The following is a 57671-nucleotide window of genomic DNA, read 5'->3' as shown; positions in this document are numbered from 1 at the left end:
TCGCGAGATCGTCGGTGTGCGCGACGATCGCCGCATGCCACGCACGCAGGATCGCGGCGCGATCGCGGGCCGGGGTCGCGCGCCACGCCGGCAGCGCGCGTGCGGCCGCATCGGTCGCGGTGCGCGCGTCGGCGGCGCCGCTGTCGGGTGCGGGGGCAACGGTTTCGAGCGTCGCCGGATCGATGACATCGAAGCGACGGCCGTCGAGCGCGTCGCGCCACGTGCCGTCGATCAGGTTGGCGGTGCGAACGAGTTCGGTGCGGGACAGCGTAAGCGGCATGACAGGTCCTTGGATGGAGCGGTTCGGCGACAGCGGCCGCGCGACGACCCCGTGCGGACCGCGGGCTGCCGCGTTCAGGGGGATCGCACGCTGCGGTCAGTGCCGTTCGCCGAACAGCGATTCGAGCGGGTAGTGCCGTTTGACGAACGGCGACTTGATGATCACGTAACTGAAATATTTCTCGATGCCGATGTTCTGCTCGAGCAGCCCTTCGACGATCGTCTGGTAGTGGCTCACGCTGCGCGTGATGAACTTCAGCAGATAGTCGTAGCCGCCGCTCGCGAGGTGGCACTCGACGATTTCGTCGACATTGCGGATTGCCGCGACGAAGCGGTCGAAATCCTCGCGGCGGTGGTCGGCCAGCGTGACCTCGGTGAACACGACCTGCACGTCGCCGAGTTTCTCGAGCTGGATGTGCGCGCCGTAACCGCCGATGTAGCCGGCCTTTTCGAGCCGCTTCACGCGGATCAGGCATGGACTGGGCGACAGCCCGACGGCATCGGCCAGCTCGACGTTGGTCATGCGGCCGCGCTTCTGCAACTGGGAGAGGATGCGCAGGTCGATGCGATCCAGCTTGCTGTCCGTCATGTTCACGTGAGAGGGAAAAAATGGAATGTCCGGTTACTTTAGAGTCGAACGATGGCCGCCACAAGCCCGGCTTTCCCTTGGCCCGTCAGGCCGGCTGCGCGTGCGCGGCGTCCAGCGCGCGCTGGACGCCCGCGTCGGCCAGCACGTCGTCGAGCGTCTTGCGCACGCGTTCGAACATCAGGTCGAACTCGCCCGCGGTGAAGCTCAGCGCCGGCGCGAAGCCGAGCACGCCGTCGCCGAACGCGCGAAACACCACGCCGTTCGCGTACGCGGCCGCCGCGATCCTGTCCGGCACGTTCAGCGCCGCGTCGAAGCGTGTCTTGCGCGCCTTGTCGGCCACCAGTTCGAGCGCGCCGAGCAGGCCGGCCGAACGCGCGTCGCCGACGAGCGGATGCGCGCGCAGCGCATCGAGGCCCGCGGCGAAGCGCGGCGCCATCGCCTGACCGTTCGCGAGCAGGCCGCCTTCGTGATAGAGCTTCAGCACCTCGAGGCCGATCGCCGCGCTGACCGGATGCGCGGAATACGTGTAGCCGTGGCCGACCGCAGCCGACTCCGTGCGACTGCCCGCGATGCCCTCGTAGATTTCGTCGGACATCAGCACGGCGCCCATCGGCGCATAACCGGCGGTCAGTCCCTTCGCGACGGTCATCAGGTCCGGATCGACCTGTTCCGTCTCGCATGCGAACAGCGGGCCCGTGCGGCCGAAGCCGGTGATCACCTCGTCGGCGACGAACAGGATGCCGAGGCGCCGGCACGCGTCGCGCATCGCCTTCAGCCAGCCGGTGGGCGGCACGATCACGCCGCCGGAACCCTGTACGGGCTCGCAGAAGAACGCCGCGACGTGGTCCGCGCCGAGTTCCGCGACTTTCGCCTCGAGCGCGGCGACCGACGCGGCGATCAGCGCCTGCGGGTCGTCGCCGAGTGCGTGGCGATACGGGTAGGGAGACGGAATGTGGTGCTGGTCCGCGCGCGGCAGATCGAAATGGCGGTGGAACGCCGGCAGCGCGGTCAGGCCGGCGCCGATCGACGACGAACCGTGATAGCCGCGTTCGAGCGCGATCATGTGTTTCTTCGACGGGCGGCCGGTCGCGTTGAAATAGTGCGTGATGAAGCGCACCGCGGAGTCGACCGCGTCCGATCCACCGAGCGTGAAGTACACGCGGTTCAGCGACGGCGGAGCGAGCGCCGCGAGCCGTTCGGCCAGCTCGATCGCGGGCTGCGAGCCGAAATGGAAATAGCCGGTCGCGTAGGGCAGCTTCGCCATCTGGTCGGCCGCGGCCTTCACGATGCTGTCGCGGCCATAGCCGACGTTCACGCACCACAGGCCCGAGAACGCGTCGAGCAGGGTATGGCCGTCGGCGTCGCGCAGGAACACGCCGTTCGCGGCTTCGAGCACGGTCACGCCGCGCGCCTCGTGCGTACGGTAGTTGATGACGGGGTGGATCAGGTGTTGACGATCGGCTTCGATCAGCGCGGCTTGGTTCATGGCAGGGCGGGACTCTCGTCGGGTGTCAGCGTGAGTTCATGCTACCGGGCGAGAAATTCGCACGCGTCTTCAATTTGCGCGCTGAAACGTACGAAAGCGGTGTTTGCACGGGGTGCTTCGGCATTTTCTGCTGCGCGCCCCGCCGGGCCGGATGCGCGCGTCAGTAGCCGCGCGCACGATCGACGACGCCGATCATCGGTTGTCCCGCGCGATGGCGCGCGAGGTTCGCGAGCACGGCGTCGACCGCGGTGTTGGGCCGTGTCGCACTGGCAATGTGGGGGGTAATGCGGATGCGCGGGTGCGTCCAGAACGGGTGGCCGGCCGGCAATGGTTCGGGGTCCGTCACGTCGAGGATCGCGCTGTCGAGGCGGCCGCCGTCGAGCGCGGCGAGCAGCGCGGCCGCATCGAGCTGCGGGCCGCGCCCGACCTGCACGAGCGATGCGCCGGCCGGCAGCGCGTCGAACACGCGCGCGCCGAGCAGGCCGCGCGTGCCGTCGGTGAGCGGCAGCAGGCAGATCAGGATATCGGTGCGGGCCAGGAACGCTTCGAGCGCGGCGTCGCCCGCGTAGCAGTCGATGCCGTCGAGCGTGCGCGGCGTGCGGCTCCAGCCCGCACACGGGAAACCGAAGCGCCGCAGCATGTCGAGCACGGCCTGGCCGAGCGTGCCGAGGCCGAGTACGCCGACGCGCCGCGACGCGGCTGCACGCACCGGTTTCTCGCGCCACACGTGCTCGCGCTGCTGCGCCGCATAGTCGAACAGGTCGCGATGGATCGTCAGCACGGCCTGCGTCACGTATTCGACCATCCCGTCGACGATGCCCGGCTCGATCATCCGCACGACAGGAATGTGTGCCGGAACGCGCAGCAGGTCGAACTGATCGATGCCGGCGCCGACGGAAAACACGACCTCGAGATTCGGGAGCAGCGCGGCCGGCTCGTCCGGCGGCTGCCACGCGGCGAGATAGCGGACCGCTTCGGGGTCGCCGATGTCCGGCCAGATCCGGAACGCAAGATCGGGCGCCAGTTGTGCGAAGCGCTGCGCCCATTGCGCCCCGCGCACCGGGTCGGCCTTGTACAGGAAGCTCATCGCCGTGCCGCTCAGCCGAGCGCCTGGTTCACGATCGAGAACGCGCGCAACGCCGGGTCGCGCGCCGGCGTCGCTCCGCGCGCCATCGCGACGACGGTATCGACCCGCGGCAGCCCGAGGCCCTGCAGCCAGTCGGATAGCCCGCTGTCGCCCGGCACGTCCAGCCGCACGAACATGCCCTCGTGCAGCGCGAGCCAGTGACTGATCAGCGCTTGCGCGCGCAACGCGTCCGGTGCCACCACCGGGCCGATCGCATGACCGCGGCCGAAGCGGCGAAACAGCGCGAAGCCGAGCAATTCGCCGTCACGATCGAGCGCGATGCCGTTCGCGACGCCGAGCAGCGCATCGATGACTTCGTCGCGTCGATAGCCGGCGGCGCGCGACGCGAGCGCGGCGAGCCGTGGCCCGTCGTTTGCGCCGATGGGCCGCAGGCGCTCGCCCGGCGGCAGCGAGATCAGCGGCGGCTGGAAGGCCGCGCCCTGGTGTTGATCGATCGTATCGATCACGTCGAATCCGAATTTCGCGTACAGCGGTTCGCCTGCCGGCGTCGCATGCAGAAAAATGGTTCGCGTACCGAAGCTGTCGACCACGCGGGTGAGCAGTTCGCGCCCGATGCCGCGGCCCTGGCGCTCGGGAGACACGATGACCATGCCGAGCGACGCGTGCGATTCGCCGAAGCGCCAGCCAAGCGCGGTACCGACGATGCCGCTGTCGTCTTCGGCGACGAAGCCGCTGCCGAGTTGGAAAACGAAGCGCCAGTCGTCGAGCCGGTGCGGCCACTTGACCGCCTCCGACAGCCGATGTGCGGCGGGCAGGTCGGTTTCGGCGAGTGGACGATAGGTAAGCGCGCTGGAAGGATTGAGGTCGGACACGCCGGACTCCGGATGGGTGGGAATGACCTGTCCACTCTGCCAGCGACACAGCGGCACGGATAGGACGATTCGCCTGTTTCCCCGCGACGACGGCCGCTCGCGCGAGATCGATGCAAACCCGCTCGATCGGCGCGCACGAACGCGCGCAGCATGCCGCCGGGGCTCGTCAATCCGACAGCGCCTGCTGTGGGAACGGCACTACGATGAAAGCGACGGTGCCGTTGCCGCCTGCCTGCGGCCGCGCCACGCCGGCAGGCGCCGCAGATCGTGCTGCCCGCGCCGGGCAACACGCGGCGAATGTGCGTTTTGGGCTGCGCCGAACGACGCGCGCCGGGTTTTTTGCCCTGATTCAATTTCGTACAACCCAGCCCGTCCCCGGCCCTGCCGGGGCTTCACACCGACAGGACGCACCATGATCCAGTTTGAACCGAAGTTCATCACCTTCGACTGCTACGGCACGCTGACCCGCTTCCGGATGGCGGACCTGGCGCGCGAGATCTACGCGGACCGGCTGTCGCCGGTCGCGATGGAGGAATTCGTGCGCGCGTTCGCCGCCTATCGGCTCGACGAGGTGCTCGGGGCCTGGAAGCCGTACCGCGACGTCGTCGTCAACGCGATCCGGCGCACCTGTGCGCGCATCGGTGTGCCGTTCGACGAAGCCGAGGCCGAGCGTTTCTATCATGCGGTGCCGACGTGGGGCCCGCATCCGGACGTGCCGGCCGGGCTTTCGCGGCTGGCCACGAAGTACAAGCTCGTGATCCTGTCGAATGCATCGGACGACCAGATCATGAGCAACGTCGACAAGCTCGGCGCGCCGTTCCATGCGGTGTTCACCGCGCAGCAGGCGCAGTCGTACAAGCCGCGCATGCAGGGCTTCGAATACATGTTCGGCAAGCTCGGCTGCAAGCCCGAGGACGTGCTGCACGTGTCGTCGAGCCTGCGCTACGACCTGATGACGGCCGAGGATCTCGGGATCCGGCACAAGGCGTTCGTGAACCGCGGCCACGAGCCGGGCACGCCGTTCTACAACTATTACGAAGTGTCGGATATCGGCCATCTCGCGACGCAGCTCGGCCTGTAAGCGACCTGTCGGCCGCACGGCGTTCCGTCGTGCGGCGCGCTGCCGGCTCGCCGCGCTGCCCGGGAACACCCCGCGCACGCGGCCGGGCGCCGGCGTCGGAACATCACGCAGACCTTGCGCATCGTCTCGCGCAGCGGTCACGCCCTTTCGGCATTCACCGCGAACGACCGCGCATCGTCCGTGCCGAATGCGGCCCCATCCTCGGCCTCCGGTGCAAGCGTGCCGGCGCAGGCAGGGCGGGCATCGCTTCCCGCTCCTTCACGTTGCGCCGGCAAGTGCCTGGCGCGCCCTCGAACATGCCGGTTGCGAACGCGTCGCTGCCAGGGATCGCGATCTGGCGGCCGGGCCTGCGCGCGGGTTCGATATCGGGCATGCCGCCAGCCGTGCGCCGGTGGCCGGGCCGGTCGACCTCAATGGAACGGGCAATCCTCCGACGAACCCAGCGGCCGCTGCCCGCGACACCGCATCGGGCAAACGGCGGTGCGCCGGGGCGCGCAGCAAATCATGCTGCGCAGGCGGCCCAAAACGGTCGAATCGTGTCGTGCGGCCGCCCCGAATCGCGACAACCCGCATTTTGGTGATGCTTAAATGAACTCAATGCGTACGACGTCGCATTCGCCACCAGCAGGCGAAAGCGGCGGGTTTCTCGAACCACGCTGGACCCCAGGACCCACTTTCCACAGTCAGGAGCAGTTCGGATGAGCGACGATATCGACAACGGCGGCAAGGGTGGCTTCACGCGCCGCGACATGATGCGGATCATGGCGGCGGGCGGCATGATGGCCGCCGGCGCCGGCGGACTGCTGGTGAATCCCGGGGCTGCCTTTGCGGCGCCCGCGCCGAAGCGCGGCGGCAAGATCCGGGTCGCGAACGAATCGAGTTCGACGGCCGACACGCTCGATCCGGCCAAGGGCTCGACGGGCGCCGACTACATCCGCTTCTTCATGTTCTACAGCGGCCTGACGCAGCTGGATCAAAGCCTCACCCCGCAGATGAACCTCGCCGAGTCGCTGCACACGACCGACGCGAAGACCTGGATCATCAAGTTGCGCAAGGGCGTCACGTTCCACGACGGCAAGCCCGTCGCGCCGGCCGACGTCGTGTACTCGCTGATGCGGCACAAGAACGCGGCCACCGCGTCGAAGGTCAAGACGATCGCCGACCAGTTCGCCGATGCGAAGGCGACGGGGCCCGACGAAGTCACGCTCGTGCTCGCCAGCGCGAATGCGGATCTGCCGGTGATCCTCGCGACGCCGCAGCTCGTGATCACCAAGGACGGCACGACCGACTTCAGCACCGGCATCGGCTGCGGGCCGTACAAGCTGAAGTCGTTCAAGCCGGGCGTATCGACGGTCGGCGTGCGCAACGACAGCTACTTCAAGCCGGGGATGCCGTATCTCGACGAGATCGAGCTGATCGGCATCACCGACAGCGCCGCGCGCCTGAATGCGCTGCTGTCCGGCGACGTGCACCTGATCAACGCGATCGATCCGCGCTCGACGCAGCGGGTCGCGTCGACGCCGGGCTATGCGCTGAAGGAAACCAAGTCGGGGCTCTATACCGACCTGATCGTGCGCAGCGACAATCCGATCACCGCGAACCCCGATTTCGTCGAAGGGATGAAGTACCTGTTCGATCGCGAGCAGATTCGCTCGGCGGTGTTCCGCGGCTACGCGGTGATCGGCAACGACCAGCCGATTCCGCCGGGACATCGCTACTTCAACGCGTCGCTGCCGCAGCGTCCGCACGATCCGGACAAGGCGAAGTTCCTGTTCCAGAAGGCCGGCGCACTGGGTGCCACGCTGCCGCCGATCTATGCGACGTCCGATGCGAACGGGTCGATCGAGATGGCCGTGCTGCTGCAGCAGGCCGGCCAGAAGATCGGGCTGAACCTGCAGGTGAACCGCGTCGCGGCCGACGGCTACTGGTCGAACCACTGGATGAAGCATCCGCTCGGCTTCGGCAACATCAACCCGCGCTCGAGCGCCGACGTGCTGTTCACGCAGTTCTTCAAGTCGGATGCGCCGTGGAACGAGTCGGGCTGGAAGAACCCGAAGTTCGACCAGTTGCTGCTCGCCGCGCGCTCGGAAACCGACGATGCGAAGCGCAAGCAGATGTACGGCGACATGCAGGTGCTCGTGTCGCAGCAGTGCCGGATCGGCATCCCGGCCTTCATCAGCTTCCTCGACGGCTACGACAAGCGGCTCGCGGGCCTCGGCTCGATCCCGACCGGCGGGATGATGGGTTTCATGTTCGCCGAGCACGTGTGGTGGAACGCCTGACGCCGATGCGTGCCGCCGTCGCGCGGCCGGTGCGGGCCACCGCCCCGGTCGTGCGCGATCTTTTCCGGAGTGCCGCTTCATGAATCGAATCCTGCTCGGGCTGATCGCCCGGCGCATTGCGGTCACCGCGCTGACGCTGCTGATCGTGTCGGCGATCATCTTCACGATCACGAACCTGCTGCCGGGCGACGCCGCGCAGGCCGCGCTCGGCCAGTCCGCGACGCCGGAGACGGTCGCCGCGCTGCGCCAGCAGTTCGGCCTCGACATGCCGGCCCACGTGCGCTACCTGCACTGGCTCGTGGGGCTGCTGCATGGCGATTTCGGCCGCTCGCTGTCGGGCGACCTGCCGGTGTCGGAGATGATCGGCGGACGCCTGCCGAAGTCGCTCGCGCTCGCGGCGATCACGACCGCCGTGTCGGTGCCGATCGCGCTGCTGCTCGGGATTCTCGCGGCGGTCAAGCGCGAGTCGGTCGTCGACCGCGTGATCAGCCTCGGCACGCTGTCGCTCGTCGCGACGCCGGAGTTCCTGATCGCGACGGTCGCCGTGCTCGTGCTCGCGGTGAAGCTGCACTGGCTGTCGGCGCTGTCGTACAGCGGTCCCATCGAAAGCCTGCACGATTTCCTGCGCGCGTACGCGATGCCGGTGCTGACGCTGTGCGCGGTCGTGATCGCGCAGATGGCGCGGATGACGCGGGCCGCGGTGATCGAGCAACTGAGCGCGTCGTATGTCGAGATGGCCGTGCTCAAGGGCGCGAGCCCCGCACGCGTCGTACTGCGCCATGCGCTGCCGAACGCGATCGGTCCGATCGCCAATGCGGTCGCGTTGAGCCTGTCGTACCTGCTCGGCGGCGTGATCGTCGTCGAAACGATCTTCAACTATCCGGGCCTCGCGAGCCTGATGGTCGATGCGGTCGGCAATCGCGATTTCCCGTTGGTCCAGGCGTGCACGCTGATCTTCTGCGTCGCCTACCTGACGCTCGTGCTGTTCGCCGACCTGTGCTCGATCGTGTCGAACCCGCGACTGCGGACCTGAGTGTCCCGTCCTTCTTCCGAGATGCCGCCCATGCACCCGACCGAACCCGTTCATCGCAGCAGCGCGCTGCCGCCGTCCGGCGAACCGCGACCACCGTGGGGCGGCGCGACGCCGCCGGCCGCGCCCGCCCCCGACCAGCCGCGCAAACGCCGCGCCGCACGCATGAAACTGACGGCCGGCGGCCGCGTCGGCCTGTCGATGGTCGGCCTGATGCTGTTCATCGCGGTGTTCGCGCCGCTGCTGGCGCCGCACGACGTCGGCGCGATCGTCACGCCGGACGTATTCGCGCCGTTCAGCGCGAAGCTGCCGTTCGGCGCGGACTTTCTCGGCCGCGACATGCTGAGCCGGATCCTGTACGGCACGCGGCTGACCGTGCTGCTGGCGCTCGCGGCGGTGCTGCTCGCCGCGCTGACCGGCACCACGCTCGGACTGCTTGCCACCGTGTCGGGGCGCGCGGTCGACGAGACGATGAGCCGGCTGCTCGATGCACTCACGTCGATTCCGTCGAAGATGTTCGCGCTGATGTTCGTCGCCGCGTTCGGCTCGTCGCTGCCGCTCCTGATCCTCACCGCCGCGGTCAGCTACATGCCGGGCTCGTACCGGATCGCACGCGCGCTGGCGGTCAACATCAGCACGCTCGAATTCGTGCAGGTCGCGAAGGCGCGCGGCGAGAGCGCGTTGTACATCGCATGCGTCGAGATGCTGCCGAACATGATCCATCCGATGCTCGCCGATACCGGGCTGCGCTTCACGTTCGTCGTGCTGCTGCTGAGCGGCCTGAGCTTTCTCGGGCTCGGCGTGCAGCCGCCGTATGCGGATCTCGGCTCGCTCGTGCGCGAGAACATCGCGAGCCTCGGCGACGGCTCGGCCGTCGCGATCATGCCCGCGGTCGCGATCGCGATCCTGACGGTGGGCGTCAACCTGATGATCGACGGCCTGCCGCATCGCGGCCGCCGCAAGGGCGCGGCCGGCGCCGCCGGAGGGCACTGATGCGACACGAATCGAACCCGCTCGTCGAGGTGCGCGGGCTGCGCGTGGTCGGCGGCCGGCCGGGCGGCGAGGAAACGACGATCGTCCACGGTGTCGACTTCGATATCGCGCGTGGCGAGGTGCTCGCCCTGATCGGCGAATCGGGCTCCGGCAAGACGACGATCGCGCTGTCGCTGATGGGCCACGCGCGTACCGGATGCCGGATCGCCGGCGGCTCGGTGAAGCTCGGCGGCACGGACCTCTGCACGCTGTCCGCGCCGGCGCTGGCCGCGCTGCGCGGCCGCAAGGTCGCCTATATCGCGCAGAGTGCCGCCGCTGCGTTCAACCCGTCGCGCACGATTCTCGACCAGGTGATCGAGAGTGCACTGATTCACAAGACGATGACGAAGCGCGATGCGCAGGCGAAGGCGATCGAGCTGTTCCGTGCGCTCGCGCTGCCGGAGCCGGAGACGATCGGCAAGCGCTATCCGCACCAGGTCTCCGGCGGCCAGCTGCAGCGGCTGATGGCTGCGATGGCGCTGATCACCGATCCCGAGCTGGTGATCCTCGACGAGCCGACCACCGCGCTCGACGTGACCACGCAGATCGACGTGCTGCAGGCGTTCAAGCGCGTGATCCGGCGCTACGGGATGAGCGCGGTGTACGTGTCGCACGACCTGGCCGTGGTCGCGCAGATGGCCGACCAGATCGTCGTGCTGAGCGACGGCGTGATCCGCGAGGCCGGCGCGACCGAACAGATCCTGCATGCACCGACGCACCCGTACACGCAGAGCCTGATCGCGGCGGTCACGCCGGGGGATGCCGGACGCGATGCGAAGGCGGCGAGCGCCGCACCGACGCCGCTGCTCGACGTGCGCGGCGCGATCGCCGGGTACGGCGGCCGTACCGCGAAAGGCTGGCCCGCGAAGGTGATCCTGCACGAGGTGGACCTGTGCATCGGGCGCGGGCAGACCGTCGGCGTGATCGGCGAATCGGGCTCCGGCAAGACGACGCTCGCGAAGGTGATCGCGGGCCTCGTGCCGGCGACGGGCGGCGAGATCCTGCTCGACGGCGAGCCGCTCGCGCGCGACACGGCCAAGCGCACCAAGGAGCAGCACCGCCGCGTGCAGATCGTGTTCCAGAACGCCGATACCGCACTCAATCCGGTGCATACCGTCGAGCGCACGCTCGCTCGGCCGCTCGCGTTTTATCACGGGATCAGGGGCGCGCGTGCGCGTCAGCGCGTCGCGGAGCTGCTCGAGCTGGTGCGGCTGCCGCAAGCGGTCGCCGCGCGGCGCACCGGCGAGCTGTCGGGCGGACAGAAGCAGCGTGTGAACCTCGCGCGTGCACTCGCGGCCGAGCCGGACCTGATCCTGTGCGACGAGGTCACGTCGGCGCTCGACACCGTGGTCGGCGCGGCGATCATCGATCTGTTGCGCGACCTGCAGGCAAAGCTCGGGGTGTCGTACGTGTTCATCACGCACGACATCGCGAAGGTGCGCGCGATCAGCGACGACATCGTCGTGCTGTACGCGGGCCGCCGCGTGGAGACGGGCAGCCGCGACGCGCTGTGCGCGCCGCCTTATCACCCGTATTCGCACCTGCTGGTGTCGTCCGCGCCGGAACTGCGCGCCGGCTGGCTCGACGATGCGGCCGAGCGTTGCCATCGGCCGCTGGTGCCGATCGGCACCCGTGCGGATGATGCCGAGCTGTGTCCGTTCCTGTCGCGCTGCGCGATGCGGGTGGACGGCGTCTGCAACCGGACGGCGCCCGTGCTGCGCACGCTCGAGAGCGGCGCGCAGGTGCTGTGCCATCGCAGCGAGGAGGATCTCGTTCGCTTCCAGGCGGAACCGGTGCAGGCCGGCGTCACGCCGGTGCGGCTGTAGCGTGCGGCACGCCGGCCGTTCGTCGCGCGAGCCGATGGCCGGTGTGCCGCAGAGTCTGCTGCGGCGCTCCCGCAAAACGGCGATTTGTGCGCGTGCCGTGCGCGAATACGCGGCAACTGCGCTTTTTGACGGTGCTTAAATGATTGCCATTGAACGGTCTCCGATCGTCGTCTCCAGAAGGCAAGAGAAGGATCCGATGAAATTCGCATCGTACTGGCTGGATACCCGCCCCGTGTTTGGCGCCGGCTGCGAAGGCCCTGTGGAAGGGCGTGCCGACGTGGTCGTGATCGGTGGCGGCTTCACCGGGTTGTCGGCGGCGCTCGCGCTCGCGCAGCGCGGCGTATCGGTGGTCGTGCTCGAAGCCGCGCAGGTTGCAGGCGAAGCGTCCGGCCGCAACGGAGGCCAGTGCAATACGGGTGTTGCTCAGGACTACGCGTCGCTTGCCGCCCGAATCGGCGCCGAGCCGGCGAAGCAGTTCTATCGCGCCTACGAAAGTGCGGTGAAGAGCGTCGAGGCGATCGTCACGGAGCAGGCGATCGATTGCGACTTCCGGCGGGCGGGCAAGCTGAAGCTTGCTGCGAAACCGCAGCATTTCGCGGGACTCGCGAAGACGTTCGATGCGTTACGGCGCGATGTCGATCCGGATATCGAACTGATCGAACCGTCGCGGATCCGCGACGAGGTCGCCTCCGACGGTTTCTACGGCGGGCTCCTGCAGCGCAATGGCGCGCAGATGCACATGGGCAAGTTCGGCGTCGGGCTTGCGCAGGCGGCCGTGCACGCCGGCGCACGCCTCTACGAGCAGGCAGCCGTCACGCAGCTGGACCGGCTGGAGGGCGAGCGCCACGTGATCACCTGCACGCGCGGCACGATCGTCGCCGACCGCGTGCTGGTCGCGACCGGCGCGTCGCAGCACGGCCCGTTCGCGTGGTTCCGGCGGCGCATCGCGCCGGTCGGCAGTTTCATCGTCGTGACCGAGCCGCTGCCCGACGCGCAGCTGAACCGGCTGTTTCCGCACCGCCGTGCGTATGTGACGTCGCGCCAGATCGGCAACTACTTCCGCGTGACGCCCGACAACCGGCTGCTGTTCGGCGGACGCGCGCGTTTCGCGATGTCGAGCCCGCACTCCGACGCGAAAAGCGGCGACATCCTGCGCGCCGGCATGGCCGGCTATTTCCCCGAGCTGGCCAACGTGCGGCTCGATTACTGCTGGGGCGGGCTGGTCGACATCACCGCCGACCGGCTGCCGCGCGCGGGCCAGCACGACGGGCTTTATTACTCGATGGGCTACAGCGGTCACGGCGTGCAGATGTCCGTGCACATGGGCCGCGTGATGGCCGACGTGCTGTACGGCGCGGCCGCGTCGAATCCGTGGCGCGAGCTCGAGTGGCCGGCGATGCCCGGCCATTTCGGGCATGCCTGGTTCCTGCCGATCGTCGGCGCGTATTACCGGATTCAGGATTTCCTGCACTGAAGCGGGCGCCCGGGAGGATTCGAAATGACAGTGCAACTCGTTGGCTCGCCTCGTGTCGCGCAGCCCGTGTCTCCGGCGATCGGCGACGTGCTGCGAGCGATCGACGCGTCGTTCGCGCAGCCGCTGAACCTCGACACGCTCGCCGCGGTGGCCGGATTGAGCGTGTCGCGTTTCACCGCGCGGTTCCGCAGCGAAACCGGCTTGTCGCCGCACCGGTATCTGTGCCTGGTGCGGGTACGGCGTGCGCAGGACCTGTTGCGCGCCGGTCTCGCGCCGTCGGTCGTCGCGACCGACGTCGGGTTCTTCGATCAGAGCCATCTGTGCCGGCATTTCCGGCGGGTGCTTGGCATCACGCCGCGCGATTACGTGGTCGCGCGGGCAGGCGGTGCGACGGCGCGAACCTCTTCGGCGCGCGCGCACGCCGAACGCCGCGAAGCGCCGTGTCACGCGGCGTAGGCGAAAACAGGCACGGTTTGCACGCCGGAGGATCTCGGCAGCAGAGCCGGAGAACGACGATTTCCGATATCGCGCGACGGTGTTCGACCGGACCGTCACGCGCCGCACAGGAGCAGAAATGACCGCAGTTTTCGTATTGCACCGTGCCGACGGCGCACCTTTGTCGACCGCGTTTCGCAAGCAGGCATTCGGCGCGAACGATCCTTTTGCGCAAACGCGGGAGATCGCCTGGGAAGGGCACGACGCGATGGCCGCCGGACGCATCGCCTTCACGGGCGAACTCGACGTGGCCAGCTTTCCGCACATCGAAACCATTGCAATCATCGAGGGCGAGCTGACGCTCGAAGCGGCCGGCGCCGCGCCGCTGGTGCTGGGCCCGGGAGACGGGGCCGTGATCGGCGGCGGCACGGCGCTGCGCGTCATCGCTGCATCGCGCGTGCTGTTCATGTTCTGCGCCGCCGCGTGCGCGACACCGACCAAGCGCGGCGTATTTGCGCTGCGAGCCGATGCCGACTTCAAGCCGTCGGCCACGCTGCCGGCGGAGGTGCTGCTCGGCCCCGCGCCGCAATGCCGCAGCGACAACGTGTTCGTCGACGACGGCGCCGCATGTTGCGCGGGCACGTGGGATTCGACGCCCTATCACCGGATCGTCCGGCCGCATCGCGTGAACGAATTCATGTTCCTGCTGGACGGCGACGTACGGTTCGCCGCGCCGGACGGCAGCGTGCTGTCGCTTGGCGCCGGCGATGCGCTGTTCGTGCCGCACGGCACATCGATCGGGTGGGAGAGCAGCGAACGCGTCGCGAAGTTCTACGTCGTGCAGAACGTCAACGCATCCACCGAGCGAGCCTGAGCATGACCCCACCGCTACGCCATATCGAAACCCTGGCCACGCCGCCGGCTTCGGCCGATGTCGTCGTGATCGGCGGCGGCATCATCGGCGTCTTTACCGCCTATTACCTCGCCCGGCGCGGGGTATCGGTCGCGCTCGTCGAGAAGGGCCGAATCGGCGCCGAGCAGTCGAGCCGCAACTGGGGCTGGTGCCGGCAGCAGAACCGCGATGCGCGCGAATTGCCGATGGCAACCAAGAGCATCGATCTGTGGGAACGATTCGGCGTCGAATCGGGCGAGGACACGGGTTTTCATCGCTGCGGCCTGTTGTACCTGAGCAATGACGAGGCCGAGCTGTCACGTTGGGCCAGCTGGGGCGAGTTTGCGAAGACGGCGGGCGTGACGACGACCATGCTCGACGGCAAGCAGGCCACCGAGCGCGGGCACGCGACCGGGCGGCCGTGGAAAGGCGGCGTGTTTTCGCCGACCGACGGTACGGCCGACCCGGGAAAGGCCGCGCCGGCTGTGGCTGCCGCGTTGATGAAGCTCGGCGGCAGTGTCCACCAGCACTGCGCGGCGCGCGGCATCGAACTCGAGGGCGGGCGCGTCAGCGCCGTCGTCACGGAAGCCGGCGTCATCAAGACCAGGACGGTCGTGCTTGCGGGCGGTGCATGGGCGTCGTCGTTCTGCCGCCAGCTCGGCATCCGTTTTCCGCAGGCGTCGATCCGTCAGTCGATCCTGAGCGTGTCGCCGGTCGAGCATCCGCTGCCGGATGCGATGTACACGTCAGGCGTGTCCGTGACACGCCGCAGCGACGGACGCTACGCGCTGGCGATCAGCGGCCGCGCACGCGTGGACCTGACGCCGCAGTTCCTGCGATTCGCGCCGCAGTTCGTGCCGATGTTCGCGAAGCGCTGGCGAAATCTTCTGCCGGGCGGGCTCGAGGGGCTGCGTGGCGGCCATGAAACGCTGAAGCGCTGGCGCCTCGATGCGCCGACGCCGATGGAGGCGGTCCGCATTCTGGATCCGAAGCCGGACATGCCGACGGTCCACGAAACCTACCGCCGCGCCGTCGAACTGCTGCCCGAACTTCGCGACGCGACGATCACGCACGCGTGGGCCGGGTTCGTCGACAGCACGCCGGACGGCGTGCCGGGCATCGGCGAAGTGCCGGGTGTGCCGGGGCTGATCCTCGCAGCGGGCTTTTCCGGCCACGGCTTCGGGATCGGGCCGGGCGCCGGGCACCTGATCGCGGATCTTGCGACGGGCGCGCAGCCGCTGGTCGATCCGGTGCCGTATCAGCCGGGCCGGTTCAGCGATTCGGCATGGGGCAAGGTCGCCGATTTCTAGTACCCGCGTGATGACTGCCGCGACACGCAGCATCGCCATGCCGGTGGCGCGGATCATCGACGGACGCGCCGATCCAACCTCGTCGAAAGGCTTCGGCCGGCCCGCCATGTCCGGCCACATCGGCAAACCATGGTTCGTGCCGTTTGCGGGCGCGTGGTGCCGACTCAAGGACACCCTGTCATGAATTCATCCACCCGTTCACCCGTTCGTCACCTGATGCAAACCGGAAGGCTCGATCGCCTCTTCATCGACGGCGACTGGGTGTTGCCCGATGGCAGCGACCGGTTCGCGGTCGTCAGCCCGTCCACCGAAGACACGCTGTGCGAAATCCCGTTCGGCAACGCGCGCGACGCGGACCGGGCCGTCACCGCCGCACGCAGGGCCTTCGAACGGTGGTCGGCCACTTCGCCGCAGGCGCGCGCCGCGCTGCTCGATCGCGTGCATGCGCTGATGCTGGAGCGCGCGGAGCTGTTCGCCACGGCGCTGGCCACGGAAATGGGCGCGCCCGTCAGCTACGCGCGCGCCGCGCACGTGCCGCTCGCGGTCGAGCATATCCGGGTCGCGCGCGACAATCTCGCGAGCTATCCGTTCGTCTCGCGGCGGGGAACGACCGCGATCGTACGCGAGCCGATCGGCGTATGCGCGCTGATCACGCCGTGGAACTGGCCGATCTATCAGATCACGGCGAAGGTCGGGCCGGCGCTCGCGGCCGGCTGTACGGTCGTGTTGAAACCCAGCGAACTGTCGCCGCTCAGCGCGCTGCTGTTCGCGGAAGTGATCGCCGATGCGGGCGTGCCCGCGGGCGTATTCAACCTGGTGAGCGGCAGCGGCGCGGAGGTGGGCACCGCGCTGTCGTCGCACCCGGAGGTCGACATGGTGTCGATCACCGGCTCGACGCGTGCCGGTGTGCTGGTGGCGCAGGCGGCGGCACCGACCGTCAAGCGCGTCGCACAGGAGCTGGGCGGCAAGTCGCCGAACATCGTGTTGCCGGATGCGGACCTGCAGCAGGCCATCGCACCCGGCGTGGCCGCCGCATTCCGCAACATGGGCCAGTCGTGCAGCGCGCCGACTCGCATGATCGTGCCGCGCGATGTGCTCGGCGCGGTCGAGGAACTGGCCGTCGCCGCCACGCAAAAGCTGGTTGTCGGCGATCCGTTCGCCGAAACGACGACGCACGGGCCGCTTGCCAATCGAGCGCAATTCGGCCGGGTGGCGCAGATGATCGACGCGGGCATCGACGAACGGGCGAAGCTGATCGCCGGCGGCCCCGGGCGGCCCGCCGGTTTCGACCAGGGCTTTTATGCGCGGCCGACGATTTTCTCCGACGTCCGCACCGACATGACGATCGCGCAGCAGGAGATTTTCGGTCCGGTGCTCGCGATCCTTCCATACGACACCGTGGACGAAGCGATCGCCATTGCGAACGACACGATCTACGGGCTGGGCGCCCATGTGCAGGGCACCGACAAGGCGCGCGTGCGCGCGGTGGCCGCACGCATCCGGGCCGGCCAGGTGCATCTGAACTACCCGGCCTGGGATCCTCAGGCGCCGTTCGGCGGATACAAGCAGTCGGGCAACGGCCGCGAGTACGGGATCGAAGGGATGGAGGAGTACATGGAGGTCAAGTCGATCGTGGGGTTTCACGATTGACGCAGCCGCTGCACGCGAAGCGTCAGCAGTCTCGATTCGAATCGAATTGCCTTGCCAGAGTGTCGAAATTGGAAAAAGCCATCATCCCCGAGACGTCGTTGAAAGCGCATCACGCGCACTGGGCGACATTGCGCCGCGATCTGCATGCGCATCCCGAATTGCGATTCGAGGAGCACCGGACGGCCGACGTCGTCGCCCGTGAGCTCGAGGATCTCGGCTATGCGGTGTCGCGCGGGCTGGGCGGCACGGGTGTCGTCGCGAGCCTGCCCGGTGCGGACCCGGGCCGCGGCATCGTGCTGCGCGCGGATCTGGATGCATTGCCGATCCACGAAGCGAACGACTTCGCGCATGCGTCGTGTGCGCACGGCATCATGCACGCGTGCGGGCACGACGGGCATACCGTCATGCTGCTCGGGGCCGCGCGCATCCTGAAGGAATTGCCGCAGTTGCCGGGCGCCGTGCATTTCGTCTTTCAGCCCGGGGAAGAGGGCGGCGCGGGCGCGCGCAAGATGATCGACGACGGGCTGTTCGATCGATATCCGACGGAGGCCGTATTCGGCATGCACAACTGGCCCGGCTTGCCGGCCGGGCATTTCGGGTTGCGCACCGGCCCGATCATGGCGGCGGGGTCCCGCTTCCGGATCACGGTGACCGGCAAGGGTGCGCACGCGGCTCAACCGCATCGGGGTATCGATCCCGTGCCGCTCGCGTGCGCGATGGTGCTGCAATGCCAGACCATCGCCGCGCGACACAAGGACCCCGTCGATCCTGCCGTCATTTCCGTCTGCATGTTTCATGCGGGCACGACGGACAACGTCATTCCGGACAGCGCCGAGCTGCGCGGGACGATTCGCACGCTGTCGTCGGAATTGCAGCAACAGCTGCAGCGCGATGTCAGGCTCGTATGTGAAGGGCTGGCCGCGGCTTATGGCGCCCGGGTCGACGTCGAGTTCTTTCAGTACTATCCGGCGACCGTCAACACGCCGGCCGAGACGTCGCTGTGCGAAGCAGTCGTTCGCGACGCGTTCGGCGACGAACGCCTGTACCGCGACGTGCCGCCGAACATGACGTCCGAAGACTTCGGTTTCATGCTGGAGGAGCGCCCCGGCGCTTATGTGCTGATCGGCAATGCACCGGCCGGAACGGCTGCACCGTCGCTGCATCACCCGAAATACGACTTCAACGACGACATCATTCCGGCGGGCGTCCGGTATTGGGTTGCCTTGGCTCAGCATTACTTCAGGCGATCGCCGTGATCGCGCGCCTGACGTAGAAGCAGCCGGCAACCAGGTCGCGAATATGCTCGCTGAACGCCCCGGTGCTTACCCGCAACTTGCCGGGCGAGTCACAGCGGGCATCACGCCCGCATCCGTCACAGCAGGCACACGCGACGCAGCGCGACCGTCCTCAGATACACCGATTTGTCGAGCCACGGCACGAACACATACTCGTCGTATGCGTCGCAACCGACCAGGATCCAGTGCGACAGAACGTTTGACATGACGGTCTCCTTGATCCCGCTCGCTTCGAAGTGAAGCGGGGCGGCGCGTCACGATCGCGATCCGTCGTGCCCGCACTCGGTATACCCTGCGCATACGGCTTCTATTCCAGCCGCCGCGCGATGCGCTTCATGCGCAGGATGTCGCACGTCGCCGGAATAAACGGGCCCGCGCCGCGGTATGTGGATCAAGTGCCGGACGCATCGACAGGGAGGGGCCAATGAGCGACGGGGAGAAGCAACTCGGGGACGTTCCTGACCGGTCGCGGTGCGATCGCGAATCCGCCTCGAGCGCGAACGACGAGCCACGGCCGCCGGGGTTTCGGGACCGGATGCGCGGTGCCGCGCGAAGGCTGCAGCTCGGCTCCGGCATCATGTTGTGGATCTATATTTCCATACACATGGTCAATCACGCGCTCGGCATCTGGTCGATCGACGTCGCCGAGCGCGCCCTGCACCTGGCGATCGGCGTCTGGCAAAGCCTGCCCGGAACGATCCTGCTGTACGGCGCGGCCAGCCTGCATTTCGCGCTGGCGATCCGCACCATCTACGGCCGCCGGCACTGGACGCTGCCGCCTGCCGAATGGCTGCGTCTGTGGGCCGGACTCAGCCTGCCGCTGCTGTTGATTCGCCACGTCGTCGGCACACGCATCGCGACGTCGTTCTACGGCTTCGAACCGAACTATGCACGGGTCGTCGTGGCGTTGCTGACGAGCGGCACGCAGGGCCTGCAGATCGCGCTGCTCGCGCCGGGGTGGGTACACGGCAGCCTCGGGTTGTGGTTTCATTTGCGCCGGCGTGCGTTTTTCCATCGCGCGAGGTTCGTGCTGCTCGGGGTGCTCGTCCTGCTGCCCGTGCTGTCGGCGGCCGGATTCGTGCAGATGACGCGCGCGGTCGTGCCGGGCAGTCTCGCCGCGCCGGCCCCCGACGCCGCGCTGGTTGCCCATCGCGCCGCGCTCGACAGCTGGCGCCATCTGCTCGTCGCCGGCTACCTGTCGCTGATCGTCGTCGCGTTTGCCGGCGGGCAGTGGCGAAACCGGTTCGCGGGTGGCGTTTCGCGCGAGCAGCCGTGAACGGCGGCGCGCGCACCGTGGTGCCCGCGCCGGGGAGACGATCCGCACCGTTGGGCTGCGTGCCGAGCGGGCGCGTGGCGGCCGGGCACGGTCTACTGACAGGAATTGGCATGGGCTTCGGCGATACTGTGCGCTTTCGTATTCATCGATCCGCGGCGCACGTCGACTCCCTTCCTTCATGACCACCACTCAGGTTTCCGCCCCGCTGAAAGATTCGTTGGGCGAGCAGCAATTCCGAACGCTGTCCGATGCGCTGCATGCGATCGAACCCGGTTTCGACCGGGCGGCATTTCTGGCGACGGCGCTCGACGGCCTCGACGACCTGACGCTGATGGAACGCGTCAGGCGCGCCAGCGTGGCGATCGACGCGGCGGCGCATTCATTGGCCGGCGGATACGACGCCGTGCTGGCGTTGCTGCAGGAGGCGGCGCCGCGCTTGGGCCGCGGCTTCGTGTCGCTCATCGCGCCCGATTACGTCGGGCAGTACGGGCGGCACGCGTTCGATCGTTCGATGGACGCGCTGAAATGCTTCACGCGGTTCGGCACGTCGGAATTCGCGGTGCGCGAATACCTGCGCATTGATACGGCGCGTGCGCTCGCAACCATGGAAGCCTGGTCGCACGATGCGGACGATGCCGTGCGCCGGCTGGCGAGCGAGGGAAGCCGTCCGCGCCTGCCATGGTCGTTCCGCCTGCGCGACATCGAGGCCGACCCGGCGCTCGCGGCGCGGATTCTCGACACGCTTCGCGCGGACCCGAGCGCCTACGTGCGCCGCTCGGTCGCGAATCACCTGAACGATGTGGCGAAGTCGCATCCGGCCTGGGTGCTCGAGCGCGCCGAACGATGGGGCGGCGACCATCCGCATACGCGCTGGATCGTCCGGCATGCGCTGCGCACGCTCGTGAAGCAGGGCGATGCGCGCGCGCTCGCGATACTCGGTGCCGAAAGCGCGCCGCGTCTCGCCGTCGGCCCGTTCGGCGTGACGCCCGCGCGGGTGGTGCTCGGCGAGTCGGTCACGCTCGACTGCGAGCTGCATTCCACGGCCGACACCGCGCAGCGGCTCGTCGTCGATTACCGGATTGCGTACGTGAAGCAAAATGGCGAGACCTCGCCGAAGGTGTTCAAGCTGAAGGGGCTGACGCTCGAACCCGGCGCGCGCATCGCGCTGCGGCACAGCCGGGCGATCCGCGATTTCACGACGCGCCGGCACTATGCGGGCCGGCACGAGGTCGAGCTGATCGTCAACGGCCAGGTCGTCGCGCGGTCGTTCTTCGAGCTCGCCATGTGAGGATGGCCGGCCGGTTCGATCCCGTCAGGTGAAGCGGCCCGGGGCGTGTTGTGGCCCGGCCGCTGCCTGGCGCACCGGACGTGCGGTGCGATCGCGACCGGACAGCAGGGCGCATCGAGCTCCAGCTCGATACCGACTGCGGAACAGCCGACGAGTGCGTGGGCGATATCAATGGCGATTCGCGCCGCCACCCCCACAAAAGTCGACAAATCGGAACAGCGCGGCGCGGCGTTCCTGCCTACCATTCCGACGCGCCTCCCGGATTCCCGTACCACCCTGGTATCGGCGGATGCACCGTCGCATCCCGCTGTCCGTCTTTGTCTCGCATCCTCACAAGCCGCCAAAAAAAGCAAAGGATTCGCCATGTCTGCCAGATCATTCGCTTCAGTCGCGCTGATGCTGCTGCTTGCCGCGTGCGGCGGCGATGCGGATTCGTCCGCACCGGGCACCTCCGTCGCCTCAGCCGCGACGCGCGCGTCGCCGCCCGTGGCCTGGAAACCGCTCGTGCCCGGCACGAGCTGGCAATGGCAGATCGACGGCAATACGATCAACGAGACCGTGCTCGACCGCGTGAACAATCCTCGCAAGATGTTCGACGTCGACATGGAGCGGACCGATGCGGCGACGATCCAGCGCTTGAAGGCGAACGGCATCTACGTCGTCTGCTACATGGAGACCGGCGGCCGGGAAGACGGCCGCGGCGATGCAGGCCAGTTTCCCGACAGCGTGCTCGGCTACCCCGTCGAAGGATACGAAGATCACGAGCGCTGGCTGGACATCCGCCAGACGAAGATCCTGATGCCGATCATGCTGGCGCGTCTCGACCAGGCGAAGAAAAAGGGCTGCGACGGCGTCGAACCGGATCTGGACGACGGCTATCGGCAGGAAACGGGCTTTCCGCTGACACGCGATGACCAGTTGCGCTACAACACGGCGCTGATCGCCGCCGCGCACGATCGCGGGATGTCGATGGGCCTCAAGAACGGCTCGGGGATCGCCGTCGCGATGGCGAAGATTGCCGACTGGGCGCTCAACGAGGAGTGCAACAACTTCCACGAGTGCGACGGCTACGCGAGTTTCATCGCGCTGAACAAGGCCGTGTTCAACGTCGAGTACACGCGCCCGGACGGCATGACGCTCGCCGATTTCTGTCCGGCGGACAACCGTGCCAACTTCGACGGCATCCTGAAATGGTCGAGCGACACGCTTGCGGCGTTGCCGCGCGCCGCATGCCGGTTCGAATGAGCGGCATCACCGCATGACAGCGCGGCCAACGCACCTTGCGGTCCGTTGGCCGCGCTTCATTGCCGACACCCGCTTCAAAAGGATGCCGAAGCCTGCATGGCGCTCGGCCTCCCGACGGTGCGCCTGCGGATGCCCGTAAAATCCCGACGGCGTCCGTCACCGATCCCGCAGCGGTAAATCCTTCCCTGAACGGGAGGTCGCGTTTATGATCCGCCCATGCAAGCGGTGGTCGCTGGAATCGCCTGATTGGTCGCACGACCAGTCCGTTCCTTCGGGCACCGCTTTCCTTTTGTGCCCGACCTTCACGCGAATTCACGAAGACCCCATGTAGCGTGTGGTCCCGTCAATGCCGAACCGAAAGCGATCTGTAAATAACAATGCTGCCGACAAGTTATAACGCGTTGCTCGTTCTTCTTTCGCTCCTGATCGCCATATTGGCGTCCTACACCGTGCTGGACATGGCCGGGCGTATCAAGACCGCTCGGGGGCACGCCGCACATGGGTGGCTGGTCGGCGGGGCTTGCGTGATGGGTACGGGCATCTGGTCGATGCATTTCGTCGGCATGCTTGCCTTCGCGTTGCCGATTCCGGTCGGGTACGATCCGGCCATTACATTGCTGTCGTTGCTGATCGCCATCGTCTGCTCGACGTGTGCGCTGTGGCTCGTCTGCCGGGACACGCTGAAGTGGTACCGGCTTTGTGGCGGGGCGATGCTGATGGGGGCCGGCGTAGCGGGCATGCATTACACGGGCATGGCCTCCATGCGCATGTCGCCGGGCATCCGGTACGACCCGTTGCTCGTTTGCCTGTCGGTCGCGATTGCGGTGGCCGCATCGGGCGCCGTGCTGTGGATCGTGTTCATCCGCCGTGCCAACTCGTCGCGCGTGCGCCTGCTCAATCTGGGATCCGCCGTGCTGATGGGGGCCGCCATCGCCGGCATGCACTACACCGGGATGGCCGCCGCCCGATTCCCGCTGGGCAGCATCTGCGGGGCGGCCGGCTCCCGCATGGACGCCGGCTGGCTTGCACTGGTCATCATCGTCGCCACGTTGGCCATCCTCTCGATCGCGCTGGTCGTCTCCATCCTTGATCTGCGTCTGGAATCGCGCACGGCGGTACTGGCGACGTCGCTCGCCGAAGCCAATCAGGAATTGACGTATCTGGCGCTGCACGACAACCTCACCAAGCTCCCCAATCGCGTGCTGCTCGAAGACCGGATCGATCAGGCGATCCAGGGCACCGACCGCGAGAAAGGGCGTTTCGCGTTGATGTTCATGGATCTCGATGGATTCAAGGCGGTCAACGACGCCTATGGTCATCATGTCGGCGATCTGTTGCTGGTTGACGTGGCGCGGCGCATCGGCGCGAACCTGCGCTCGCAGGACACGATTGCCCGTCTGGGTGGCGACGAGTTCGTGCTGGTCGTGGCGGTGGACGAGCCTGCAGATGCGGCCGACGTGGCGGACAAGGTATTGGCGGTGATTCGGAGACCGTTCCGCGTGTCCGAGCACGAATTGCGCGTGTCGGCCAGTATCGGCATTGCGCTCTATCCGGGCAACGGCAGCGATTTCCGGGACCTGATGACCAACGCCGATGCAGCGATGTATCACGCGAAGGCGCTCGGCCGAAACGCGTATTGCTTCTTCGAAGCATCGATGAACGCGAATGTTCGCGAGCATTTGAAAATCGTGCAGGAACTCCGTCTCGCGCTGGAGCGGCGTGAACTGGTGCTGCATTACCAGCCGAAGTTCGAAGTGCCCCATGGACCGATCATCGGCGTCGAGGCGCTGTTGCGGTGGATGCACCCGACGCGCGGCCTCATTTCACCCGATCAGTTCATCTCGATCGCGGAAAAGACCGGCTTGATCGTGCCGATTGGCGAATGGGTGCTGGACGAGGCCTGCCGGCAGATGCGCGCGTGGTGCGATGCAGGTCGAACCGACTGGACGATGGCCGTCAACCTGTCGCCGTTGCAGTTCGGTCATGCGAGCCTGATCCAGGTCGTGCAGGCGGCATTGCAACGGCACGCGCTGGAACCGCACTGCCTGACGCTGGAGATCACCGAATCCACCGCGATGCGCGATGCCGACGCCAGCCTGAGAATCCTGCAGCAGCTTCACGACATGGGCGTGCGCATTTCCATCGACGATTTTGGAACCGGTTATTCGAGCCTGCTCTATCTCAAGCGCTTGCCGGCCAGCGAGCTCAAGATCGACCGGGGGTTCATCCGGGATCTCGAACACGATACCGAAGATGCCGCGATCATTTCCGCGATCGTCGCGCTCGGTCGGGCACTCGACCTGAAGATCGTCGCGGAGGGCGTTGAAACGACGGCGCAGCAGCAGTTCCTGACCCGGCTCGGTTGCAACTCGCTGCAGGGCTTTCTGCTCGGGCGCCCGATGCCGGCGGATCATTTCATCGAAATGACCACGCAAGGCAGTGCGCTCAAGAACATCTGATCCCGTCGATATCACGCATCCAGCAGCGCTTGTGCGTTCGGCGCTGGCGCCGGCACGGGCGACCCTGCCGGTGGTGCGATTGCCAGCAGCTGCTTCAACTCGCTGACGACTGTCTGCGCCGGCAGGATGCCTGAGTGTTGGTCAGCGCGGCCCAGGTGCGGCATATCTCCCGCCCGTCCTGTGCAGTACGACGCCCGAGCGGCACTCGAGACACTGCCTGCGTAGGCCGGCACAGGCGCCTCCCCATGGTCTGCCGCCACGCTCCCACCTTCGATTCCGAGTCGCTTGCGTAACGATTCGAAGTCGCCGACCAATTTCGTTGTGCCGTCGTGACGAATACAGCTTCGCGGCACTGATAGACGAGAACGACGCGCCACCGTGTCAGGTCGAATCCACTGACGATGCCGGGCTGGCCGCCGCTATCGGGACTGCCATGCAACACGACAGCGGGGCTGTCCGCAATTTCCAGCGCACCTTGCCGGTATTTGAATCGGTTGACAGATTTTTTTGGGTGGATTGCGGTTTGCTGGCCGCCGATATTCACCGGTTTCCCATACGCGCGACAAAGTGCCGAGAAACTGTTGACGTGTCGATATTGCGACGGTGGGTACCGACACGCGCAAAGGCGTTTGACGATCCATTAAGCGTGCTTTTTCGAACACAACCATTCCGCAATGGCAACGATCAGGGTGCTCCGGATCATGTTCCCGTCCGGCGTGCGTTACGGCGTGCCGTTACGTAACGGGTGCGAGCGTTTCGGTTGCGCAAACGTTGCACTCGATTATTTTGATTTATTCATACCTTTACAATTTCGCACATAGGTCATTGGTTTATCGAGGTTTTTCTGCGTTGCAGCAAAAGAATGGGACTCGATGGCATGGATCGTGCATTAAATGGCACGTGCCGAAGTAGTTAATACCATAACGCCAGACCAATCATGAATCACATCCATATTCCGATATCCGGACGCGACGCGGGGGCGAAGCGGTCGATTCCGGGCCTTCACTTGATCAATCGCGCTCCTGCGCCAATCCATTCGGGATGGCTCGGACGCGGCATTTCCATTGCCATGCCGAACCGTGCCGACACGCCATCGCGGCGTCAGCGCATCGGTCCGGAGGCGTGCGGCTAAGCAGCTCGCAGTCCGTTCATCGTCTGGATTCCTGGCGGGAATCGAACCGCTCGCCCGATAACGGCGCATTCGATTTCATATAGGAATACGAATTTATTGATTAATTCATCGATGGACGAGTGACGTCCTGGATGAATGTTGTCGATGCATCGGGATACCGAGGGCGGAGCTTGTCCGGCGTCAGCGCGGACATGGGCGCGAAGTCCGGATGGCCGGGCAGTGTCGTGGGGTCGTCGCGTGCTGAAGAACCGGATATTGAGGAGTACATGAAATGAGCGCAATCGAGTTTGTCGACAATGCGTGCCATGCTGGTCCGGGGGCGCAGGATCGGCGTCATGTCGCCGCAGGCGCGGTGGTGCCGGTGATCCTGGCAGGCGGGGCGGGAACGCGGCTGTGGCCGATGTCCCGCGAGCAGCACCCGAAACAACTCACGCATCTGGTCGGCGAGGAAACGCTGCTCGAAGCGACGCTGCGCAGGGTGAGTGGGCTCGGTTCGACATTCGAGCTGGTCGACGCGCAGGTCGTATGCGGCGGCGCGCATCGGCACATCACCGTGCGGCAGCTTGCGGCCAGCGACCTTCGCGCACGCGTGATCGTCGAGCCGGCGCGCCGCGATACGGCGCCCGCGATGACGCTCGCGGCAGCACTCGCGGCGGCCGAGCACGGGGATCCCGTGCTGGTCGTCATGCCGGCCGATCACGCGATCCACGACACGTCAAGCTTCGAGCGCGCGATGGAAACCGCATTGCGCTACGCGCAGCTCGGGTGCATCGCGACGCTCGGTGTCCGGCCGACGCATGCCGATTCCGGGTTCGGCTATCTGCGTACCGGTGTTCCGGTCGCGCTGGACGGTGCCGCCGGCGGCTGCAAGCTCGATGCGTTCGTCGAAAAGCCCGCGCCGGAGATCGCGGCGCAGTACGTCGCGTCGGGTTCGCACTGGTGGAACAGCGGCATTTACGTGGTCCGGGCGAGTGTCTGGCTGCGTGCCATCGAGGCGCTGGCGCCGAACATTCATGCAGCGTGCGTCGCCGCGATTCGCGACGGCCATGCGGATGACGGCTGCTTTCACCCGGCGCCGGAACCGTTCGCCGCGAGCCCGTCCGATTCAATCGACTACGCGGTGATGGAGCGGCTGTCGATGATGGTCGAGCCGCCGGTAGCCGTTGCCGTTCCGCTGGACGCAGGCTGGTCCGATCTCGGGTCGTGGGACGCCGTCTGGGCGGCGCTCGACAAGGACCAGGACGGCAACGCGGGACGTGGACGCGTGATGTTCGAGGATGCCGCTGCGTGCTATGCGCATTCGGAAGGCCGGCTCGTCGCGTGTGTCGGCGTCAGCAACGTGGCGGTGGTGGAGACGCCCGACGCCGTGCTGGTCGTGGACCGGCAGCACGTTCAGGGCGTCAGGTCGCTCGTCTCCCGGATCAAGGCCGAGCAGGGTGCGGAAGCCGAGACGCACCGGCTCGTGCGGCGCCCGTGGGGCTGGTACGACTCGGTCGATCGCGGTGAGCGCTTCCAGGTCAAGCGGATCGTGGTGGATCCCGGCGCGCGGCTGTCCTTGCAGATGCACCACCACCGCGCCGAGCACTGGACCGTCGTGAAAGGCACGGCGACCGTCACGCGCGGCGACGAGCAATTCCTGCTCGGCGAAAACGAATCGACCTATATCCCGATCGGCGTGCGGCACCGGCTTGAAAACCCGGGGCGGTTGCCGCTGGAAATCATCGAAGTGCAGACCGGCAGCTATCTCGGCGAAGACGACATCGTGCGCTTCGACGACGCATACGGGCGCGTTTGACGGCAAATGCGGCGCCGTCGTGCGCCGCCTGGAGAAGAGTCATGTTCGGAGTTCAGTCGATTGTCGCGCGCCTGCTCGATGCACTCGTCGTGGTGCTGGCGGCGGCCGCCGCGTCGCATGTGCGGTTCGACGACGATACGCTCGGCCGGCCGGACGCGATGGTCGTCCCGTTCGTCGCGATGCTGACGCTTGCCGTCTTCCCGGCATTCCAGGTGTACCAGTCGTGGCGCGGGCGGTCCTGGATCGCGATGATCAGCCGCATCAGTGCCGCATGGGTCGCCGTGCAGGCTTGCAACCTCGTGCTTCTGTTCGCGATGCATCGTGTCGATCACGTGTCGCGGCTGTGGTTCGTCTACTGGACGGCGATCGCGGGATGCGGATTCATCGCCATCCGCCTGGTCGCCTACACGATGCTCGCACGCGTCCGGCATGCCGGCCTGAATCTTCGCAAGGTGGCGATCGTCGGTAACGGCGCGCATGCGGTGCGGGTGATCGAAACGCTTGCGCTGTCCCCAGCAAGCGGGTTCCGCCCGGTCGTGCTTCACGATCCCGCGGGACGGTCCAACGGGATCATCCCGGCGATCGCGGATTTCGCCGAGTTCGCCGCGGCCGTGCGTGCCGAAGCCGCGACGGAAATCTGGCTCGCCTTGCCGATCTCCGAGGAACGGACGATTCGGCGCGTACTGAAGACGTTCGGCGACGATCTGATCAACATCCGCTTCATGCCGGACATGTGCAGTATCGCGCTGCTCGGCGGCACGATGATGGATCTCGTCGGCATGCCGGCGATCAACCTCGTGGCGTCGCCGATGTCGCACCGCGCGTTGATGCAGAAGGCGCTGTTCGACCGCGTGTTCGCGGCTGCGGCGCTCGTCGCGCTGACGCCGCTGCTCGGCGTGATCGCGCTGGCGGTCAAGCTGTCGTCGCCGGGCCCCGCGTTGTTTACGCAGTACCGGAAAGGCGCCGATGGCCGGGTGTTCCGGATCTACAAGTTCCGCACGATGCGCGTGCACGCCGAGCAGGCAGGCGTCGTGCACCAGGCCACGCGCGGCGACACGCGCATCACGCGCATCGGCGCGTTCCTGCGTCGCACGAGCCTCGATGAGCTGCCGCAGTTCTTCAACGTGCTGCGCGGCGACATGTCGGTCGTCGGGCCGAGACCGCACGCGATCGAGCACGACGATCTGTACCGGCCGCTCGTCGAGGGCTACATCCATCGTTACCGGATCAAGCCCGGCATTACCGGATGGGCGCAGGTCAACGGCTATCGCGGCGAAACGGATCACCTCGACAAGATGGTCGGCCGCGTGCAGCACGACCTCTATTACCTGCGCAACTGGTCCTTCGGGCTCGACATGAAGATTGTCGCCGCCACGGTGCTGAAGGGCTTCGTTCATCCGAACGCCTACTGAGCCCGGCCATGATCGAACGCATTCTGGTCGTCTGCGACGGCAATGCATGCCGCAGCCCGATGGCGAGCGCGATGCTGGCGCGCGCACTGCCGTCCGTGCAGGTGCGTTGCGCGGGGCTGATCGCGCTGGCCGGGCGGCCGGCCGCGCAGGCCGCAATCGACGTCATGCACGAGCGCGGCTTCGACATTACGTCCCATATCGCGCAACCGGTACATCTCGGCCACGTGCGCGAATCGCAGCTGATTCTCGCGATGACGCTCGTGCAATGCCGCGAGATCGAGCGCCGCTATCCGTTCGCGCGTGGCCGTGTATTCCAGCTCGACCATGCGACGAAGCGCGATATCGCGGACCCCGTCGGCAAGTCGGCGGACGTGTTCGATGCGGTGGCGCGTCATATCGAGCACGCAGTTGCGCACTGGATCGCGCGGATTCCCGCGGCCATCGCAAGGGGAGGCTGCTGATGCGACACCACACCCGACACTTCGCGCTGCTCGTCGGCCTCGCGTGTGCGTCGGCTGCGCACGGTAGCGCGCCGGTGGCGCGCCCCGCGCCGAACGCAGTGCCGAATCCGCCGCGGTGGATCACGGGCCTCGCGGATCCCGCATCACAAACGTCGAATCCCTGGCGCGGTTCGATCGCGAAGCCGGCGGTCGCGTCCGGCGTCGCCGTGCCGTTGGCCGGCAACTATGCGCCACTGCCGATCGAGCGGCAGATGCGTGCGTTGTCGATCGACGCGCTGGGCATGCCGACCGTGCATCGCACGCGCAATGTGCAACGCGTCCCGCTTCGGTCACCCGGCGGGACCGACAGCACGGCGGACGACTGGCCGGGCATGGCGCCGCCCTGGTCCCGCCCGCCATGGTGATTGGCCGGACACCACGGGATGGGGGCGAGACGACTCGCGCCATCACGCAACGCAACGAAAACAGCCGTGAGCAACGCGCCACGGACGGAATGAACGACAGCGCGACATACGAGGCAGCAATGGGTAAATCATTTGACGTGGTATCGACAGGAAGCAGGCGGGGGCGTGCGTTGGCGCCGCTCATGCTGTCCATGTTCCTGACGGGATGCGCTGTCGCGCCCGGCATGCGTATGACCGGTTCGCAGGAGCTGCCGGTGGCCAGCACGCGCAACGGCGAGACGGCTCAGTCGCTCGATGTGCCGATCCGGGAAATCGACGTCAATCTGCTGAAATCGATGCGCGACGACAGCGACGCGGCCGCGAACGTCGACACGCTGCTGCGTGAGCGCGCGAAGGGCGGCTATCGGATCGGTGCCGGCGACGTGCTGCAGATCACGGTGTGGGACCACCCCGAGCTGTCCGCCGCGGCGCCGACGAGCCAGTCGTCGTCGACGCAACGACCGAGCGACCCCGTCAGCGGCTTTGTCGTCGATGAATCCGGCAGCGTGCAGTTTCCGTATGTCGGCACGCTCGCGGTCGCGGGCCGGACGACGACTGAGGTCCGCGATGCATTCCGCGTCGCGCTGACGAAGACGTTCCGCGATCCGCAGGTCACCGTGCGCGTGACGTCGTACCGCAGCCAGCAGGTCTACGTCGAGGGCGAGGTGCGCAATCCGGGCGGCCAGCCGATCAACGACGTGCCGATGACGCTGGTCGAGGCGCTCGATCGCGCAGGCGGCCTTCAGCCGACGGCCGACCGAAGCCGCATCGAGCTGATGCGCGGCGATGAGCATTACGTGCTGAACCTGTCCCAGCTTGTCGCCCGACGGATCGACCCGGCCCGCATCCTGTTGCGCAACCGGGACGTGCTGCGCGTGCAGTCGCGCGAGGACAGCGGTGCATTCGTGATGGGCGAGGTCACGAAGCCGACGCTCGCGCTGCCGCTGCGCGACGGTTCGTTGACGCTTGGCGACGCATTGCAGCAGGCCGGCAGCTTCAACAGCGGCACGGCCGACACTGCGCAGGTCTACGTGATTCGAGGTCGCGGCTCGAGCGCGCCCGACGTGTTCCATCTCGACGCCAAGTCGCCGGTTGCGATGGTGCTCGCGAACGACTTCAGGCTCGCGCCGAAGGACGTCGTCTATGTCGACGGCAACGGCCTCGTCCGGCTCAGCCGCGTGCTGTCGCTGCTGCTGCCCGCCATCAATGCCGGCATGACCGGCGCGCTGGTCGCGAAATGACCCGCCGGAACCCGATAGACACTGGATTTGCCATGACAGACCTTTCCGAAGCACGGCTGTACGACGCGGCGTTGTACGACGAGGCGCCCCTTTCGTCCTACGTCGACATCGTGCTGGCGCGGTGGCGGTTGGTGCTGGGCATCGCGGCCGGCGTGTTCCTGCTGGGGCTGCTGTATGTCGTGTTCGCGACGCCGATCTACCGCGTCGACGCGACGATCCAGGTCAACGAATCGACGGCGGCTGGCAATTCGCCGCTGCACGACATCGCGGCGTTGCTCGACAACGGCAGTACGACCGCCGCCGAACTCGAACTCGTGCGCGCGCGCATGGTGATCGACCAGGTGGTGTCGAAGCAGCATCTCAACGTCATCGCCGAACCGCGCTATTTCCCGCTGATCGGCCGCTGGGTCGCACGTCGCTACCGCGACGACGGCGTGGCGCCGCCGCTGTGGGGGTTGTCGCGATTTGCATGGGGCGGCGAGCGGTTCAACGTCGTCACGTTCGAAACGGTCGGCAAGAAGAGCCACGACGGCATCGACGTGCTGGACGGGCTCTGGTTCACCGTGACCGCCGAAGGCGGCGGTCGCTACGTGCTCCGGAATGAGGATGACGACGTCGTGCTGAAGGGCGCGGTCGGCGTGCCGGCGCACGGGGAGTTCAAGGGGCAGCCGCTGACGCTGCTGGTCGCCGATCTCCAGGCGCGCCCGGGTACGGTACTTCGGCTCAAGCGCATCCCGCAGCTCGAGGCGGTGTCGCAGCTCCAGGACGATCTGACCGTCGAGGAAAAGGCCAAGCAATCGGGCATCCTGTCCGTCACGCTCGAGGGCGACGACAAGGAGCGCATTCGCGAGATCCTGAAAGCCGTGGTCGACGGCTATGTCGCGCAGAACCGGGATTACCGCAGCGAGGAAGCCGCCGCGACGCTGAAATCGCTCGAGGCCAGCATGCCGACGGTCGAGAAGACGCTGAAGGATGCCGAGGAGCGGTACGCGGAGTTTCGTTCGCGTACGCGAACGGTCGATCTCGACGAACAGGGCAAGCTGCTGCTCGGCCAGGAAGTGGACATCGAGACGCGCACGCTCGAACTCAAGCAGAAGCGCGTCGACCTGATCGCGCGATTCGCCGACGGCCATCCGGCCGTGCAGGCCCTCGACGCCAACCTGGCGGAACTGGCGGGCAAGGCGCAGGAACTGAAGGCGCTCGAAGCGAGATTGCCGAGCACGGAGCGGGAAGGGCTCGCGGTGTTGCGCGACGTGCGCGTCAACACCGAGCTCTACACCAACCTGTTGAACACCGCACAGCAGCTCAAGATCGCCAAGCAAAGCGAGATCGGCAACGTGCGGGCCGTCGACGAGCCGGTCCTGCCGGTGAAGCCGGTCAAGCCCAAGCGCCTGCTGCTGGTCGCGCTGTCGCTGTGTCTCGGGATCGCCCTTGGCGTGGCCGCCCCGTTCGCACAGCGGGCGGTGTGGGGGCGTGTCGAACATTCCGAGCATCTCGAGCAGGCGCTGGGCGTGCCGGTGTATGCGGTGGTCCCGCACAGCCGCGAGCAGCGGCGTCTCGTGCGAAGCCAGCAACGTGCGATGCAGGGCGCGCACGTGCTCGCATCGGAAATTCCCGAGGATGTGACCGTCGACGCGATCCGAAGCCTGCGCACGACGCTGCAGTTCACGATGTCCGAGTCGGGGCACCACGTGATCATGGTCACGAGCCCGCAGCCCAATGCGGGCAAATCGTTCCTCTGCGCGAACCTGGCCTCGCTGTTCGCGTCGGGCGGCAAGCGCGTGCTGCTGATCGACGCGGATATCCGCCGCGGCCAGGCACACCGTCACTTCGGGTTGCAGCCGGCGCCGGGCCTGCCCGACGCGATCGCGAGCGGAGCGCTTGAGCGCGGCGTCCAGCGCTCGGCGATCGCCGGCGTCGACGTGCTGGCGCGCGGTGCGGTTGCACGCACGTCGGAGCTGTTCAACGACGGCCGTTTCAAGGTGCTGCTCGACACGGCGTCGCGGCTCTACGACATCGTCATCGTCGATACGGCACCGATCCTCGCGCTGCACGACGCGGCGACCATCGGCCGCCATGGCGCGACGACCCTGCTGTGCGTGCGGCACGGCCGCAGTTCGATGCCGGAGATCCGTGAGGCGGAGCGCCGCCTGCGCAACGCTGGCATCGCGATCAGCGGCGTCGTGCTGAACGACGTGCCGCGGCGCCAGGCCGTCTACGGCGCGTATGGCGAAGGGAAATACGCGTATGAAACCGAGCACTGAGCCCGCGATCCGCGACCTCGCGCTGCGCGCCGCGAACGACCGTGCGTCGTCCGGCGGCGAGCGACTCGGTGCGCGCACCGTGCGCAGCCTGGCGTGGGCGCTGGTGCAGGCATGGGGCGGCAAGCTCGTCACGCTCGTCACGTACCTGCTGGTCGCGCGCTGGCTCGGCCCCTCCGACGTCGGGCTCGCGGCGGCCGTCACGCTGTCGCTGTCGCTGGTCCTGATGATCGCCGAGGGTGGTCTGGGCGACGCGGTGGTGCAGCGCGCGACGCTCCACGACGACGATCTCGAATGGCCGTTCGTGTTTTCGATCGCGATGGCCGTCGTGCTCGCGGCCGTGCTGTTCGCGCTGGCCGGGCACGTCGAGACCTGGCTGGGCGTACCGGGCCTCGCACCGTATTTGCGGGTCGCCTGCGTGTTCGTCCCGATCGGTTCGGCGAGTTCGTTCCAGGAAGGGCTGTACAAGCGGCGACTGGACTTCCGCACGCTGGCGATGCGTCAACTCGTTTCGGTGAGCGTTGCCGGCGCCGTGGCGATCGCACTGGCGGTTTCGGGCGCCGGTGCGTGGAGCCTGATCGCGCAGGCGGCGACTTTCATGACAATGTCCGCGCTCTGGCTCTGGCGCAGACCGGTCTGGCGTCCGCGCGGCCGGCGCGACGCGTCGACCTTCTGGCCCATCGCGCGCTTCGGCGGCCACGTCGTCGCGTCGCGGCTGATCGACTGGTGGGCGACGCGCACCGTGGACCTGATCGTCGTCGCGCTGTACGGCGCGGCCGGGCTGGGCATCTACGCGATCGGCGCGCGGCTCTACCAGACGGCGCTGGAACTGCTGTGCCGCGCCGCGACTGACGTCGCGCTCGCAGTGCTGTCGCGCGTCGCGCACGACGCCGGGAAAATGGCGGCCACCTACCTCGACGTCACGGGGCTGGCTGCGATGGCCGCGGCGCCGCTGTTCGTGCTGATGGCCGTGTTGAGCCGCGACATCACCGTTGTGCTGTTCGGCGCGCGCTGGGCCGACAGCGCCGCGATCATGACGCCGCTGATGGCGCTCGGCGCGATCCAGACGGTCCAGTTCGTCAATGGCGCCTTCCTGTCGGCACGCGGCCGCCCCAACGTCACGATGTGGCTGACGGTCGTCAAGCTCGTGCTGGTGTTGGGCGCGATGCTGTGCCTGCCGTCGCACGACGTCGCCGGGCTGGCGTGGCTGTACGTCGGTGCCGTGCTGTTCATCACGCCGCTCAGCTTCGGCGCCATCGTCGTCGAGCTGTCGGTCGATCCCGGCCGCCTGCTGGGCCGGCTCGTGCCGCCTTATCTGATCGCGCTCGGCTGCGCGCTGCTTGTCTCGCAACTCGGCGCGCACCTCGGCGGCATGCCGGTCATGGTCCGGTTGCCGTTGCTGATCGTCTGTTTCGTCGCCGCGTATGCCGGCGCGACCTGGATGCTGCGTCGTCAGGCCGCGCGGCAGACCGTGTCGATGCTGGTCGCGTTGCGCGATGCGAGGAACGCGGCATGAACGGCCTCGTCCGGCAGGTTCCGCGGCCGCGCGCGTCGTCGTCGGGTGCGGCGGCGATCGGGCCGCATGCCCGCTTCGATCTCGCGGACGCCGTGCTGCTAGTACTGCTGCTGCTGAGCTCGATCCAGTTCCTGAAGATCGGCGGCGCGCAGCTCGGCCAGCTGTTCGCGGTGCTCGTGCTGCCGGTGCTGCTGGTGCGGCGCCGGATCCCCGTCGGCGCATGGGAAATCTGGACCTTCACGCTGTTCGTCGGCGCCGCGCTGTCGACGACGTTCCTGTCCGGCTATCCGCACTTCAAGGCGGCCGAGCAGATCGTGAAATTCGTGTTCGTGATGCCGACGTTCTATCTGATTGGCCGCTACTACGGCGCTCGGGCGCGCCAGCGGCCGCTGCCGTTCGGCTATGTCGCGATCGCGGGATTCCTGGCGTTCCAATATGCGCTGCAGTACTTCGACGTCCCGGTGCTGTACGAGAAAGTCGATTTCATGCAGAACGCGATTCACGGGTCGTTCAAGGAGCGGAACTGGTTTGCCGCGTTCTTCTTCCTGACTGCGTACGCATGTTTCCTGCAGTCGCCGCGCCGCATTCCCGACGTCGTGAAGTTCGTGGTGCTTGCGCTGGTCGTGACGCTGCTGAGCGAATCGAAGACGGTGCTGATCGCATGCGCGATCGTGATCCTGTTCCAGGTGCGCGGCTACTTCTTCGCGAAAGTGCTGACGATGGCCGCCGGGGCCGGGTTCTATCTGTACATGTTCACGCGCGAACTGACCGGCGACCAGTTGCAGGTCCGGTTGCAGCAGGAGCGCGGGCTGGCCTTCACGGAATCGATCAAGCTGGTCGGCCGCGACTGGATCGGTCACGGCTTCGGCTTCGTCGAACACTACTTCTCGCACTCGGCTGTCGCCGTCCGCGGGCTCGGCGAGGGCACGAGCGCCGTCTTCTGCGCGCCGCTTGACCTGATGCTGGTCGCCGGCCCGATCGGACTGCTCGCGTGGGCGGTGTTCTTCGGCGGTCTCGGCCAGGGCCGGCGCGCGATGGTCATGCTGGCGCCGGTCGCCGCCTGGTCGCTGATCAACCCGATGCACCAGAGCGAAACGTCATACCTGTTCATCGGCTTTCTCGCGTCGTTCGCCTTCGCTCCCCGGGCGGCACGCCGGAAAGCCCGCACTGCGCCGCGTATCTTGCGGCCCCGATCCTTTTTCCCGTCCGGGCATATTCGATGAAATTCTCCCTCATCATGGCGACGCTCGGCCGTAGCGACGAGATCGAGCGCATGTTCGACTCGCTGCTGCAGCAGGCCTATGCCGACCTCGAAGTCATCGTCGTCGACCAGAATCCGGACGACCGCGTCGAGCGGATCGTCGACCGGTATCGCGACCGGCTGACGATCGTCCACCTGCGGTCGGAGAAGGGCAAGTCGCGTGCGACGAACGTCGGGTTGAAAGCCGTGACGGGCGACGTGATCGGCTTTCCCGACGACGACTGCTGGTATCGGCCGGGAATGCTCCATGCGGTCGCGGCGCGCCTGTCGGCCGACAGGATGATCGACGGCGTGACGGGCATGAGCGTCGACGCCGCAGGTCGGCCGTCTCAAGGACGATGGGCGACGTCGGCGCAGACCGTGAACCGTTTCAACGTGTGGGTGTGCGCGACGTCGTACACGATCTTCCTGCGCCGGACTGCCGTGACCGCGGCAGGGCAGTTCGACGTCGACCTGGGCGTCGGTGCGACCTCGCGCTGGGGCGCGGGGGAGGAGGTGGACTTTCTGGTCCGCGCGTTGCGGGCCGGCTGCCGGATCGACTACGACCCGCACCTGCGCGTCCATCATCCCGAGCCGCTCGCCGTGCTCGACGAGCACGCCTATGCGCGCGGACGGCGCTACAACCGCGGGTTCGGGCATGTATTGCGCATCAATCGCTATCCGCTCGCGTACGTCCTTTACATGATCGCGCGGCCTGTGGCCGGCTGCGTGCTGTCGTGCGCGCGCCGCAATCCCCGGCGTGCGAAGTACTACTGGATCGCCGCGTCGCATCGGTTGCTCGGCTGGATGGACTGAACGATGAGCACGATCCTCTCCCCGTCGACGGATATCGACGCACGCGCCGGTCGCGCCGGGCGCGCACCCCTGACGGTCTACACCGACACGCGCTGGCCGGTCGGCACCGGCATCTACAACGTGATGGCGGCCTACGCCGAGCGTGCGCCGTCGAGCGTTCGCATCGCCCCGCTGACGGTCGGCGGCGGTGTTGCGCACCCGTTGTCGCCGCTGGCATTGAGCCGGGCGCTGCGGCGGCTGCCGGCCCGCAACGCGGTGTTCTGGAATCCCGGGTTCGTACCGGCCACGTTGCCTGACTTCCCGTCGGTCGTCGTCGTGCACGACCTCACGCATCGCCACTTCTACACGCGCGCGCATCGCTTCTACTACGACACGGTCCTCCGGCCGTTGTACCGGCGGTGCACGGCGATCGTCTGCGTGTCCGAGTTCACGCGCGACGAGTTCCTGCGCTGGTCGGGCATGCCGCCGGAGCGCGTTCACGTGATCCACAACGGTACCGACGATGCGTACCGGCGCAACCGCGACACGCTCGGCTATCCGTTTCCGTACGTGCTGTATCCGGGCAACCGGCGCAACTACAAGAACCTGCACCGGCTGATCGAGGCGTTCGGCGCGAGCGGCCTGTTGCCGCTCGGCGTGCGCCTGATGCTGACCGGCGAACCCGACCCGGCGCTGCTTGCGCATGCCGCGCAGCACCGATGCGCCGACGGGCTCGTGTTCGCGGGGGTACTGCCGAACGACGCGATGCCGAAGCTATACCGGGGCGCACTATTTGTCGCATTCGTGTCGCAGTACGAAGGATTTGGCCTGCCGATCCTCGAAGCGATGGCGTCCGACGTACCCGTGCTGACGTCGATCGTGTCGGCGATGCCGGAAGTGGCGGGCGCCGCCGCGATGCTCGTCGATCCGCTGTCGGTCGTTGACATCGCGGTCGCGATGCGCCGGCTCGGCACGGAGGCCGCATCGCGGGACGCGCTCGTCGCGCGGGGCCGTGAGCAGATCCGCCGGTTCGACTGGAACACATCGGCGAGCAAGTTCTGGCAGCTCGTCGAGCAGGTCGGCGCGTCGGCATGACGCGCACGTCAATCAGCAGAGCCGGGAAAACCGGCCGACACAATCAACCACGGCGCGGGGTATCACGATGGAAACCGAAGGAAGAATCAGCGTCATCGTCGTCAATTACGGCACGCCCGACCTGACGATACGATGCGTGGCGTCATTGACGTCGTTACGCGTCGCGCTCGCCGACGATATCGTCGTCGTCGAGAATGCGTCGCCGGACGACTCGTATGCACGGTTGCGACGTGAACTGCCGCGCGGCGTGAGGCTGTTGCATGCCGCATGCAATCGCGGCTTTGGCTCGGGTGTGAATTTCGGCATGGCCGCCTGCCGGCGCGACTACGTGCTGGTAGTCAATCCCGATACGCTTTTCAGCGAGAACGGGCTGGCCAGGGTGCTGGAATTGTTCGACACGCGCCCGGAGGCCGGGCTCGTCGGGCTTGACCTGCAGTATCCCGACGGCCGGCGGCAGTATTCGGCACGACGGTTCTACAGCTGGCTCGACATCCTTGCGCGCCGCACCGCGCTCGGCCGCTCGAACCGCTTTCGCGCGCGGATGGACCAACACCTGATGATCGATGCATGGTCGTGCGGCAATCCGTTCGATGCCGAATGGGTGATGGGAACGGGGTTCGTGGTGCGACGCGACCTGTTCGAGTCGCTCGGCGGCATGGACGAATCGTATTTCCTCTACATGGAGGACGTCGATCTGTGCGCGCGGACCTGGCTGGCCGGCTATCGCGTGCTCGGCATGCCGGGCGTCACGCTCGTGCACGAGCATCAGCGACAGTCGGCAGCGAGCCCCGTCTCGCGTGCGGGACGGCATCATCTGCGCAGCCTGTGGCGGTTCTACCGCAAGTTCCACGTGCCGCTGTCGTTGCCGCCCGGCGTTTCGCGGATCGCCCGGCAATGACGCAGATTCCGCCGTATCGCTTTGTCCTGCGTGCCGTGGCCGCAGTACTGTGCGCGCTGGTCGCACATGGCGCGAACGGCGCGCAGCCCGTGCCGCCGGCGCGCGACGCGCATGCGGGCAGCGGGCGCGTGCCGGTATCGGCATCGAGCGTGCTGCTCGCGCAGGGCGGCGTCGCGCGCTTCGGCGTGCGCGCCGGTGCGGCGGACGCCGTCACGCGCCATGCGGCGGACGAGATTGTCGACTACCTGTCACGGATCAGCGGCGCGTCGTTCGCCGTGTCGGACGACGGCCAGGGCCACGCGCCGGCCATCGTCGTCGGTGGCGAACACGCGGCGCAGCGATGCGGGTCGGTGAGCGCGGCGGGGCTCGGCAGCGACGGCTTCGTCATCTGCCACGCCGGTACCGACCTCGTCATCGCCGGCGAAACGCCGCGCGGCACGCTGTTCGGCGCGTACTGGTGGCTCGACCGCAAGCTCGGCGTGAAGTGGCTCGCGCCCGATGCGACCGAAGTGCCCCGGCAGGCCGAGCTGCGCGTCGACGCGACATCTGTCCGGCAGGTTCCGCGCTTTGCATACCGCGAGGTGCTGAGTGCGGAAGGCGAGGACAAGGTATTCCGCGCGCACAACCTGCTGAACGGCGAGTCGCACGGCACGTCGTATCGCGCGTCCCCGCCCGGGATCGATATGTGGGATCGCAGCTGGCTCGCGCGGGACGGCGACGCCGACTTCTGGACGCTCGTGCCACACGACCGCTACTCGGCCGCCCACCCGTCCTGGTATGCGGGCGGGCAACTCGCGATGATGTCGGCCGACGTCCGCGCTACCATGGCCGCCGAGATCGTGAAGCGCCTGAAGCGTCTCCCCGATCCGGACCGCATCTGGTTCGGCATCCGCGACATGGACTGGGGCTGGGACCCGGACGCGGCCAGCCGCGCGTTTGCCGATGCGCACGGCGGGGCGCTGTCGGCGGCGTTTCTCGACATGGTGCGGGACGTGTCGGCGCAGGTCCGGGACGCGGTGCCCGGCGCGCGTTTCGCGATGCCGGCCTATCACTGGGGTTTCATGCCGCCAGACGGCATGCGGGTTCCGGATCACGTTCGCGTGTACCCGATGACGATCCAGGTCGACTACAGCGTTGCGCTGAACGAGGACCGCAACGCACGGCTGCGCGACGGCCTGAAGCGATGGAACGTGATCGCGCGACACATCACCGTATGGGATCACGTCGTGAACTTCGGCGGCTACCTGCAGCCGACACCGAATCTTTATCCGGTCGGCCGCAGCATCGCGTGGCTCGCCACGTTGCCGAACGTCGACGGCTACTTCGCGGAAGGCGACTGGCAGTCGCATGGCGGCGAATTCTCGAGCCTGCGCGTGTGGCTGATCGCACGGATGCTCTGGACGCCGACGGCGGACCCGCGCACGCTCGTCCGCGAATATTGCGACGCCTATTACGGCGCGGCTGCCCCGGCCGTCATGCGCTACATCGACCGCATGCACGCGGCGCTGCGCGCGAGCGGCGAAGTGCTTGCCGAGCAGACGCCGGTCGGCATGTCGATGTACACGTACGACTTCGTTCGCGAGTCGGAACGCGATTTCGACGCGGCTGCCCGTGCCGTCGACGGGGATGCCGTGCGCAGCGCGCGTGTGCGCCAGGCGCGCGTGCCGCTCGATTTCGTGATCCTCGCACTGCGCGACCGCTACGCGGCGCGCGCCGCGAAGGACGGCTGGGATCTCGATGTCGGCGCGCGCCGCGTCCGTCTCGACGCGGCGATCGCGGCCGCGGGCATCCGCCTGTATCGGCAAAGCGGCAATCTCGCGGCACTCGGCGCGTTGCTCGATATCGACCGGCATCCCGTCGTTGCTCCGCCGCTCGTGGCGGGTCTTGCCGACGGTGACTGGCGCGCGATCGATGCGTCGCGCGTGAACCTCTACGACAGCGCGCGCATGGTGGCCGACCCGGGTTCGCTCGACGGCGCGGCGATCGCGATTCGCGGCGATTCGGGTGCGTGGGCGATCCAGCTCAAGCTCGACAAGCTGCCGCGCGACGGGCGCTGGGACCTCTACGCATCGGTGCGCATGCCGGAAGGCGGCGGGGCGGGTGCGGCCGCTGTGCGGGTCGGCGCCTACCCGCCGATGACGCTGCACACTGATACGCCGGCGCGCACGCTCGGCGACGCGCAATTCCAGTGGCTGCCCGTGCCGGGAGGCCCGTTCGCATACGACGCCGATCACGAGAAAGGCATCTATGTCCACGGTGTCGGCTTCGCGCGCGGACAGTCCGTGCGCGTGGGTGCTTTCGTCGCCATTCGTCACCGTGCGCCGGACGGCATGCCGGCGCCCGTTCCGCCCAAAGGAAACGCCTCATGAAAGTCGCCATCGTTTCGCCCATTCCGCTGTTTCCCGTCAATGCCGGCAACCGCAGTCGCGTCCTGAATCTCGCGCGAGCGGTGAGATCGCTCGGCTGCGACGTGCATTTCGTCTATCTCGAGTCGCGCCAGACGGGCGGCATGGATCTCGATGCGCATCGCGAGGAGTTCGGCGCCGACCGCGTGTCGGTATTGCGTCGTGCGGGACCGGCGCTGGCGCGCTATCGACTCAAGCGAGTCGCGTGGCTCGTGCGCCGACTCGCCGCGAAAGCGGCCGGCAGCCGGCATGCGTATTACACCGGGCTCGACGAGCTGTTCAGCGACAGCTTCTCCGGGCAGTTGCGCGCGCTGCAGCACCGCCATGCATTCGATGCCGTGTTCGTCGAGTACGTGTTCTATTCGCGTGCGCTCGATGCGTTTCCCGATACGGTCGTGAAGGTCATCGACACGCACGACATCTTCGCGGACCGGCACGTGCCGTTTATCGGCCGCCCCGGTGCGAAGCGCTACATGTTCTCGATTCCGCCGGAGCGGGAATGCGACGGATTGCGTCGTGCGCACGTCGCGCTGGCCATCCAGGCCGAGGAAGGCGACGTACTGGCGGCGCGCCTTGGTGGCGGCGACACACCGTCGGTCGCGGTCCTGAGTCACCTGCTCGCGTTTCCGCCGCAGGTGGACTGCGCCGGGCATGCCGATGCGACCTTTCTCGGCAGCGACAACCAGCCGAATCGCGATGCCGTGAAGTACTTCGTCGACGAGATCCTGCCGCACGTCGTGGCCCGGTTGCCGGCGTTTCGCCTGCATCTCGCCGGCACGATCGCGGCGGCCGTGCCCGACGGGCCGCACATCGTCAAGCGCGGCATCGTCGCCGAGCTGGGTGACGCGTTCGCGATCGCGCCGATCTCGATCAATCCGATGCTGCTCGGTACCGGCATCAACATCAAGCTGCTCGAGAGCATGGCGCTCGGCGTGCCGATTGTCAGCACGCGGACCGGCGCGCGCGGCCTCGGCGAACACGACCTGCGCGGTGTGACCGTCGTGCGGGATGGTGATCCACGAGGCTTTTCGGATGCGGTCGTCCGGCTCGCGACGGACCGCGCGCAGCGTGTCGCGCAGGGGGCGGCGGCGCGCGATGCCGCGCTGGCCTGGCACGAAACGCAACTGGGCGTCCTGCGCGAGACGCTTCGGCGGCGGCCGGTCGCGGCGCACGCGTGACGGATGCATCCACCGAAATCATCGAACCACACTGGGGAATCGAACATGTCGAAACTGGCCGATCTAAAGCAGCGGCTGCGCGTGTGGCTGTATGTCACGCGACTGACCAGGCAATGGCGACGCGAGGCCGCCGGGCGTGCCGCGGACAACGCTGCCGAGCCCGGCGGCCATCTGCTGGTCTTGCCGTGCGATCCGTGGACGCTGGTCGGCTCGAAAGGCGACGAGGCGATGCTGCGCGCGGTCGTCGAGCGGTTGCGCCTTGCCAACGGCGCGTTGAAGGTGTCGGTCGTCACGGCCACGCCTGAGGCGGCGGACGCCGCGACCCGGCTCGGCTTTCAGGCGGTCGACGCATGGCGCGAGCCGTGGCGCCTGATGGATACCGTCGAACGACTTGCCGCATTGCGGCCCAGCGCGGTGGTCGTCATCGGCGCCGACGTGATGGACGGTTACTACTCGCCAATGACGTCGCTGCGGCTGCTGGCGACGGCGGACCTGCTGGTCAGGCGCGGCGTGGCCGGCACGATTCTCGGCTTCAGCTTCAACCGCCGGCCGTACCGGCAACTGAGGCATGCATTCGATCAAATCGATGCGCGGTTGCTGGTCAATGTGCGCGACGGCGTGTCGCTCGACCGATTCAGGCGTTTCAGTTCAACGCCCGCCGAGCTCGTGGCGGATGCCGCATTCATGCTGCAGCCGGACGACGCGTCGGATTGCGTGAGGCGTACGGCGTCGTGGGTCGAATCGCGACGTGCGGCCGGCGACATCGTGATCGCATTCAACCTGCACCCGATGCTGATCCGCCAGGCCAGCGACGCGGATATCGCCGCGCTCGTCGCGTCGGCGCAGGAGGCGCTTCGTGGGCTCGCTGGGCAGCATCGCGTCAGTGTCGTCCTGCTGTCTCACGACTATCGCGGTCGCGACGGCGACGATACCTGTCTCGAGCCGCTGCACGACGCATTGACCGCGACGATGGGCGACCGGCTGTGGTACCCGCGCGCCCGAATGTCGGCGGCCGAGCTGAAGGCCATTTCGGGGCAGGTCGACGGCGTGGTGACCGGACGCATGCATCTCGCGATCGCCAGTCTCGGCATGGGCGTGCCTGTCGCGGCGCTGACCTATCAGGACAAGTTCCAGGGGCTTTTCAGTCATTTCGGGCTGCCGGACACCTTCCTGATGAAACCCGATGATGCGATGCGCGCGACGCGCCTGGCGGTGGTGCTCGACCGTTTCGTGGCGGAGCTTCCGCAACTGCGCGACCAGGTGCATGCCGCGCTGCCGCGCGTCAGGGAGGCGTCGTGCAGGAACCTGCGCGGCGTGATCCATGCGATCCAGCCTTCGTGAGCGGGCGTTCCGCCCTTTTTCCCGAATTCGACGCCGCGCGGTGTCGCGCGGTCGAACGGTAACCTGTCGAGTCTCCCCTGAATGTGTCAAATGAAAAGCCCCACCATTCGCGAACTGCAACAGCAACTGGGTCAACTGAACCTGATCGTCGAAGAAGTCCGGCATAAGGAGAAGCAGGCCCGGCTCAAGGAGATTGCCGAGTACGTCCGGCAATTCAGCATCACCGAAATCGAACTGCTGCGCGCGGCCGGCTTCATCAAGGCGCGGCCACAAAAGGCGCCGGCGAAATACTACGACCCGAACACGGGCCGCTCATGGTCGGGGAAGGGCGCACGGCCCCGGTGGCTGGCCGGCAAGAACCTCGACGACTACCTGATTCGGGAAACACCTCGGCCATGGTGGCCGGAGGCAAGTTGATGGCCGGTCGGCGCAGGCGTCCGGATGCGACGCAGGTCATGCCGGCGTGGCGAGAATGAGCTGAATTCCAGAGGCAATGTGGCATATGCGGAATCCCGATACGGACCCGGTGGATCCTCCCGACAGCCCGGGACCCAAGAGAAAGACCAGCTATCGCGCCCCGGCGCTCGAGAAAGGCCTCGATATTCTCGAACTGCTCATCGATCGCCAGTACGGCATGGCGCAGGCGGACATCTGCCGCGCGTTGAAGCGCAGCCGAAGCGAGCTGTACCGAATGATGCAGGTGCTCGAGGAGCGTGGCTACATCTACCGGGTGGATCGCTACGACCGGTACGCGTTGACCATGAAGCTCTATTTTCTCGGGCAGCATCATGCGCCGACGCGATCGCTGGGTGCGCTCGTCACGCCGCTGCTGCAACAGTTCGCATTGCAGACTGTCCAGTCGTGTTACCTGACGGTATTCGACGGCGACACGATGATCGTCATCGCAACGGCCGGCGCCGAAACGGAATGGAACATCGCGGTTCGCGTCGGGACGCGTGTGCCGCTGCAAGGCAGCGCGGCTGGCGAGATGTACCTGACTTTTCAGGACGAGGAAGTACGAGCCGGTTTGTCGCGGGCCAGCGGACAGGATGTCGGGTTGCGCAATCCGTCGCCTCGCGACGACGCGTTGCCATCCCATCTGGTCGACGGTTATCTCTGCCGCCCCAACGAGCGCATTCCCGGCATCACGGATATCGCGACGCCGATCATCGACAAGTCGGGTTCGGCCATCGCGATCCTCGCGTGTCCGTACCTGGCGCTGTCGGGAGAAGCGGGCGGGATGTCGGTCAGGCAGATCGGCGCGGCGTTGTACGAAACGGCCCAGCGCATCGCCGCGACGGTCGATCAACGATTCATGCAATCGGTCGTCGACTTGCCGGCGCGTGGCGCGGCGTGCGCTTGAGAGGGCGTCCGGACGACGGGAGGAGTTTAAGGGGCCAGAGCGTAAACCCTTGCGGGCATGGGCTTGCAGCGCGATCGTGATCCAAAGATAAACGAAATGTGATCACTCCCCGCCGCAAAATTTTGCACAATGACGGCAGCGCGGCTTTCCGCCGCGATTCGACCCGGGCGACCGATCGCCCGCCGACAACCGTTATCGAACCCGGCTTCGACGTGCCGCCGCCCACCGCCATGGACCAACCGAAACGCATCCTGATCGTCGAGGACGACGCCGACATCGCCGACGTGCTGAGCCTGCACCTGCGCGACGAGCGCTATGAAGTCGTGCACAGCGCGGACGGCGCCGAAGGGCTGCGCCTGCTCGAACAGGGCGGCTGGGATGCGCTGATCCTCGACCTGATGCTGCCGGGTGTCGACGGCCTCGAAATCTGCCGGCGCGCCCGCGCGATGACGCGCTACACGCCGATCATCATCACGAGCGCGCGCTCGAGCGAGGTACACCGGATCCTCGGTCTCGAACTCGGCGCCGACGACTACCTGGCGAAGCCGTTCTCGGTGCTCGAACTCGTCGCGCGCGTGAAGGCGCTGCTGCGGCGCGTCGATGCGCTCGCACGCGATTCGCGGATCGACGCAGGCACGCTCGACGTCGAGGGGCTCGCGATCGATCCGATCGCGCGCGAGGCAAGCGTCGACGGCGCGCGCATCGACCTCACGCCGCGCGAATTCGACCTGCTGTATTTCTTCGCGCGGCACCCGGGCAAGGTGTTCTCGCGGATGGACCTGCTCAATGCGGTGTGGGGCTACCAGCACGAAGGCTACGAGCACACGGTCAACACCCACATCAACCGGCTGCGCGCGAAGATCGAGGTCGATCCCGCCGAGCCCGTACGGATCCTCACCGTATGGGGACGCGGCTACAAGCTCGCCGCGCCGGGCCAGCGGGACGCATGATGAAGCTCACGCTCACCCAGCGGCTGTCGATCGTATTCTCGATCCTGTTGCTCGCGTGCTCCGGCGCATCCGCATGGCTGCAGATCCGCGCGAACGACATGCGTGAAAAGGAAGTCGTGCAGGCGTTGTCGCGCGACCTGGCCGCCAACATCGCCAACAGCGCGCCGCTGATGGACGCGAACGGGCTGCGCCCGGACGCCGTGCGCACGCTGTTCAGCCAGCTGATGGGCGTGAACCCGAGCGTCGAGGTGTACCTGCTCGACAATGCCGGTCGCATCAAGGGCGACGATGCGCCGCCCGGCCACGTGAAGCGCGACCGCATCGACCTCGCGCCCGTGCAGCAATTCATCGGGGGCCGGCCGCTGCCGATCCTCGGCGACGACCCGCGCAGCCCGGACGCACGCAAGGTGTTCAGCGCCGCGCCGCTGCAGCGCGCGGGGCAGCCGCCGTCGGGCTACATCTACGTGGTGCTGCTCGGCGAGGCGCACGACCGGCTCGCCGCACGCGTCGATGCCGGCAACGTACTGCGCACGACGCTGTGGTCGATGGCGCTCGTCGCGCTGCTCGGCCTGCTCGCGGGCCTCACCGCGTTCAGCTTCATCACGCGTCCGTTGCGCCGGCTGACCGACGCGATGCGCGGTTTCGACGCGAACGGCGCGCCCGACACGCAGCCGCCGGTGCCGCGCTCGCCGGGCCCGCGCGGCGACGACATCGTGGTGCTCGAATCCGCGTTCGCGCAGATGGCCGACCGGATCGGCGACCAGTGGCGCGCGCTGACGCGCCAGGACCAGCAGCGGCGCGAACTGATCACGAACATCTCGCACGACCTGCGCACGCCACTGACCTCGCTGCACGGCTATCTGGAAACGCTGTCGCTGAAGGCCGATACGCTCGCCGAACCCGAGCGGCGGCGCTACCTGTCGATCGCGCTCGCGCAGAGCGCGAAGGTCGGCCGGCTCGCGCAGGCGCTGTTCGAGCTTGCGCGGCTCGAATCGGGCGGCGTGCAGGCCGAGCGCGAGCCGTTCTCGCTCGTCGATCTCGTGCAGGACGTGTTCCAGAAATTCGAGCTGACCGCGCAGGCGCGCGGCGTCGCGCTGCATGCACGGATTCCGCCGCGCGTGCCGGTCGTGTCGGCCGATCTCGGGATGATCGAGCGCGTGCTGACCAACCTGCTCGACAACGCGCTGCGGCACACGCCGTCGCACGGCGAGATCGAGGTTGCGCTGGAGCCGCAGGGCGACCGCGTGGTCGTGACCGTGGCCGATACCGGCGAAGGGATTCCGGCCGCGCGGCGCGAAGGGCTGTTCCAGCGGCCGCAGCGGCCGATGAGCGGCGGCACGGTGACGAGCGGCGGTCTCGGCCTGCTGATCGTGCACCGGATGCTCGCGCTCAACGGCAGCGGCATCCGGCTCGTCGATCGGGCCGGGCGCGGCGCGGTGTTCGAGTTTGCGCTGGCGGTCGCGTCGCCGCCGGCCGGCGACGCGCGCTGACCGCCGTCGGTGGAGGCATCCGCCGCGCTTATCCGCCGCGCTTATCCGCCGCGCTTGCGCCGCACGTCGCTCGGCGTCGTGCCGGTCCAGCGCTTGAACGCGTGACGGAAGCCGACGGCATCGCTGAAGCCGAGTGTCAGCGCGATGTCCTCGGTGCTGAGCGTGGTCGTGCTGAGGTAGTCGATCGCGAGCGCCTTGCGCACGCTCGTCAGCAGCTCGCTGTACGACGTGCCTTCGGCTTCGAGCTTGCGGCGCAGCGTGCGCGACGTGATGCACAGGCTGTCCGCGATCGCATCGATGTCGGGAAACTGGCCGGGCGTGCGCGTGAGTTCCTGGTACACGCGCCGCGTGACGCCGGCCTGGCTGCGCAACTCCTCGAGCAGGCTCGCGCAGTGTGACGACACCTGCGCGGCGGTGATCGGGTTCGCGAGCTGCGGCGCGCGCGTGAGCCACGCGGCCGGATAGCTGAGCACATGATGCGGCTGGTCGAACGCGATCGGGCATTCGAGCGCGTCGGCCAGCGATGCCGCGTGCGGCGGCTCCGGCTGGGCGAACTGCGCGCGCGCCGGCACGCACCACGCGCCCATCACGTCCTTGATGATCGTCACGTGCAGCGCGAACTGCATGTCGATCAGGAAACGGTACAGCGGCTCGTCGAGATCGGGCAGCCCGACTTCGTGCCGGTCCGGAAACAGCCACGAAGCGGTGTCGCCCTGTTCGACCCAGCGGATCGCGAGCATGCCGTTCGCGAGCCGGTGATACTTGACGGCCGAATCGAACGCGTGCGCGAGCGATTCCGAGCACAGCATCGCGTAGCCGTACATTCCGTAGCTCGACGCGTGCAGCCGGCGGCCGACGCGCACGCCGAGATCGGTGCCGTCGTACTGGCCGATTGCCTGGCGCGCGGCTGTCAGGAACTGCAGCGGCGACGTGAGCGTGAACGGATCCGCGACGTCGGCCGGCGTGAGGCCGGTGCCGTCGAGCACCGTGGCCGGGTCGAGGCCGGCCTGCGCCGCGACGTCGAGCAGCACGGCCAGCTTGGCCGGCGTGAAGCGCTGCTCGCGCAACGCGTGGGTGGGGGCGGCGTCCGGCAGGCGGGCTGCGCGGGCGGCCGTCGGGTTCAAGAGCGCACTGCGCGGCATGACGGGATCCTGCGTCCGATTCGATATCGTTTACGGCACGCAATTCTGCGCGGGAACGGTCCCGTGCGCTACAGGGTTCACCCTGATGCACGCGCCGGTGCTACCCGGCGCGCCCGGCCCCGTCCTGCGTCAACCAGCCTGAAACACGCCGGCCTGCCACGCGAATGGCTTGGCGAGCCGGTTCCACGTGTTGATCTGCGCGACGATCAGCGTGAGCGTCGCCAGTTCGTCGCGATCGAAGTGTTCGCGCGTCGCGGCGACGAGCGCGTCGTCGATCGTGTTCTCGCTGATCAGCGTGAGCGCTTCGGCCCAGCGCAGCGCGGCCTGTTCCTTCGGGCTGTACAGGTCGGGTGTCTCGTGCCACACGGGCAGCAGGTTGTAGCGCAGCGGATTCTCGCCTGCGTGGATGCCTTCCTTGATGTGACGGTCGAGACAATACGCGCAGCCGTTCAGTTGCGACACGCGTGCACGCACCAGTTCGACGAGCTTGAAGTCGTGTCCGGTGTGGTTCGCGTATTCCTCGACGTTGAGCACGACGTCGAGCAGCCGGGCGGGAAGTTGTCCAAACGAGATGCGTTCTGGCATGGCGGCAGGCCTCTTGATGGAGCGGGATAGGATCGTTGGTTGGATGTGTCGTGTCTCTTGCTCCGGCATCGCACGTCGCCGCGGTCGGCGGCAGGTGTGAAGTCATCCTGATCAAAAGGCTGCGGGATCGACCGGCCGGGGCAGGCTATGGCGTACGCAGAAGCCGTTGTGCGGATGCGTATGTGCCGGCTTCATCGGCGGCGTGGCGCGGTGCGCTCGGCCGTGGCGAACCGGAAGCGAAGCGATCGTATCAGGCGCGACCGGCGGCAGGAATCGCCCGATCCCGTATGTTGTCCATGCCGATATCGCGATAGTCGGACCGCCGGGCCGGTCAGCCCTGGTCGTCCGCGCGAGCACGCAGGATCGCGTCGGCGAACTCGACGAATCCGCTGCCGCCGGGGCCTTGCGTGATCCATCTCGGCAGCACGGGCAACTGCTGCAGATAGTCGACCACGGTGCTCACGCCGGCCGTGTGCGTGAAATAGCCGAACATCGGCGCGTCGTTCGTGGAATCGCCGGAATACGCGACGCACGCCGGCGCTTCGTCGGCGTCGACGCCGTAGGCGTCCGACAGCACGCGCAGCGACATCGACAGCTTGTCGTATCCGCCGACCCAGCCGATGATCCACAGGTTATTGATGGTCGCATCTGCGCCGGCCGCGACCAGCGCGTCGCGTATCCGGTCGTCCTGGCCGGAGCCGGTGCGAGCGTATGCGAGCGACGTCAGCCTGAAGTCCTGGTCGTCCGCGTGGCGTGCGGCAGGTACGGCCTTCGCCACATGCTGCGCGATACGCCGGCGTGCGTCGCGCGCGCCGTCGAGCGCGTCGTCCGCATGCCAGTATCGGCGTTCGGCGCCGTGCCCGTCCGGGCTGCGCCGGATGAAGAGTCCGCCGTTCTCCGCGATCACGCCGTCGACCGGCCACATGCGCGCCATCTGGTCGCACCAGCCGGCCGGTGCGGCAGTCACGGGAATCACGCGGATGCCGTGCGCCTGCAGCCGCTCGAGTGCCGCATAGGTTTGCGCGGCCAGGCGGCCCCGATGGGTCAGCGTCTCGTCCATGTCGGTCAGCACGAATCGAACGGACGAGAAGGTGTCGGCGGGGGCCAGGGAAAGGGGCTGCATCTTCTCGACGAATGAATGACGATCGTCGATTATGAAGAAGGGCGGCGGGCCGTGCCATGCCGCTTGATGCTTTGCAATCCGCGCTGCGGAATATGCGGCTGCCCGCCGTTGCAAATGAAGTTGTCTGGACAAGCGCGCCCGCCCGCGTGTCCGTTTCGATCATCTTTTCGGCCGCCCGGATCATTTGCAAAGCGCGTCGCGCGGGCGATAGTCGCCGATCAGGCGACGGCCCGCGTCCTTCCGGCGTGCAGGCCGCCGTGCGAACGGTGCGCTGCGCGCGCACCGTCCCCCGAGCCTAGGAGCGAGACATGACGAAGAGACACTGGACCGGGTCGTATGGCTCGATCCCCGCCGAGATCGATGCCGATCGCCATCCATCCGTAAGCGCGCTGCTGGACGACGCGATGCGCCGCTTCGCCGATCGCCCGGCGTTCCATGCGTACGGACGTACGCTCACCTATGCCGATGTCGACCGCCTGTCGACCACGCTGGCCGCGTATCTGCAGCAGGTCGTCGGCGTGCGCAAGGGCGATCGCGTGGCCGTGATGCTGCCCAACGTGCTCGCGTTTCCGGTCGTGTTCGTCGCCGTTGCGAAGATCGGCGCCATCCAGGTCAACGTCAACCCGCACTACACCGCGCGCGAGCTCGAGCATCAGCTCAACGACGCGGGCGTCGAGGTGGCCGTCGTCTGCGGCGGCTCGATGGGCACGTTCGCCGACGTGGTTGGCGGCACGCGCGTGCGCACCGTGCTGAGCGTGGGGCGCGGCGATCTCGGCGTCGTCGATGCGCCGGCCGGCACGTGCGACGCACTGCCGCCCGGCTCGATCCCGCTCGCGGACGCGCTTGCCGCGGGCGAATCGCTCGCGTGCGAGCCGGTCGCGCTCGGCGGCGCGGACCTGCTGCTGCTGCAATACACGGGCGGCACGACCGGCCTGTCGAAGGGCGCGGCGCTGTCGCACCGCAACCTCGTCGCGAACATCGAACAGTTCGCGGCGATCGTGCCGGCGGCTCGCGAGCCGGGCGAGGAGGTCGTCGTCACGGCGATCCCGCTGTATCACATCTTCGCGCTGACGGTGAACTTCCTGTCCTACTTCGCGATCGGCGCGCAGAACTGGCTCGTCGCGAACCCGCGCGACATGGACGGGTTCATCGACGTGCTGAAGGCTGCGCGGCCGACGGTGTTCGTCGGCGTGAACACGCTGTACGCAGGGCTCGCCGGCCATCCGCGCCTGAAGGAAGTCGACTGGTCGCGGCTGAAGCTGTCGGCGGGCGGCGGCGCGGCGGTGATCGACGTGATCTCGTCGCGCTGGAAGGCCGTGACGGGCAATTTCATCCGCGAGGGCTACGGGTTGTCGGAAACGTCGCCGGTCGTATCGTTCAACCCGCAGTCGATCGACGCGTTCACGGGCACCACGGGCCTGCCGCTGCCGTCGACCGACGTGAAGCTGCTCGACGACCAGGATCGCGAGGCGGCGATCGGCGAGGCGGGCGAGATCTGCGTGAAGGGGCCGCAGGTGATGGGCGGTTACTGGCAGAAGCCGGACGCGAACGCGGCCGCGTTCACGGCGGACGGTTATTTCCGTACCGGCGACGTCGGCGTGTTCGACGCGGCCGGCTTCCTGCGGATCGTCGACCGCAAGAAGGACATGATCATCGTGTCGGGCTTCAACGTGTATCCGAACGAGGTGGAAGCCGTCGCGACCGCGCTGCCGGGCGTCGCCGAATGCGCGTGCATCGGCGTGCCGGATCCGCGCACGGGCGAGGCCGTCAAGCTGTTCGTGGTGCTCGCGCCGGATGCCGGCGTGAACGAGGAACAACTCGTCGAGCATTGCCGCGCGAGCCTGGCGGCGTACAAGGTGCCGAAGATCGTCCGCTTCGTCGACCGGCTGCCGAAGTCGACGGTCGGCAAGATCCTGCGGCGGGAACTGAGCCGCACCGACTGATGGCCGCGACGTTCCGCACGGCCGCGGGCGCGGCCCGGCATGGCGAAGGCCCCGAACGTGCCGAAAGGGCCGCGCGGGCCGCTCAAGTACAATGCGAGCGGTTCGACCGACGGGGACGCGATGACCGGTTCAGACTCACTTGCCGCCCGGGCAGGGCATGCGCTGCCGTCGCCGAGCGCGACGGTGCCGATTTCGCTCGTCAACGGTTTTCTCGCGAGTGCGGGCGCGCAGCGCGATGTGGTCGAACGCTACCTGCGCGGCGCGGGCATCCCGATCGAGCTGCTCGGCGAGCCGCATGCGCGCGTGACGGAGGAGCAGTTCTCGACGCTGTACCGCACGCTCGCGATCGATCTCGACGACGAGATGCCCGGCATCTTCTCGCGCCCGTTGCGTGGCGGCACGCTGAAGTATCTGTGCCTGAGCCTGCTCGATGCGCGCAACCTCGAAACGACGCTGCATCGTTTCGGGCAATTCTTCCATATCCTGCTCGACGATTTCTTCGTCGAATCGAAGCGCGACGGTCTCGTCGCGCAGGTGCTGCTGCGCCCGAACGACGCGATCGGCCCGATCGGCGCGCTCGGCCAGGAGCTGATGCTCAAGCTCGTGCACGGCGTGTGTTCCTGGCTGATCGGGCAAAAGATCCCGCTGTTGCAGATCGAGTTCGCGTGCCCGCGGCCGCGCCATGCGGTCGAGCACCTGTACTTCTTCACCGGCTCGGTGAAGTTCGACTGCGAGCGCACGCTGATGCGCTTCAGCGCCGACTACCTCGACGCGCCGATCCGGCAGAGCAAGCGCAACCTGCGCAAGTTTCTCGCGCGCGCGCCGGGCGACTGGATCTTCGAATCGTTCAGCGAGCAGCTCGTGTGCCATCGCGTGCGGCAGTACCTGTCGGCGGCGCTGCCCGACCTGCCCGTGATCGACCAGGCGGCCGAGCACCTGCATTGTTCGGTACGCACGCTGAGCCGGCACCTTGCGGCCGAAGGAACGACGTTCCAGGTACTGAAGGACGAGCTGCGGCGCGACATCGCGATCCAGCGGCTGACGGACACGCCCGACACGATCGCGGCGATCGGCGCCGATATCGGCTTCGATGACCCGAGCGCGTTTCATCGCGCGTTCCGGCACTGGACGGGGAGTACGCCGGGGACTTACCGGCGGCAGGTGTAGTACGCGGGGAGGCCGGCGTGCGCGGCCCGTTCCCGTATCCGGCTCGCGTCGGGAATTCCGGCGCGGGTCGCACGCTGATTTCGAAACATCCACATGATTCTGGTAACTTGACGCACCGGCCCGAGCGCTTTGCGATGGCCATCACCCATCTTTCATAATATGACATTACAGATTGGGATTCCTCTGGAGACAGCCACCGGCGAACGGCGCGTAGCGACCGTCCCCGAAGTGGTCGAGAAGCTGATCAAGCTGGGGTTTTCGGTCGCCGTCCAAAGCGGCGCCGGTGCCGGCGCGAACTTTGATGACGACGCCTACCGTGCGGCCGGCGCAACCGTTGCCGCATCGGCGGCCGACCTCTGGTCCGGCAGCGACATCGTGTTCAAGGTGCGCCCGCCGACCGGCGACGAAGTCGCGTTGATGCGCGAGGGCGGCACGCTGATCGGCTTCGTCTGGCCGGCGCAGAACCCCGAACTGATGGAGCAGCTGGCCGCCAGGCGGGCCACCGTGCTGGCGATCGATTCGCTGCCGCGCACGCTGTCGCGCGCGCAGAAGATGGACGCGCTCACGTCGATGGCCAGCATCAGCGGCTACCGTGCGGTAATCGAGGCCGCGCACGCATTCGGGCGTTTCCTGAACGGCCAGGTCACGGCGGCCGGCAAGATTCCGCCGGCCAAGGTCTTCATCGCCGGTGCCGGCGTGGCCGGCCTCGCCGCGATCGGCACGGCCGCCAGCCTCGGCGCGATCGTGCGTGCGAACGACACGCGTGCGGAAGTGGCCGATCAGGTCAAGTCGCTGGGCGGCGAGTTCGTCAAGGTCGACTACGAGGAGGAAGGCTCGGGCGGCGGCGGCTACGCGAAGGTGATGAGCGAAGGCTTCCAGCAGGCGCAGCGCGCGATGTACGCGCAGCAGGCCAAGGATGCCGACATCATCATCACGACCGCGCTGATCCCCGGCAAGCCCGCGCCGAAGCTGATCACGGCCGAGATGGTGCAGTCGATGAAGCCCGGCAGCGTGATCGTCGACATGGCCGCCGAACAGGGCGGCAACTGCGAACTCACGGTGCCCGGCGAGGCCGTCGTGCGCCACGGCGTGACGATCGTCGGCTACACGGATCTCGCGTCGCGCCTGTCGCGGCAGTCGTCCACGCTCTATGCGACGAACCTGCTGCGCGTGGTCGAGGAGCTGTGCAAGGGCAAGGACGGCACGATCAACGTCGACTTCGACGACGACGCGATCCGCGGCCTGACCGTCATCAAGGAAGGCAACGTCACGTGGCCGCCGCCGCCGGTCAAGCAGGCGGTCGTCGCGCCCAAGCCCCAGGCGGCGCCCGCCGCGGCCGCGCCCGCGAAGTCCAAGGGCCACGGCCATAGCGGCGAGCCGATGTCGGCCAAGGCGCTCGCGATCGTGTTCGCGGTCGGCGCGCTGGCTTTCCTGTTCGTCGGCCAATTCGCGCCGGCGAGCTTCCTGTCGCACTTCACGGTGTTCGTGCTCGCGTGCTTCGTCGGCTACATGGTGATCTGGAACGTCACGCCGTCGCTGCATACGCCGCTGATGAGCGTGACCAACGCGATCTCGTCGATCATCGCGATCGGCGCGCTCGTGCAGGTCGCGCCGCCCCTCGGCGAACTGGCCAACGCGGGCGATCGCCCGTCCGGGCTGATCCTCGGCCTGGCGGTGGGCGCGCTGACGCTCACGGCCGTCAACATGTTCGGCGGCTTCGCGGTCACGCGACGCATGCTGGCGATGTTCCGCAAATAAGGGGACGACAACAATGACTTCAAACCTGACTACCGTCTCCTATATCGGCGCCGCGATCCTCTTCATCCTCAGCCTCGGCGGGCTGGCCAACCCTGAAACGGCACGCCGCGGCAACCTGCTCGGCATGATCGGCATGCTGATCGCGGTGCTGGCCACCGTGGCCGGGCCGCGCGTGTCGGCCGCGGGCATTCCGTACGTGGTCGCCGCGCTGGTCGTCGGCGGCGCCGTCGGCCTGTACGCCGCGAAGAAGGTGCAGATGACGCAGATGCCGGAACTGGTCGCGCTGATGCACAGCCTGGTCGGTCTCGCAGCCTGCCTGGTCGGCTTCGCGAGCTACATCGACACGTCGCTGCAGCTCACGGGCGCCGAGAAGGCCATCCACGAAGTGGAAATCTACGTCGGCATCCTGATCGGCGCGATTACCTTCGCGGGCTCGATCATCGCGTTCGGCAAGCTGTCGGGCAAGATCGGCGGCAAGCCGCTGCTGCTGCCGGCGCGGCACTGGATGAACCTGGCCGCGCTGCTGATCGTGATCTACTTCGGCCGCGCGTTCCTGCACGCGGAAAGCATCCAGGACGGCATGCTGCCGCTCGTCGTGATGACGGTGATCTCGCTGCTGTTCGGCGTGCACATGGTGATGGCGATCGGCGGGGCGGACATGCCGGTCGTGGTGTCGATGCTCAACAGCTACTCGGGCTGGGCGGCGGCGGCCACCGGCTTCATGCTCGGCAACGACCTGCTGATCGTGATCGGCGCGCTGGTCGGCTCGTCCGGTGCGATCCTGTCGTACATCATGTGCCGCGCGATGAACCGCAACTTCATCAGCGTGATCGCGGGCGGCTTCGGCAGCGGCGCAGGCGCGCCGGCGGCCGCCGGCGGCGGCGCGCAGCCGGCCGGCGAGGCGGTCGCGGTGAGCGCGGCGGAAACGGCCGAGCTGCTGCGCGAGGCGAAGCGCGTGATCATCGTACCCGGCTATGGGATGGCGGTGGCGCAGGCCCAGCACACGGTGTTCGAGCTGACGAAGCTGCTGCGCGAAAAGGGCGTCGACGTGCGTTTCGCGATTCACCCGGTCGCGGGCCGCATGCCGGGCCACATGAACGTGCTGCTGGCCGAAGCGAAGGTGCCGTACGACATCGTGCTCGAAATGGACGAGATCAACGGCGACTTCCCCGAGGCCGACGTGTCGATGGTGATCGGCGCGAACGACATCGTGAACCCGGCGGCGCAGGACGACCCGACGAGCCCGATCGCCGGCATGCCGGTGCTGGAGGTGTGGAAGGCGAAGACGTCGATCGTGATGAAGCGCAGCATGGCTTCGGGCTATGCGGGCGTCGACAATCCGCTGTTCTACAAGGACAACAACCGCATGTTGTTCGGCGACGCGAAGTCGATGCTGAGCGAGGTCTTCGGCATGCTGAAAGCCTCCTGAGCGCGGCCACGCGACCGGAGCGGGCCGCAGGTCCGTTCCGCAAGCACATGGCCCCGGCATACCGTCGGCCCGCCACGCATCGGTGATGCATGGCGGGCCGATGCACATGTGCGCGGCGCGGCGCGTGGCGTGGCTGCCGGTGTCGACGCGTTCCCGTTGCCGGCGCCCGCCAGCGGTTCCCATAACCGGCTCCCATTGCCGCCCGGGCCGGCTCCGCGGCATCGGGGCCGGACGCGGGCACGTCGATTGCGCGTTGAATCCGCCAAACCCGATCCGGCCGAACCCCCGTCTGGCCGGCCGTTCCCGGCAAAGGCTGAAAATTCCGTGGCCGATTTTGTCACTATGTGGGCCGGATATGACAATGGGAATCGGCGACCGCGGCATTACGATGGGTCATCACGTCGCCCCGGGTCGGGCCGGTTCTGCCGAATCCACCCCCTGGCGCGCCTCATTCACCGCCTGATTGGAACATCGACCATGAGCTATAACGCCCCCGTCAAGGACATGCTGTTCGTGCTGAAGGAACTCGCGGGCATCGACGCCGTTGCGCAGTTGCCGGGTTTCGAGGATGCCGGTTACGACACGGCGCAGGCCGTGCTCGACGAGTCCGCGAAGTTCTG

47 protein-coding genes and 1 pseudogene (1 of these 48 running past the window's edge) are annotated in these 57671 nt (G+C 67.5%); 39 read left to right on the top strand and 9 right to left on the bottom strand.

What is annotated here, in order from left to right:
* The 5 genes from HWX87_RS35795 to HWX87_RS35775 form a co-directional block, all read right to left on the bottom strand.
* On the bottom strand, positions 1-280 hold the beginning of the coding sequence (locus HWX87_RS35795) for an NAD-dependent succinate-semialdehyde dehydrogenase (protein WP_176051539.1). It extends 1193 nt beyond the left edge of the window; the window shows 280 of its 1473 coding nt (coding positions 1-280); the start codon lies at positions 278-280; its stop codon lies off the left edge, out of view.
* Between the two features lie 96 nt (positions 281-376).
* Positions 377-868, bottom strand: coding sequence for a winged helix-turn-helix transcriptional regulator (locus HWX87_RS35790; RefSeq protein ID WP_006749694.1), 492 nt, complete (start codon positions 866-868; stop codon positions 377-379).
* Positions 869-953: 85 nt separating this feature from the next.
* Positions 954-2354 (bottom strand): aspartate aminotransferase family protein, encoded by a 1401-nt coding sequence (locus tag HWX87_RS35785; RefSeq protein WP_176051538.1) that lies wholly within the window; start codon positions 2352-2354, stop codon positions 954-956.
* Between the two features lie 160 nt (positions 2355-2514).
* Positions 2515-3441 carry a glyoxylate/hydroxypyruvate reductase A gene (locus tag HWX87_RS35780; protein WP_176051537.1) on the bottom strand — a complete coding sequence of 309 codons (927 nt, stop codon included), beginning with the start codon at positions 3439-3441 and terminating at the stop codon, positions 2515-2517.
* A gap of 11 nt (positions 3442-3452) precedes the next feature.
* Positions 3453-4313 carry a GNAT family N-acetyltransferase gene (locus HWX87_RS35775; protein WP_176051536.1) on the bottom strand — a complete coding sequence of 287 codons (861 nt, stop codon included), beginning with the start codon at positions 4311-4313 and terminating at the stop codon, positions 3453-3455.
* Between the two features lie 412 nt (positions 4314-4725).
* Here HWX87_RS35775 and HWX87_RS35770 point away from each other — a divergent pair, with 412 nt between their 5' ends.
* The 12 genes and pseudogenes from HWX87_RS35770 (at position 4726) to HWX87_RS35715 (ending at position 18581) form a co-directional block, all read left to right on the top strand.
* Positions 4726-5394, top strand: coding sequence for a haloacid dehalogenase type II (locus HWX87_RS35770; RefSeq protein ID WP_176051535.1), 669 nt, complete (start codon positions 4726-4728; stop codon positions 5392-5394).
* A 698-nt stretch (positions 5395-6092) separates the two neighbouring features.
* The gene (locus tag HWX87_RS35765; protein WP_176051534.1) at positions 6093-7676 is read left to right on the top strand and encodes an ABC transporter substrate-binding protein; all 1584 of its coding nucleotides are present in this window, start codon (positions 6093-6095) and stop codon (positions 7674-7676) included.
* Between the two features lie 79 nt (positions 7677-7755).
* Positions 7756-8709, top strand: a complete 954-nt coding sequence (locus HWX87_RS35760) for an ABC transporter permease (protein ID WP_176051533.1) — start codon at positions 7756-7758, stop codon at positions 8707-8709.
* Positions 8710-8739: 30 nt separating this feature from the next.
* Positions 8740-9699 carry an ABC transporter permease gene (locus HWX87_RS35755; protein ID WP_176051532.1) on the top strand — a complete coding sequence of 320 codons (960 nt, stop codon included), beginning with the start codon at positions 8740-8742 and terminating at the stop codon, positions 9697-9699.
* Positions 9699-11564 (top strand): ABC transporter ATP-binding protein, encoded by a 1866-nt coding sequence (locus HWX87_RS35750; RefSeq protein ID WP_176051531.1) that lies wholly within the window; start codon positions 9699-9701, stop codon positions 11562-11564. Before HWX87_RS35755 ends, HWX87_RS35750 begins: the two co-directional genes overlap by 1 nt.
* A gap of 139 nt (positions 11565-11703) precedes the next feature.
* On the top strand, positions 11704-13038 hold the full coding sequence (locus HWX87_RS35745; protein WP_176051530.1) for an FAD-binding oxidoreductase: 1335 nt from the start codon (positions 11704-11706) through the stop codon (positions 13036-13038).
* Between the two features lie 24 nt (positions 13039-13062).
* On the top strand, positions 13063-13494 hold the full coding sequence (locus tag HWX87_RS35740) for an AraC family transcriptional regulator (protein WP_176051529.1): 432 nt from the start codon (positions 13063-13065) through the stop codon (positions 13492-13494).
* Positions 13495-13612: 118 nt separating this feature from the next.
* The gene (locus tag HWX87_RS35735; RefSeq protein WP_176051528.1) at positions 13613-14347 is read left to right on the top strand and encodes a cupin domain-containing protein; all 735 of its coding nucleotides are present in this window, start codon (positions 13613-13615) and stop codon (positions 14345-14347) included.
* A gap of 2 nt (positions 14348-14349) precedes the next feature.
* A complete protein-coding gene (locus HWX87_RS35730) occupies positions 14350-15675 on the top strand; it encodes an FAD-binding oxidoreductase (RefSeq protein WP_176051527.1) in 1326 nt (441 codons plus the stop codon).
* A 43-nt stretch (positions 15676-15718) separates the two neighbouring features.
* Positions 15719-15859 (top strand): annotated as a pseudogene (locus HWX87_RS35725) (FAD-dependent oxidoreductase); the annotation flags it as partial.
* On the top strand, positions 15856-17325 hold the full coding sequence (locus tag HWX87_RS35720) for an aldehyde dehydrogenase family protein (protein ID WP_176051525.1): 1470 nt from the start codon (positions 15856-15858) through the stop codon (positions 17323-17325). The pseudogene HWX87_RS35725 and the gene HWX87_RS35720, both read left to right, overlap by 4 nt.
* 68 nt (positions 17326-17393) lie before the next feature.
* Positions 17394-18581 (top strand): M20 aminoacylase family protein, encoded by a 1188-nt coding sequence (locus HWX87_RS35715; protein WP_176051524.1) that lies wholly within the window; start codon positions 17394-17396, stop codon positions 18579-18581.
* Positions 18582-18697: 116 nt separating this feature from the next.
* Here the strand turns inward: HWX87_RS35715 and HWX87_RS38280 are convergent, their stop codons facing one another.
* Positions 18698-18826 (bottom strand): hypothetical protein, encoded by a 129-nt coding sequence (locus HWX87_RS38280; protein WP_279612993.1) that lies wholly within the window; start codon positions 18824-18826, stop codon positions 18698-18700.
* 329 nt (positions 18827-19155) lie between these two features.
* On the opposite strand from HWX87_RS38280, the gene HWX87_RS35710 reads away from it, so the two are divergent.
* From HWX87_RS35710 to HWX87_RS35610, 22 genes are all read left to right on the top strand, one after another.
* On the top strand, positions 19156-19896 hold the full coding sequence (locus HWX87_RS35710) for a hypothetical protein (RefSeq protein ID WP_176051523.1): 741 nt from the start codon (positions 19156-19158) through the stop codon (positions 19894-19896).
* Positions 19871-21184 (top strand): DNA alkylation repair protein, encoded by a 1314-nt coding sequence (locus tag HWX87_RS35705; RefSeq protein ID WP_347880186.1) that lies wholly within the window; start codon positions 19871-19873, stop codon positions 21182-21184. The genes HWX87_RS35710 and HWX87_RS35705 overlap by 26 nt, the downstream gene beginning before the upstream one ends.
* Before the next feature lie 363 nt (positions 21185-21547).
* On the top strand, positions 21548-22429 hold the full coding sequence (locus tag HWX87_RS35700; protein ID WP_176051522.1) for an endo alpha-1,4 polygalactosaminidase: 882 nt from the start codon (positions 21548-21550) through the stop codon (positions 22427-22429).
* A 377-nt stretch (positions 22430-22806) separates the two neighbouring features.
* Positions 22807-24888, top strand: coding sequence for an EAL domain-containing protein (locus HWX87_RS35695; protein WP_176051521.1), 2082 nt, complete (start codon positions 22807-22809; stop codon positions 24886-24888).
* 1403 nt (positions 24889-26291) lie between these two features.
* Positions 26292-27815 carry a mannose-1-phosphate guanylyltransferase/mannose-6-phosphate isomerase gene (locus HWX87_RS35690; RefSeq protein ID WP_176051520.1) on the top strand — a complete coding sequence of 508 codons (1524 nt, stop codon included), beginning with the start codon at positions 26292-26294 and terminating at the stop codon, positions 27813-27815.
* Between the two features lie 41 nt (positions 27816-27856).
* Positions 27857-29227, top strand: a complete 1371-nt coding sequence (locus HWX87_RS35685) for an undecaprenyl-phosphate glucose phosphotransferase (RefSeq protein ID WP_176051519.1) — start codon at positions 27857-27859, stop codon at positions 29225-29227.
* An 8-nt stretch (positions 29228-29235) separates the two neighbouring features.
* Positions 29236-29688: a protein tyrosine phosphatase gene (locus HWX87_RS35680; protein ID WP_176051518.1), complete on the top strand. Its 453-nt coding sequence runs from the start codon at positions 29236-29238 to the stop codon at positions 29686-29688.
* Complete coding sequence (locus HWX87_RS35675; protein ID WP_176051517.1) at positions 29688-30092, top strand: hypothetical protein; 405 nt, start codon at positions 29688-29690, stop codon at positions 30090-30092. Before HWX87_RS35680 ends, HWX87_RS35675 begins: the two co-directional genes overlap by 1 nt.
* A 230-nt stretch (positions 30093-30322) precedes the next feature.
* On the top strand, positions 30323-31372 hold the full coding sequence (locus tag HWX87_RS35670; RefSeq protein ID WP_244137828.1) for a polysaccharide biosynthesis/export family protein: 1050 nt from the start codon (positions 30323-30325) through the stop codon (positions 31370-31372).
* 32 nt (positions 31373-31404) lie between these two features.
* Positions 31405-33636: a polysaccharide biosynthesis tyrosine autokinase gene (locus tag HWX87_RS35665; protein WP_176051515.1), complete on the top strand. Its 2232-nt coding sequence runs from the start codon at positions 31405-31407 to the stop codon at positions 33634-33636.
* Entirely contained in the window at positions 33620-35149 is a 1530-nt protein-coding gene (locus tag HWX87_RS35660) for a lipopolysaccharide biosynthesis protein (RefSeq protein WP_176051514.1), read from the top strand. Before HWX87_RS35665 ends, HWX87_RS35660 begins: the two co-directional genes overlap by 17 nt.
* The gene (locus HWX87_RS35655) at positions 35146-36372 is read left to right on the top strand and encodes a hypothetical protein (protein WP_244137827.1); all 1227 of its coding nucleotides are present in this window, start codon (positions 35146-35148) and stop codon (positions 36370-36372) included. Before HWX87_RS35660 ends, HWX87_RS35655 begins: the two co-directional genes overlap by 4 nt.
* Positions 36369-37205, top strand: coding sequence for a glycosyltransferase family 2 protein (locus HWX87_RS35650; RefSeq protein ID WP_176051513.1), 837 nt, complete (start codon positions 36369-36371; stop codon positions 37203-37205). The genes HWX87_RS35655 and HWX87_RS35650 overlap by 4 nt, the downstream gene beginning before the upstream one ends.
* A 3-nt stretch (positions 37206-37208) precedes the next feature.
* Positions 37209-38279 carry a glycosyltransferase family 1 protein gene (locus tag HWX87_RS35645; protein WP_176051512.1) on the top strand — a complete coding sequence of 357 codons (1071 nt, stop codon included), beginning with the start codon at positions 37209-37211 and terminating at the stop codon, positions 38277-38279.
* Positions 38280-38346: 67 nt separating this feature from the next.
* Positions 38347-39177: a glycosyltransferase family 2 protein gene (locus HWX87_RS35640; protein WP_176051511.1), complete on the top strand. Its 831-nt coding sequence runs from the start codon at positions 38347-38349 to the stop codon at positions 39175-39177.
* Complete coding sequence (locus tag HWX87_RS35635; protein WP_176051510.1) at positions 39174-41546, top strand: DUF4838 domain-containing protein; 2373 nt, start codon at positions 39174-39176, stop codon at positions 41544-41546. Before HWX87_RS35640 ends, HWX87_RS35635 begins: the two co-directional genes overlap by 4 nt.
* Positions 41543-42760 (top strand): glycosyltransferase family 4 protein, encoded by a 1218-nt coding sequence (locus HWX87_RS38175; protein WP_244137826.1) that lies wholly within the window; start codon positions 41543-41545, stop codon positions 42758-42760. Before HWX87_RS35635 ends, HWX87_RS38175 begins: the two co-directional genes overlap by 4 nt.
* A 45-nt stretch (positions 42761-42805) precedes the next feature.
* Positions 42806-44101, top strand: coding sequence for a polysaccharide pyruvyl transferase family protein (locus HWX87_RS38170; RefSeq protein WP_244137825.1), 1296 nt, complete (start codon positions 42806-42808; stop codon positions 44099-44101).
* Positions 44102-44191: 90 nt separating this feature from the next.
* Positions 44192-44518 (top strand): H-NS histone family protein, encoded by a 327-nt coding sequence (locus HWX87_RS35625; RefSeq protein ID WP_176051509.1) that lies wholly within the window; start codon positions 44192-44194, stop codon positions 44516-44518.
* Positions 44519-44627: 109 nt separating this feature from the next.
* Positions 44628-45464, top strand: coding sequence for an IclR family transcriptional regulator (locus tag HWX87_RS35620; RefSeq protein WP_244137824.1), 837 nt, complete (start codon positions 44628-44630; stop codon positions 45462-45464).
* A gap of 230 nt (positions 45465-45694) precedes the next feature.
* On the top strand, positions 45695-46414 hold the full coding sequence (locus HWX87_RS35615) for a response regulator transcription factor (protein ID WP_124457109.1): 720 nt from the start codon (positions 45695-45697) through the stop codon (positions 46412-46414).
* Positions 46414-47904 (top strand): HAMP domain-containing sensor histidine kinase, encoded by a 1491-nt coding sequence (locus tag HWX87_RS35610; RefSeq protein WP_176051507.1) that lies wholly within the window; start codon positions 46414-46416, stop codon positions 47902-47904. Before HWX87_RS35615 ends, HWX87_RS35610 begins: the two co-directional genes overlap by 1 nt.
* Before the next feature lie 41 nt (positions 47905-47945).
* On the opposite strand, the gene HWX87_RS35605 is transcribed toward HWX87_RS35610, so the two are convergent.
* The 3 genes from HWX87_RS35605 to HWX87_RS35595 all read right to left on the bottom strand — a co-directional run bounded on the left by HWX87_RS35605 (position 47946) and on the right by HWX87_RS35595 (position 50754).
* The gene (locus tag HWX87_RS35605; RefSeq protein WP_176051506.1) at positions 47946-49046 is read right to left on the bottom strand and encodes an AraC family transcriptional regulator; all 1101 of its coding nucleotides are present in this window, start codon (positions 49044-49046) and stop codon (positions 47946-47948) included.
* 129 nt (positions 49047-49175) lie between these two features.
* Complete coding sequence (locus tag HWX87_RS35600) at positions 49176-49631, bottom strand: carboxymuconolactone decarboxylase family protein (RefSeq protein WP_176051505.1); 456 nt, start codon at positions 49629-49631, stop codon at positions 49176-49178.
* Between the two features lie 331 nt (positions 49632-49962).
* Positions 49963-50754 (bottom strand): HAD-IIB family hydrolase, encoded by a 792-nt coding sequence (locus HWX87_RS35595; protein WP_176051504.1) that lies wholly within the window; start codon positions 50752-50754, stop codon positions 49963-49965.
* Positions 50755-51062: 308 nt separating this feature from the next.
* On the opposite strand from HWX87_RS35595, the gene HWX87_RS35590 reads away from it, so the two are divergent.
* The 5 genes from HWX87_RS35590 to HWX87_RS35570 form a co-directional block, all read left to right on the top strand.
* On the top strand, positions 51063-52697 hold the full coding sequence (locus HWX87_RS35590) for an AMP-binding protein (protein WP_176051503.1): 1635 nt from the start codon (positions 51063-51065) through the stop codon (positions 52695-52697).
* Between the two features lie 39 nt (positions 52698-52736).
* Positions 52737-53864: an AraC family transcriptional regulator gene (locus HWX87_RS35585; RefSeq protein ID WP_176051502.1), complete on the top strand. Its 1128-nt coding sequence runs from the start codon at positions 52737-52739 to the stop codon at positions 53862-53864.
* A 159-nt stretch (positions 53865-54023) separates the two neighbouring features.
* Positions 54024-55622 carry a Re/Si-specific NAD(P)(+) transhydrogenase subunit alpha gene (locus HWX87_RS35580; RefSeq protein WP_176051501.1) on the top strand — a complete coding sequence of 533 codons (1599 nt, stop codon included), beginning with the start codon at positions 54024-54026 and terminating at the stop codon, positions 55620-55622.
* Positions 55623-55635: 13 nt separating this feature from the next.
* On the top strand, positions 55636-57051 hold the full coding sequence (pntB, locus tag HWX87_RS35575) for a Re/Si-specific NAD(P)(+) transhydrogenase subunit beta (protein ID WP_176051500.1): 1416 nt from the start codon (positions 55636-55638) through the stop codon (positions 57049-57051).
* A 477-nt stretch (positions 57052-57528) separates the two neighbouring features.
* Positions 57529-57671 (top strand): acyl-CoA dehydrogenase N-terminal domain-containing protein (locus HWX87_RS35570; RefSeq protein ID WP_148096333.1); only part of this gene is annotated, 143 nt, incomplete at its 3' end.

Source organism: Burkholderia sp. BCC1644 (genome assembly GCF_902833225.1).
GTDB lineage: Bacteria > Pseudomonadota > Gammaproteobacteria > Burkholderiales > Burkholderiaceae > Burkholderia.
The sequence above is the reverse complement of the archived record's forward strand: the minus strand, read 5'-3'. Positions and strand labels throughout refer to the sequence as shown.

What these genes read in the sequence shown, in the direction of transcription:
- HWX87_RS35790 (WP_006749694.1), bottom strand. Translation starts at nt 868, where the DNA reads ATGACGGACAGCAAGCTGGATCGCATCGACCTGCGCATCCTCTCCCAG.
- HWX87_RS35785 (WP_176051538.1), bottom strand. Translation starts at nt 2,354, where the DNA reads ATGAACCAAGCCGCGCTGATCGAAGCCGATCGTCAACACCTGATCCAC.
- HWX87_RS35780 (WP_176051537.1), bottom strand. Translation starts at nt 3,441, where the DNA reads ATGAGCTTCCTGTACAAGGCCGACCCGGTGCGCGGGGCGCAATGGGCG.
- HWX87_RS35770 (WP_176051535.1), top strand. Translation starts at nt 4,726, where the DNA reads ATGATCCAGTTTGAACCGAAGTTCATCACCTTCGACTGCTACGGCACG.
- HWX87_RS35765 (WP_176051534.1), top strand. Translation starts at nt 6,093, where the DNA reads ATGAGCGACGATATCGACAACGGCGGCAAGGGTGGCTTCACGCGCCGC.
- HWX87_RS35760 (WP_176051533.1), top strand. Translation starts at nt 7,756, where the DNA reads ATGAATCGAATCCTGCTCGGGCTGATCGCCCGGCGCATTGCGGTCACC.
- HWX87_RS35755 (WP_176051532.1), top strand. Translation starts at nt 8,740, where the DNA reads ATGCACCCGACCGAACCCGTTCATCGCAGCAGCGCGCTGCCGCCGTCC.
- HWX87_RS35750 (WP_176051531.1), top strand. Translation starts at nt 9,699, where the DNA reads ATGCGACACGAATCGAACCCGCTCGTCGAGGTGCGCGGGCTGCGCGTG.
- HWX87_RS35745 (WP_176051530.1), top strand. Translation starts at nt 11,704, where the DNA reads ATGATTGCCATTGAACGGTCTCCGATCGTCGTCTCCAGAAGGCAAGAG.
- HWX87_RS35740 (WP_176051529.1), top strand. Translation starts at nt 13,063, where the DNA reads ATGACAGTGCAACTCGTTGGCTCGCCTCGTGTCGCGCAGCCCGTGTCT.
- HWX87_RS35735 (WP_176051528.1), top strand. Translation starts at nt 13,613, where the DNA reads ATGACCGCAGTTTTCGTATTGCACCGTGCCGACGGCGCACCTTTGTCG.
- HWX87_RS35730 (WP_176051527.1), top strand. Translation starts at nt 14,350, where the DNA reads ATGACCCCACCGCTACGCCATATCGAAACCCTGGCCACGCCGCCGGCT.
- HWX87_RS35720 (WP_176051525.1), top strand. Translation starts at nt 15,856, where the DNA reads ATGAATTCATCCACCCGTTCACCCGTTCGTCACCTGATGCAAACCGGA.
- HWX87_RS38280 (WP_279612993.1), bottom strand. Translation starts at nt 18,826, where the DNA reads ATGTCAAACGTTCTGTCGCACTGGATCCTGGTCGGTTGCGACGCATAC.
- HWX87_RS35710 (WP_176051523.1), top strand. Translation starts at nt 19,156, where the DNA reads ATGCGCGGTGCCGCGCGAAGGCTGCAGCTCGGCTCCGGCATCATGTTG.
- HWX87_RS35700 (WP_176051522.1), top strand. Translation starts at nt 21,548, where the DNA reads ATGTCTGCCAGATCATTCGCTTCAGTCGCGCTGATGCTGCTGCTTGCC.
- HWX87_RS35695 (WP_176051521.1), top strand. Translation starts at nt 22,807, where the DNA reads ATGCTGCCGACAAGTTATAACGCGTTGCTCGTTCTTCTTTCGCTCCTG.
- HWX87_RS35690 (WP_176051520.1), top strand. Translation starts at nt 26,292, where the DNA reads ATGAGCGCAATCGAGTTTGTCGACAATGCGTGCCATGCTGGTCCGGGG.
- HWX87_RS35685 (WP_176051519.1), top strand. Translation starts at nt 27,857, where the DNA reads ATGTTCGGAGTTCAGTCGATTGTCGCGCGCCTGCTCGATGCACTCGTC.
- HWX87_RS35680 (WP_176051518.1), top strand. Translation starts at nt 29,236, where the DNA reads ATGATCGAACGCATTCTGGTCGTCTGCGACGGCAATGCATGCCGCAGC.
- HWX87_RS35675 (WP_176051517.1), top strand. Translation starts at nt 29,688, where the DNA reads ATGCGACACCACACCCGACACTTCGCGCTGCTCGTCGGCCTCGCGTGT.
- HWX87_RS35670 (WP_244137828.1), top strand. Translation starts at nt 30,323, where the DNA reads ATGACCGGTTCGCAGGAGCTGCCGGTGGCCAGCACGCGCAACGGCGAG.
- HWX87_RS35665 (WP_176051515.1), top strand. Translation starts at nt 31,405, where the DNA reads ATGACAGACCTTTCCGAAGCACGGCTGTACGACGCGGCGTTGTACGAC.
- HWX87_RS35660 (WP_176051514.1), top strand. Translation starts at nt 33,620, where the DNA reads ATGAAACCGAGCACTGAGCCCGCGATCCGCGACCTCGCGCTGCGCGCC.
- HWX87_RS35655 (WP_244137827.1), top strand. Translation starts at nt 35,146, where the DNA reads ATGAACGGCCTCGTCCGGCAGGTTCCGCGGCCGCGCGCGTCGTCGTCG.
- HWX87_RS35650 (WP_176051513.1), top strand. Translation starts at nt 36,369, where the DNA reads ATGAAATTCTCCCTCATCATGGCGACGCTCGGCCGTAGCGACGAGATC.
- HWX87_RS35645 (WP_176051512.1), top strand. Translation starts at nt 37,209, where the DNA reads ATGAGCACGATCCTCTCCCCGTCGACGGATATCGACGCACGCGCCGGT.
- HWX87_RS35640 (WP_176051511.1), top strand. Translation starts at nt 38,347, where the DNA reads ATGGAAACCGAAGGAAGAATCAGCGTCATCGTCGTCAATTACGGCACG.
- HWX87_RS35635 (WP_176051510.1), top strand. Translation starts at nt 39,174, where the DNA reads ATGACGCAGATTCCGCCGTATCGCTTTGTCCTGCGTGCCGTGGCCGCA.
- HWX87_RS38175 (WP_244137826.1), top strand. Translation starts at nt 41,543, where the DNA reads ATGAAAGTCGCCATCGTTTCGCCCATTCCGCTGTTTCCCGTCAATGCC.
- HWX87_RS38170 (WP_244137825.1), top strand. Translation starts at nt 42,806, where the DNA reads ATGTCGAAACTGGCCGATCTAAAGCAGCGGCTGCGCGTGTGGCTGTAT.
- HWX87_RS35625 (WP_176051509.1), top strand. Translation starts at nt 44,192, where the DNA reads ATGAAAAGCCCCACCATTCGCGAACTGCAACAGCAACTGGGTCAACTG.
- HWX87_RS35615 (WP_124457109.1), top strand. Translation starts at nt 45,695, where the DNA reads ATGGACCAACCGAAACGCATCCTGATCGTCGAGGACGACGCCGACATC.
- HWX87_RS35610 (WP_176051507.1), top strand. Translation starts at nt 46,414, where the DNA reads ATGAAGCTCACGCTCACCCAGCGGCTGTCGATCGTATTCTCGATCCTG.
- HWX87_RS35605 (WP_176051506.1), bottom strand. Translation starts at nt 49,046, where the DNA reads ATGCCGCGCAGTGCGCTCTTGAACCCGACGGCCGCCCGCGCAGCCCGC.
- HWX87_RS35600 (WP_176051505.1), bottom strand. Translation starts at nt 49,631, where the DNA reads ATGCCAGAACGCATCTCGTTTGGACAACTTCCCGCCCGGCTGCTCGAC.
- HWX87_RS35595 (WP_176051504.1), bottom strand. Translation starts at nt 50,754, where the DNA reads ATGCAGCCCCTTTCCCTGGCCCCCGCCGACACCTTCTCGTCCGTTCGA.
- HWX87_RS35590 (WP_176051503.1), top strand. Translation starts at nt 51,063, where the DNA reads ATGACGAAGAGACACTGGACCGGGTCGTATGGCTCGATCCCCGCCGAG.
- HWX87_RS35585 (WP_176051502.1), top strand. Translation starts at nt 52,737, where the DNA reads ATGGCGAAGGCCCCGAACGTGCCGAAAGGGCCGCGCGGGCCGCTCAAG.
- HWX87_RS35580 (WP_176051501.1), top strand. Translation starts at nt 54,024, where the DNA reads ATGACATTACAGATTGGGATTCCTCTGGAGACAGCCACCGGCGAACGG.
- pntB (WP_176051500.1), top strand. Translation starts at nt 55,636, where the DNA reads ATGACTTCAAACCTGACTACCGTCTCCTATATCGGCGCCGCGATCCTC.